The sequence below is a fragment of the Sinobaca sp. TMA16-18 genome (genome assembly GCF_059510535.1).
Window position 1 is genome coordinate 1 of record NZ_JCAKFM010000010.1, and the last position, 56,999, is coordinate 56,999.

Here is a 56,999-nt window from a genome sequence, read left to right on the forward strand (position 1 = left end):
GTCGATGGTTTTTGGCTTTGCCAAGCATCTTAGGATCGCCCCTTTTCTTTTCAGTATACGACCATTCCAGCCCTTTGCCCACAAAAAAACTGCCGAGAAAAAAACTTTCTCGACAGCCTGAAAAAGGAGAGCCACATGGCTCTCCTTTTCATTCTTTACCTGCTTCTTTTCTTTTCATCCATTTTGCTATCAGCAGCAGCAGAATTCCTGCTATTCCTAAGACAGCGAATGCTTCCTGCGGTCCATCACCTCTTAAAAGCTGAAATAAAAAAGAGCCCCCGAAAACAATTGCCAAAAGCATACCAAATTGAATCATCCATTTATGCATCGTCTACCCCACTTTTAATGTACTTCATGTTTCACGTGAAACATATGTATCTTTTTCTCTTATTCATCCCTATAATTTGCAGGTGTACATTTATTAAGAAACAAAAAGTACCACCTTGACCTTTTTCGATTTTATCCCTTTACGGTATAAGTTTCAAGCGGAAGCACACTTATAACAACTGAAATCGTTTAACCGCTCCTCTTTTACCGTGCAGGTATGTTAAATGCAAATCTTGTATTATTCAAAAAAACCGCCGAAATGGCGGTCTTTTGTAGTGTATTTAATACACACTGCTGGTGTAGGAATTATTCATCACTTCCACCAATTTCTTCATTCCATTTTCTATCTTTTCCGGATCAGCATTAGTAAAGTTCAAACGAAGTGTGTTCTGTTCCGGATTTCTTACATAAAACGGCGCTCCCGGTACAAAAGCTACACCCTTGTCCACAGCTTCAGCGAGAAGTGCTGTCGTGTTTACCTGCGGCGGCATGTTCACCCAGAAAAACATGCCGCCTCTTGGTTCAATATAACTGACCCCATCTACTCTATCGAGCAGTGCTTTCATGACGAGCATCCGCTCTTTATACTCTGCACAGAGCATATTTATGTGCTCATCAAGGTCGAATTCTTTCATTAAATGCACAAGCGCATGCTGCGTTAACGAATTAGTGTGCAGGTCGGTCGCCTGCTTAGCCTGTGCCATCATACGAATAATCTGATAAGGTCCTGCAATCCACCCTGTTCTCATGGCAGGGACAACCGTTTTTGAAAATGTACTCGTATACACGACGTATTCATTATTGTCCATTGAAGCGAGAGGCGGTACAGTGTCGGCTTCATCAAATTTAATATCGCCGTAAGGATCATCTTCAAACACAATAACATGATGTTTTTTAGCCAGCTTTATCAGCTGCTTTCTGCGCTCCAATGACCATACTTTTCCACCCGGGTTGGAATAAGTAGGAACAACATAAATACATTTAGGCTTCAGCCGGATAATTTTCTCTTCCAGATCTTCCTCAAGCATGCCATCATCATCTGAATCCACCGGCACAATATTCACTTCATAAGACTGAAACACCTGCAGCGCTGCAAGATACGTAGGGTTTTCTGTTAAAACAATATCCCGGGGATCAAACATGATTCTTGCAAACAAGTCAATTGCCTGCTGGGAACCAGATGTAACAAGAATATGCTCCGGATCTCTTTCGATTTGCTTTTGTCTCATTCTTTCAGCCAGTTTTTCTTTAAGGGCCGGAACTCCTTCTGTTTCCCCATACTGAAGTACTTTATTGCTGGATGACAGCGCCTCATCAAAAGCCTGTTTCACTGCTTCTACAGGAAACAACTTTTCATCCGGAAGCCCGCCTGCAAAGGAAATTACATCTCCCTTGTTTACTACTTTCAATATATCCCTTACTGCCGATGACTGCATATGGCGGACTCTCTTCGCAAAACCATACTTCATTTCTCTCTCCACCCCTGTACCTTTATATTAACTATTAGAAAAATCAGAATAAATTGATTCGTAAATTATATCACATCTTTCTAAATAGAACACAAAAGGTTTTATTTTATAATTACAAAATAATACATTAATTATATTATTTTATATTTTTAAATTTTATTGTAAATTTATTTAATTGCATTTCCAACGATTATGTCATCCCTATTTAGGGAACAAAAGAGGTATAAAGACATTCTAACGAGAGATTGAAGAACAAGGAGCGGTAGACATGGCAGGAGAAATGAAAGAAGTTATATGTGAACAGGCAATGCTTGGGGAAAGCCCGGTATGGGACGAAAAATCCCAGGTATTTTACTGGGTGGACATCCTCGGACAGTTTATTCACGAATACAATCCGAAAACAAAACGAACCAGATCCATAAAAATAAATCAAATGCCCGGCGCCGTAGCTCCTTCCACCCAACCAGGAAAGCTGATAGCAGCTCTCCAGCACGGCTTTTATTCCATCGATTTTGACGCCTCTTCTTTAATGCCTATTTTTGATCCGGAAGAACACAAGCCTAATAACCGGTTCAACGATGGGAAGTGTGATCCCGCAGGCAGGTTCTGGGCTGGGACTATCTCTCTTACGAGAGAGCCCGAAGATGCTGCGTTGTACTGCCTGGATTCTTCGAAAGGCGCGCAGAAAAAGTGGTCTCCGGTTACCACGTCCAATGGACTTGCCTGGAATACAAGCAAACAGGCTATGTATTATATAGATACACCTACTCAATCCATCACCCGGTTTGACTACTCTTTAGCGGACGGCTCCATACGTGACCCTAAAGCTATTATTGATTTTTCAGGGGAGTACGGCAAACCCGATGGAATGACAATCGATGCCGACGGCAACTTATGGATAGCCCACTTTGAAGGGGGGCGTGTCAGCTGCTGGAATCCGGATACAGAAAAAAAGCAGGATGAACTGATTCTGCCCGCTTCTTTAATTACATCCTGCACATTTGGAGGAGAACATCTTACCGATCTTTATATAACAACGGCCCGGAATAAATTAACGGAAGAAGAGCAGAAACAGGAGCCGTTGGCAGGCTATGTATTTTCTTATGCCTCAGGGGTAAAAGGACTGCCTGCAGATCATTTTATGGCTGGGAATAAAAACGGCGGTGAATAGATCCGGCCGTTATTGCTGCTCCAGCTTCAGCTGATGAACCGTCTGAATTAAAGCCATTTTGGAAGCATAGTCTTCAAACTCAAGAGCGACTCCATAAATGTACCCTTCCTCCGTTACCCGTTGGCGTTTAATGCTGCCGTACACTTTAAACAGCTTTTGCGTAATACGGAACGTAAAACATAACAGGACATCATCTGTTACTTGAAATCGGAGAGGAGAAAAGAACTGAAGTCCATTTCCGGAAAGATCAAGTATTTGAATAGGGCCTTCTTTGCTTTTTACCTCCACCTGCTTAACTTTATGGACAAATATAGCGGCCTCTAAAGGCTTATCTGTAAAATGAAAACGAATATTGCTTCTGCGATTGGACAAAATAGCCTCCTATGGTTATTTTTGTTTTAATTATACCCTTTGAGTGAACAACCTGCTACGAAAAACGGGCATGAAACCTAATAGGTTTCATGCCCGTTTTATACTATTTTATTTTTGGTTCGTCAATTGAGTTTTTTTTTCCATAATCGCCTGCTTCGCTGTAATCAAAGCAAGTTTGTAGACGTCTTTCATGCTGCATCCGCGGGAAAGATCGTTTACCGGTTTGTTTAAGCCTTGAAGAATTGGACCAATCGCATCATATCCGCCTAAACGTTGGGCAATCTTATAACCGAGGTTACCGGATTCCAGACTTGGGAAAATAAATACGTTTGCTTCTCCCTGAAGCGGTGAATCTGGAGCCTTCTGGCGTCCTACTGCCGGTACGAAAGCTGCGTCAAATTGGAACTCTCCGTCAATAACCAGATCAGGGCGGTCCTGCTGTGCTTTAACCGTTGCTTCTGATACTTTTCTTGTTTCTATTGAAGAGGCGGATCCTTTTGTAGAGAAGCTGAGCATCGCGACTTTAGGATCCAGATCAAATGCTTTTGCTGTCTCTGCCGTCGCAATCGCAATTTCAGAAAGCTCTTCCGCATTCGGGGAAATGTTGATAGCGCAGTCGGCAAATACAAACTTCTGGTCTTCCTTCACCATTATAAATACGCCGGACGTTCTTTGAATCCCCGGCTTTGTTTTAATAATCTGCAGTGCCGGACGAACCGTATCTCCCGTTGAATGAACCGCACCGCTGACAAGACCGTCAGCATAATCAAGATAAACGAGCATAGTGCCGAAGTAGTTTGGGTTTTTAAGCTTTTCCCGTGCGCTTTCTTCTGTTTCTTTTCCTTTGCGGCGTTCAACAAAGGCCGTTATTAATTCCTCATAATGCTCATACTGAACCGGATCAATAATTTTCACCTGGTCCAGCGACACATGAAGCTTTGCCGCTTTTGCTTTTACTTCCTCTTCAAGACCGATGATGATTGGCTTTAGGAGGCCATCCTCTGCAAGTTTAGCTGCTGCTTCTATAATACGATCGTCCTCTCCCTCTGGAAATACAATGGAAGGTTGATCTTTTTTGACTTGTTCTTTTATCTCTACGAAGAGATCGCTCACTAAAATTCCTCCTTTATTATTTAAACCGTTCAGGAAGTGTAGGTTAACTATAGGCGTATCGATTCGCTGCGTTGAATTCATTCTGGTTTCATCTCTCTATTCCTTAGGATACTCTTATTCCAACAAAAAATAAACGTAAATGCATAAAATAATCATTGTTCTAATTTTCGGAATTAAGAAAACAAAATGAAAGCTTGTGTTAAAAGCGTTTACAATGAAGGTAGGAATGAATATAGTTGCATATATTATTTTAAAATACTAAATTATACAAAGCTGCTGTATTCAATTAGTTCCCTCCATGCTATACTATTTTCACCTTTTCCCCCGTTAGCAATTGATGAAAGGAGAAAAAAATAATGAGTCCTAAACTAGGAATGGAAACCATCCGCCGGGAACAGATTATTCAATCTGCAAAAACATGCATCCTAACGTATGGGTTTGACCATTTTTCGATTAAAGATGTAGCCCGGACTGCCGACCTCAGCACAGGAGTTATTTATCACTATTTTAAAAACAAAAATGATCTTCTTGTTGAAGTCCTCAAAGAAGCGTTCGCAGTCTCTGAGGAAGATGTCCGCAGCACGGTCGATGCCTATCATCACCCCGATGAGAAATTTCACGCCTATCTTCGGACGGTGGCGTCTCTTCCGGATCATAATCAGCCGTTTTATACTATTTTATTAAACTATATGGCCCAATCGCCTTATGATGAAAAAATTAATGCAGTAGTAGGTCGTTTTCTTCATAACCTCGTTTTGTATTTGACTACTATTCTTGAAGAAGCGGAACGCCGGCACCTGCTGAACCATCCTTCTCCTTCAGCTCTTGCCCTTTTGATTATTAATCAGGCGACCGGAACCGCCTTTAACGAGCGCTATTTCTCTTCTGCTGTTGTAGAAGCCAACCGACACGCATTCATTCAGTTATTCCAATCCATGGTTGCCACTCCGGCTTCTTCATGAGTATAATAACAGTATCTTATTTATAATGATCGTTCGAAATAAATAAAAAAGGAGAATGCGTAATGTCGTATCCCGCTCTGCTTTCCCCTATATCTATTAACCAGCTCGTGCTTCCTACTAAGGTGATGATGGGTTCCATGCATGTTGGGTTAGAAGGGGAAGAAAACGGATTGGAAAAAATGAAAGCGTTTTATGTGCGCCGTGCTAAGGAACATGTCGGCCTTATTGTGACCGGAGGAGCGGCTGTAACCCCGGAAGGGAGCGGCGGAGCTAACTTCATGAGCCTCTATCAGGAAACAGATATTAAACAGTGGACAGAGCTTACAGACGCTGTGCATGAAGCAGGGGGACGTATTGCCGTTCAGCTCTTTCACGCCGGCCGTTATGCATACAAAGCGCTCACCGGACTGGACCCGGTGTCAGCTTCCCCTCTTCAATCATCCATTAATCCAGATGTGCCTGTGGAACTTACCGAAGAGGACATTCAGCGCACCATTCAGGCATTTTCTGATGCTGCCGTTCGTGCAAAGAAATCCGGTTTTGATGCGGTGGAAATTATGGGCTCAGAAGGCTATCTGCTCAATCAGTTTATGTCTCCGCTGACCAATCGGCGGACAGATCAGTGGGGAGGCTCCTTTGAAAAGCGCCTGCGTTTCCCGCTCGCTGTTGCAGAATCAGTCCGCAGAGCTGTCGGTCCCGGTTACCCGGTCATCTTCCGCATGTCCGGTCTTGATTTAATGGAAGGAAGCACGACAGAAGAAGAAACAATCATCTGGGCCGGAAAGCTTGAAGAAGCCGGTATGGATGCGCTGAACATCGGAATCGGCTGGCACGAATCCAGAACTCCAACCATTACGATGAAAGTGCCGAGAAATTATTTTACGCCTGTCGCAGCCTCCATCAAAAAGCGGGTAACCATCCCTGTAATTACTTCCAACCGCATTAATAACCCGGAAGATGCCGAAGCGATACTGCAGGAAGATAAAGCAGATATAGTCTCCATGGCCCGCCCATTTTTAGCGGATCCAGAAATTATTACAAAAGCGATAGAAGGCAGAACGGAAGAAATCAACACGTGCATTGCCTGCAACCAGGCCTGCCTGGACCATGTGTTTGAAAATAAGTCTGCTTCCTGTATGGTCAATCCCGAAGCAGGTCGGGAGCTGACCTTCATTATTAATAAAACAGCTGCGCCTAAAAATATATTAATTATCGGGGCCGGACCGGCCGGGCTGGAAGCGGCCCGGGTTGCTGCCTTGAAAGGCCATCATGTGACGCTTGCTGATGAAAAAGAAGAAATCGGCGGACAGCTGCTGTACGCCAGAACGGTACCGGGTAAATCCGAATTCAATGAAACGCTCCGGTATTATTCTGTGCAGCTGAAAAAACTAGGCGTATCTATCCGGCTGGGCACCTCTGTCTCGGCAGAACATCCGCTTGTGCAGGAGGCCGATGATATCATTCTCGCATCCGGTATTCTTCCCCGTCAGCCGGATATCAAAGGAATGGAAACGCATACCGTTTTTTCCTACCGGGACGTGTTTGAAGGAAACGCTGAACTGCAGGGGAAAATTGTAATGATCGGCGGCGGCGGTATTGCCTGTGATTTAGCCTTGGTGCTTCATAAAAAAGGGTATACAGATATTACGCTGCTGCAGCGGGGCCGAAAGTTTGCTAAAGGGCTGGGCAAAACTACACGCTGGATTACGCTCGGCGAACTCCGCCGCAATAATATACAAATGATCGGCGAAGTTACGTACAAAGAAATCACACCTGAAGGAGTCGTGATTGTCCATGAAGAGCAGGAAAAGCTTGAAACAGCTGATACGATCATTACGGCAAGCGGACAGCTCCCCAACCAACAGCTTGCCTCTGAATTGATGGAACACGGAAAACGAGTGCATGTGATCGGCGGCGCTAAGCATGCTGTCGGACTTGATGCCAAGTTTGCTATTTTGAATGGTGCAGAAACAGCGAATGCTCTGTAATTACTTTTAAAGGAGGGTTTCACGTGAAACAACATACAGTCTTATATGAGGTAAAGGACCACATAGCTTTGATTACACTGAACCGCCCTGAAGTTAAAAATGCTTTAAATACAGAAATGCATAAAGAACTCTACGAGTGTTTCCAGGAAGCGGCGGAAGATGAAACGGTTAAAGTAATAATTCTACAGGGATCCGGCGATGCGTTCTGCGCAGGCGCTGACTTGAAAAGCGTCTCTTCGGACAGCGCGGAAAGCTTTGACTACGGCGATTATCTGCAGGACACCTATAACCGTCTGATTCTCTTTATAGACAGTATCACTAAGCCGGTTATTGCCTATTTAAACGGGGTAACAGTAGGGGCAGGTTTAAGTATTGCGCTGGCCTGCGACTACCGGATTGCTGACAGCCGGGCCAAGTTAGCGCTCAGCTTTTTAAAGATAGGCCTTGTCCCAGACGCAGGAGCCTCCTACTTCCTCCCCCGTCTTGTCGGGTTAGGAAAAGCAATGGAGCTTACGCTCGGACAAACCATATCTGCAGAAGAAGCGTTCCGGATCAACCTCATCACCGCTATTGGAAATCCGGAAGAGTACGCTCATAAATTAGCTGCTATCCCCCCCGCCGCCTATGGATTGGCTAAGCAGAATATGAAACAGGGTTTCGAACACAGCCTTTCAGAGGTTCTCGATATGGAAGTATCGGCCCAAAGAGAAGCCGGACAAAGCCGGGAACATAAAGACGCCCTTCTCCGCTTCTTGAAAAAGTAGGCTGGTTTCCGCTTTTGAAGACCTGCGGACCTATGGTATAGTAGACATCGTGAGCAGGTTTTAGATAAAGGAGTGGACCATATATGAGTGAAGCATCCCAAACGCTCGACGGCTGGTTTTGTCTGCATGATCTCCGCAAAATCAACTGGACCGAGTGGAAAAAACTTTCCGGCGAAGAGCGCCACAGCATTGTAAACGAATTTATTCATATGCTGGAGGACTGGCAGCAGGTCGAAGACAACGGCGGCGGAAGCCATGCCGTTTATACCATTGTCGGCCAAAAAGCAGACTTGATTTTCATGATTCTGCGTCCGACGATGAATGACTTAAATGATATTGAAAATGCCTTCAACAAAACCAGGCTGGCCGATTATACGATTCCTTCCTACTCCTATGTATCCGTAGTAGAACTGGGAAACTATATGCCGCCTAAAGACGGCGGAGATCCAATGGATAATCCGGAACTCCGCAGCCGTATTTATCCCGTGCTTCCTAAATGGAATCACATCTGCTTTTATCCAATGGATAAAAAGCGGGAAGGTAACGACAACTGGTACTCCCTTCCTATTAAAGAACGCCGGGAGTTAATGCGTGCCCATGGCATGACAGGAAGAAAGTATGCCGGAAAGGTCAAGCAGATCATTACAGGCTCTGCAGGTCTCGATGACTGGGAATGGAGCGTTACCCTATTCGCCCATGAAGCCCTCCAATTTAAGAAAATCATTTATGAAATGAGATTTGATGAAGTGTCCGCCCGCTACGGCAAATTCGGACCTTTCTATGTAGGAAACCTGCTGGAACCAGAAAAAGCAGAATCCTTTTTTCACATCTAAGCAAATAATGTAAGAGAGCATCCGGAGCTGTTCCGGATGCTTTTTTTATGTTTAACTTTCTATGATTAAGGAAATACATTTCAAACGAACTTACTATTCCTATCTATGATTACTTTTTATCATATATTGTATGTACAGAGTTAAAAAGGAATTTTTTTTAAAAAGCAGTTAAAAATACTTGAAAGTCAAAGAAGGTCAGTATATAATAAATTCATAAGATCAAAGATAGTCAAAGTCAAAGCAGTTTCTTTGATTTATCCAATAAACACTACTACACTTACTAATTATCAAGATGCATTGTCTTTTCTATTAAAAGATAAAAGGAGGTTCACTACTATGAAGTGTGAACATTGTGAACAACGGGAAGCCCGTATCGAATTAAATATGAATATAAATGGACACCAGCAGAAAATGAATCTATGTGACGTATGCTACCGCGAAATCCGTCAGGAAATGAAGCAGCCTTCCAACGGATTTGGCAATCAGCCGGGGCAGTCCCCATTTGACCAGTTTTTCCAAAATATGATGAATTCACAGGCCGGCAATCAACAGCAGCAGCCTTCCGCCGGTAAAGGCGGCGGAAACAAAGGTGGCGGCGGCCTGCTTGATGAATTAGGAAAAAATCTATCGGACGCTGCGCGTGCCGGCATGATTGATCCCGTTATCGGCCGGCATAAAGAAGTCGAGCGGGTTATTGAAACTTTAAACCGCCGCAACAAAAACAACCCGGTTCTTATTGGAGAACCTGGTGTTGGTAAAACAGCGATTGCAGAAGGCCTCGCTTTAAAAATTCTCGAAAGCGATGTGCCAAACAAGCTGAAAAACAAGAAAATATACCTGCTCGACGTATCCTCGCTTGTAGCGAATACCGGTATCCGCGGTCAATTCGAAGAACGTATGAAACAACTGCTTCAGGAACTGCAGGATAGACAGGACGTTATTGTATTTATTGATGAGATTCATCAAATTGTAGGTGCCGGATCTGCCGAAGGCTCCTCTGACGCCGGTAACATTATGAAACCGGCACTGGCCCGGGGCGAAGTACAGATTATTGGTGCTACTACCCTTGCTGAATATCGGAAAATCGAAAAAGATGCCGCTCTCGAGCGCCGCTTCCAGCCGGTTATGGTCAATGAACCAAACAGCACGGATGCCGTTGCGATTCTTAATGGCCTGAAGCCGAACTACGAAGCCTATCATCAAGTATCTTATACAAAAGAAGCCATCGAGGCATGTGTGGCTCTTTCCAGCCGCTATATCCAGGATCGTTTTCTTCCGGATAAAGCCATTGACCTGATGGATGAAGCAGGTTCTAAGATTAACCTGCTCCACAGCAGCGATGATGAACTTGAAATTCAAAGCCGTCTGGAACAAATTGCGGCAGAAAAAGAAAAAGCAACCCAGCAGGAGAACTACGAAAAAGCAGCAAAGCTCCGTGATGAAGAAATCCGTTTGATCGAACAGCGTGATAAAGCGGCAGCCGGAGAATCCGTCAGCCAAAGCAAAGCAGAAGTAACGGTAGACGTGATCCAGCAGATTATTGAAAACAAAACCGGTATTCCTGTCCGTCGTCTTCAAAAAGACGAGCAGCAGAAAATGAAAGATCTTCCAGAACGCCTGAATGCCGATGTCATCGGCCAGGAAAACGCCGTGCAGAAAGTGGCAAGAGCCATTCGCAGAAACCGCGCCGGCCTCCGCCGCGGCAGCCGCCCTATTGGATCTTTCTTATTCGTCGGTCCTACAGGCGTAGGTAAAACCGAACTATCCAAGTCTTTGGCCAAAGAAATGTTTGGAGACAGAGAAGCCATGATCCGGCTTGATATGAGTGAATATATGGAAAAGCACTCCGTATCCAAGCTTGTTGGTTCTCCTCCGGGCTACGTCGGCCATGAAGATGCAGGTCAGCTTACAGAAAAAGTACGTCACAAGCCATACAGCATTATTCTTCTGGATGAAATTGAAAAAGCGCATCCTGATGTGCAGCACATGTTTCTGCAGATCATGGAAGACGGCCGCCTGACCGACAGCCAGGGCCGCACTGTAAGCTTTAAAGATACGGTTATCATTATGACTTCCAACGCAGGAACTGAACTGAAAAAAGTCAGTGTTGGATTTGGCAGCCAGGATGATGAAGAGCCGAAAGTAACCGAATCTCTTAAAAACTCCTTTAAGCCGGAATTTCTCAACCGTTTTGACAGCATTGTGAAATTCAGCGAGTTGAAACGCGAAGACTTGATTACTATCGTTGACATTATGCTCTCTGAAATTGTAGAAGCTGCACAAGAACAAGACATGAAGGTAGAAGTGTCCGATGAAGCAAAAGCAAAACTTGCTGATCTGGGCTACGATCCAGCCTTTGGTGCCAGACCACTCCGCCGTGTTATCGCAGAACAGGTCGAAGACGGCATTGCGGATCTCATGCTTGATGAAGACAAATTAGAGCATATTACCGTCAGCTTAGTTAATAATAAAATCAGCGTGGCTAATCACGCCCACGTATCCTCCCAACAATAAGATTCAAAAAAGCCGAAGACCCTGTACGAAGGGTCTTCGGCTTTTACATATGCTTTATTTGAACCAGCCTTTTTCTTTAAAATGGGAAATCGCTTCAATCCGGTTGCTGACCCCAAGCTTGTCAAAAATAATCGATATATAGTTTCTGACCGTACCGTTTGTAATAAACAGTTCGCTGGCGATTTCTTTTGTATTTTTGCCATCCGCAATCAGCTCGATTACCTGCTTTTCCCGATCCGTCAGCGGGTTATCGTTCTGAAAAACCATATCAACGAGCTCCGGCGCGTAGACCCGGCGTCCTTTCATAATAACCCGGATCGAATCGGCCAGCTCTTCACTCGGACTGTCTTTCAGCAGATAACCGCCTACTTCTGCCTTACGGGCCCTTTCAAAATAACCGGGCCTGGCAAATGTCGTTAGGATAATTATTTTGCAGGGATGGTCTTTCAGCTCTTCTGCCGCATCCAGGCCGCTTTTTACCGGCATTTCGATATCCATGATACAAACGTCCGGATCATGCTGATTGACAAGCGTGACTGCTTCCTGGCCGTTTTTTGCTTTGCCGATAACCGTCATGTCTTCTTCCAGGTCCAAAATAGAGCCGAGGGCCCCTAAAAGCATTCCCTGATCTTCTGCAATCACTATCTTTATCATGCCATCCCCTCCTGTTTTATCTGCGTTACAACAGTAGGTACCCGAATGTAGAGCTCTGTTCCCTCTTTGGATACTACCGTAAGGGTGCCGTTTACAAACTCCAGCCTCTCCTCCATTCCACGGAGGCCATTTTTCTTCGTAGGATCTATTTTTTCCGTTATTCCGGTTCCGTTGTCCTTGACGCGGATACTCAGCTCATCCACAGATTCATAAAGCTCTACAAAACATTTGGTCGCCTTGCTGTGCTTTACAATATTGGTTACTGCCTCTTTCAAGCACATGCTGAGCACATTTTCTACAAGCGGCGGCGTCTTCTTGAGCAGCATTTCGTCTTTAATAGTAAATTCCACCTCTGCCGCTTTTAAAACCTGTTCGATACGGATTAATTCATCTTTTAGTTTGGTGCCGCGCATGTCCGATACCATTTCACGGACTTCTTTTAAAGCGGTCCGCGACGTCTGGCTGATATCACTGATTTCCCGTTTGGCTGCTTCCGGATTAGCATCAATCAGCTTGCCCGCCAAATCACTTTTTAAACCGACAAGCGACAGCTTCTGTCCGAGCGTATCGTGAAGATCTCTTGCAATCCGCTGGCGTTCTTCCATTACAACCATCTGGGAAATCTTCCGGTTGGCATCCTTAAGCTGGCTTTCCAGCTTTTCCCGCTTGTTACGGTTGAACGTGTTAAAAGGAAGCAGAATAATTCCAATTACGCTGATAACGATAAACGGAAACTGGGAAAGAAACAGTTCGTTTTCCATGAAAAACATAATATTAATGGTCGCAATGGCTGTTATTAAATGAATACCGTATAAAATATAAAAGCCTGTTTTGTGCTTCACATTTCCTATAAAAAAGGCCAGGAAGAGAGAAAAATAAACATAGCCGTAAAAAAGCGTCATAATAATGCTGATCGCAATCGCAATGCCTACCCAAAAATAGACAAGCCATCCCGATGATATAAAGGTTAAACGATAAGCAACGAAAAACAGCAGTATAAAAATCACGCCCAGAATAATTTCAGGAGCAGTGGACGAACGGATAATAAAATAAAACGGCAGCAAAAAGAAAATGATCCAGACATACGTACTGAGCCATGTATTTTTCGGAAAAATTTGATACCAGTTATTCATGGCGGTCTCCTTAAAGGTTTGTGCCTTTTGTTTTTTTGTATCTCCTACTGTAAGTATATCAGACAATTCTCTTATTCCCCCTCTGCAGAATCGCTCTTTTATTCTATGTTGCAAATCTGCATTCTATAGAAAAAAAGCCATTCCCGTTTGTAAGGAATGGCCTTTTATGGTGTTACTTTTCCTGTAAGCTTGATTTTTCCCTGTTTAGTATCAAGTTTTCTTTTAATGCGGCTTTCTTCATTTCCCGAAAACCGACGAAGGTTTTATTTTTTTCATCATAAAGGCGGAAACGAATGGATTTTAAACTCGAACCAAGCGTGATCGTAGTTGCCTGTTGAAGAGGCGGTGTTGATTCATGAGCCTGCTCGAGGTTATAGTTCGGCACGCGCGGGCTGAGATGGTGTACATGGTGATAGCCAATATTACCACTTGCCCACTGAAGTACCTTTGGAAGCTTGTAAAATGAACTGCCATCTACTGCAGCTTTTACAAAATCCCATTCGCTTTCTTCTTCAAAATAGGAATCTTCAAATTGATGCTGTACATAGAAGAGCCAAATACCCAGCGAACCGGAAACAAATAATATTGGTCCCTGTACGAGCAGAAATGCCTGCCATCCGACAACAGCAATCAATACACCGTAAACAGCCACAATGGATGCATTAATAACATACGTGTTTATGCGTTCTTTGCGTTTTGGACCTTTACGGTTGAAACGGTTTGTAATAAGAAAAAGATAAAACGGGCCGAGACCGAACATCACAAGCGGATTGCGGTACAGGCGGTAGGAGAACTTTTCAAATGCTGATGCTTCTTTGTATTCTTCTACAGTCATCACCCAGATATCGCCAACGCCGCGCTTATCTAAATTACTGCTTGTTGCATGGTGAATGGAGTGCTCTCTTTTCCATTTTTCAAAAGGAAACAGCGTAATAATTCCTGTTATTGTACCCAGAATCGAATTGGCCTTTTTGCTTTTGAAGAAAGATTGGTGGCAGCAGTCATGAAAGATAATAAAGGTTCTTACGACGAACCCGGACGCTATAATGGATAAGGGAAGACTGAGCCAGATGGAAATTGATAAGCTCTGATACGCCAGAAACCATAAGAGAAAGAATGGAACGATTGTATTAACGATTTGTTTAATGCTTTTTGCCTGGTCTGATTTTTCAAACGGTGCTACTGTTTTTCGTAATTGAGCCTGCTTTGCTTTACTCATATATAATCTCTCCCATTTCGATAGGCGTGTGTGTTTATTAGCTATACCTTAATCATATAGAGAAATTGTAAAAGATATAAGACATGAAAGTCAATTGCTTGTATGACAGTTGTCATATATTTTTTTCCTGTTAATTCCCATCATACAGCGCTTTTCTTTCAACATCTGCCATAAAACCTTCATTTGTTCTCTATGAACGTGCTGTGCTATGCTTTTCATTAGATACTATGGAAAGGAGCACCCGAACACATGCGTTCTATGCTGAAACCTCTGCGTCTCACCGGAATTATTGAAGGAATATCATTTGTTGCCCTGCTGTTCTTAGCGATGCCCCTTAAATATATGGCTGGAATGGATATGGCCGTAACGATCGTAGGAGCAGCCCACGGCGGCCTCTTTACTATTTATATTGCTCTTGTTCTTGTCGTATGGGTACAGAGACGCTGGTCGTTTCTGCGAGCTTTAGTTGCTATGGCCGTCTCCGTGATCCCATTCGGTCCGTTTATTTTTGAAAAAAGTCTGAGACGGGAAGAAGAAACAGGAATCACCCCTCTTACTTTCGGGCAGTAATACAGAAATATCAGAAGCCTGTCCGTTTGAAACGGAGCAGGCTTTTCTGCCGCTTGAAGGTAGTTGTCGTATTTTCCGTGTAAACATGATATAACAGATACAGATTGTTTTTTTGAAAATGCAATTAAAGGAGTACATATGATGATTGAATGGAAAAACCTGCTGCGCGGCTTTATCATGGGCACAAGCGACGTGATTCCCGGCGTAAGCGGCGGCACCATGGCTTTAATACTTGGTATTTATGCCCGGTTGATTGACGGTATTAACAAACTAACAACAAAAGAATGGAAAAGCCAGCTCGGCTTCTTTATTCCTCTCGGTATCGGTATGGGTACGGCAATTCTTGCACTGAGTAATGTGATCGAGTGGCTTCTAGCTGATTATCCGGAACCTACTTTTTCTCTTTTTATCGGGTTAATTCTAGGGACAATTCCCTTTCTTATGAGAGAAGCAGACTACCGCAGAGCTTTCACTGCCAGGCACTATGCTATTTTAGCTGTTGCGGCTGCTATTGTCATCGCTTCAGGCTTTTTCCAGGATGGCCCTGGTGAGATTATGACCTCTATCGGAGCAGGCGGCTATGTATTCTTATTCTTTGCAGGCTGGCTCGCAAGCTCTGCGATGCTGCTTCCCGGTGTGAGTGGATCGTTTGTGCTCCTCATTATTGGAGCCTACCCTACCGTAATTGCGGCGGTCTCTTCTTTGAACCTTCTCGTTCTCATCGTGGTAGGCCTTGGTATCGTAGTCGGTATTCTAATCATGAGCAAATTTATTCATTTCCTGCTTCGTAATCATTCGGTCGGAACGTACGCTACGATGATCGGACTGTTGATTGGGTCGCTTTTCGTTGTCTTTCCAGGTATTCCGGGAAGTATCGGCCTCTTTTTTGCCAGTGTGGTCATGTTCCTGCTTGGACTTGGCCTTGCGATTATTTTAGGTCAGATTAATAACAGAAAAGTATAATACAAAAAACACCCGGCTTCATGGGTTCTCTGTTCTGACAGAGTACCTGAAGCACCGGGTGTTTTTTTGATAGAGGAAACGGCCTGTATGGCTCATGCTCTATTTATTTTCCGTATCAAAAAGATAAATAACAAAATAGAGGGCGGCGCAATGAAGATAAAAGACAAAAAGCCAATGGCTGGAGGCAGAAAGATAAGACCTGTTAAAATACCTGCTGCCATCACCCATAACACCCGCGGGGAAATAACATGATCAGATGCCAAAGTGGGTCCCCCTCCCATTCTCATCAAAAATTATTCAGACACTGATACGAGGTCTGCCTGGATAATGTAGCGGTCCGGAGCATTGCCCAGATAATCCAGTGGATAGCAGGTCGTTAGTGTTAACGTTGGCGTCTCTTTATCTACAATGACTGTCCGGTCGTCTTTATCTGTGATCCACGTTTTTGATATTTCGTATTCATACCGTCTGCCATCGTAGTCCAGCGTCAGCATGTCGCCGCTCTCCAGTTCTCCCAGTTCCGTAAAGACGGTGTCTCTATGGCCGCTCAGCACCGTATGACGCTTCTGGTCGGGTGTCGTCGTCCATTCGCTCACATACATACCGACGCCCTGCTTTAAGGTAGCATCATCTGCCCCCCAGAACGCTTGATAGGCATTTTCAATTTTAGGAATTTCCAGACGGGCCATCTCCTCGCCCTGCTCGTAGCCGGTCACCTCGTCACTCATTACAGGAGCGGCTTCCTGTGCAGCCGGCTCAGTACCGGCTGTCTCTTCTGCAGGAGCTTCCTCGGCTTCCGCCGTATTGGTTTCATCCGGAGCTTCTGTTTCGCTTTCTTCTATTGAAATAGTTTCAACCGATTGGCTTCCCTGCCACCATTGATAACCAAAATAACCGGCCACAGCCAGACCCGCGCACATAATCAGCATATAGAGTTTTTCCATGTCGGCCCCCTCTTTTATGTATGATCCCCATTATACGGCAAGAAGCTGTATTCTTCCAGAATGAGTAAATTAATAAAATCCTTATGAAATTCTCATCATTTTCTCATAGAGCATTCAGGATTCTTTCATTTTTGACCTTTATGATTAGGGTAACAAATCAAACGAGGAGGAAATGCAAAATGAAAAAATTTATGATTGCCAGTGCATGTGTAATAGGTCTTGGAGGTGCTGCAGTAGGGATGAATCAATTTTCAGTATCCGCCGATGATGACGAAGTTGTTGGCGGCGTATCGCAGGAGCAGACGGAAAGCCAGGAACAAAATAACACTAACAGCGGTCTTCTATCCGTTGAGGAAATCAGCGACATCGCTACCCAGGATTATCCGGGCAAAGTAGTGGAGATTGACCTTGATTCTGATGATGGCGTAAAGAAATACGAGCTGGATATTATCGGAGATGAATATAAGTATGAAGTAGAATACAATGCAGAAACCGGCGAATTTATTAAAGAAGACGACAAGGAAGAAGTCAGGGCTTCGGAGAGTACTCCGACCGCTGACAGTAAAGCTGCGGCAAACAAAGACGATGATGAGGACGATGACGATCAGGTACGCGAATCCGCTTCTTCCACCAATGGCCTCGCTGTCAGCATGGATGAGGCAAAAACCATCGCTGTAAAAGAAGTTGGAAACGGAGCTTCCGTTAAAGAAATTGAACTCGATGACGATGACGGCAGAGTGCACTATGAGATGGAGCTTTATGACAATCACAACAATGAAGTAGATATTGATGTCGATGCAGAAACCGGTGACATTATGAAAGTCGACTACGACGATTAATATTCGGCTCCCCGTTTTTCAATCAAAAACAGCTTAAATGAAACCAAAAAAACAAAGCCATGAAATTCACGGCTTTGTTTTTTAGCTGTTATTAACTACGTGCAAATCTGCGACGGAAGAACAGCATGCCGCCGGCTGCTGCAGCTGCAAGTGCTCCTGCAGCAGCATAAAATGGATTGTTTGTGGCTGTATCAGGAAGTGCGCCGCCCTCTTCCATCTCTTCTTCTATGAGCGCGTCCATCGGTATTGCACTATTCACTACTTCTTCTGGTACAACGATTTCCTCTACCCCGTTAAAGTTAAATACGGACATATCCAGACGCTGCACAATATTAATGCTTTCCTCTTCTATAGATAGATCCATGTCCATATCCATGGTGGTTTCCGTCATATAGTATGTGTCTTTGTCTATCGTCATTACATAATGAAGATCATTCACCGTGATATCTTCAAAAATTGCGGCAGCCATCATCCCGGTGTCTTCTTCAGGCACAAGGGAAGCAAGCATTTCTTCAGCAGATTCCATCAGTTCGTCTCCTTCTCCTTCATAGGTAAGGACGTAACTGTCTCCCGCATCTTCCACGGACATATCTTCTCCAAGAGCAGCAGTCTGTTCCATCTGTACTCCGCTTTGAGATATAGCCATCAGTTCGTTAATGTCTCCTGTAAATGAATCATCCAGCTTAATCCAGCTTCCATCTATATCCTGCTGGTAAAAGCCATCTTCTGTCCAATAGGAATCAAGCGTCGTCTCTTCTTCTCCCTCCATTGAAGTAGTCGCTGTCTGCTTCATGGAAAAAGGATTCATTACTACATCTTCTGTAGAATGGGTCGTCGTCGTAAACGTGCCGCCTTCCATCATCGGATCGGTAATCGTCTGTTCGAGCATCGTTTCACTGGAATAGCTTTCCAGCTCCATCATTGCTTTGTTTGATTCTTCGAGAATAGATGCTGCATCCGGTGTTTCCTCTGCAAAAGCCTGGGATGGAAGAGCGACTGCTGTTGCGGCTGCTAGTGTAGTAAGTACTGCGGCTTTCTTTTTCATTTGTTAAACGCCCCTTGTCTGATTGTTTGTATGTATGATCTAGGCTGGTATACTTATTTCTAAAAAAATAAGTAAGTACTTTATTTATGCCCTAGATTTCCAGATGCTAAACTTATTTTCCTTAATTTGTTAAAAAAATCCTCCAGTAGTCAACTGGAGGATTCTGCTTAATACGTTTCTTCTTTTGCAGGAGGAAGAGACGTAGTTACCTGCGTGCCGGCAATAAAGTCATGTATTGCCCGCTTATCTTCGCGGATTGCCACCATAAATATGGATACGATAACACCTATACCTAATGTAAGCAGGTAGACAAGTCCGCTTACTATTACCCGCATCAACATGGTACCAATCCCTACATTGCTTCCATCGACTTTCATGATGCGTATGCCTAACGCTTTCTTACCAACCGTATAACCGGACCAAAGTACCGGCAGGGCTAAACTGTAAAGAAGGCTAATACTGTTGTTTGCAAAATCGACCCCAACATCCCATCCTTCATCAGGAGCAGTTGTATTTCCTCCAAAAATAGCGATAACAATCAATCCAATAATAAATCCTGCGATTCCGACAATAAAACCATCGATAATGTTAGCCGCAAGACGCCTCCAAAAACCACCCGGCTGTCCTGTCATATTTATCTCCTCCTTATTTTATTTACATTTTATACCTAGTATCTACTATAATAGAATAACATTTTTCACCTCTTATTTTCCAATTTTTTGTGAACATCTTCTAAGTAAAACGAAAAAGCTGCCTCTTTAAAGAGGCAGCCCGGATATCAATCAGCAAACACGTGCTTACCGATGGATAGTCTTGGCGTTCTTGTGAAAATCCATGAAGACGTAGCATCTACCGGATTGTAATAATAATTTGCGCCGGCTGATGGATCCCATCCGCCCCATGCGTCTTTTACTGCCTGGTATGCTGTCGCATCCGGAGTTAAGTAATACTGCCCGTCCTGCACCGCAGTAAATGCGTTTACCTGATGGATAACAGTTGAAGCAGAGGATGGAAATTCTGAAGACTCTATTCTATTTTTGATAACAGCTGCTACAGCTACCTGTCCTTCATAAGATTCTCCTCTGGCTTCGCCGTAAACTACCTGGGCGATGGATGTTACTTCATCTAGTTTATTAATAGTAGCAGGTCCTGCAACCCCATCTGCGGGAAGCCCAAAGTCAGCCTGAAACTGCCTTACTGCTTCCGTAGTCAATGGACCGTAGTGTCCGGTGGAAACGGAATTTAAGTAATTCATATTTCGAAGCTTGTCCTGGATATTGATCACTGTTTGATCCTGAAGATGCACCTGTTCATTTGCCTGTGCCTGTTTCGAGTCGATAGAAAAACCTAATATCATAATAAGAGCAATAAAACCCGAAACAAGCCATTTGTTACTAAACATTGAATCCCTCCTTTTCTATTACTTTACCTCAAAGTGAACAAAACAACTTATTATTTTCACTTTTCAGTAATTATTACCTACCCAACATTTTTCCTTCTTTATACAGACGTTTCACGTGAAACAAAAAAAGACCCTTCCTGAAAAGGGTCTCCCATGCTGCTTTTTGCTTTCACTTTTAAGAATTTTTTCTATTCTGCTTTTACTAAGAACCAGCCATTTTTCAGGTTTTCTTTGTTATAGGCAAAGCGATTTTTGCTGTCGTCCAATACGGAGCCGCCGGCTGCTTCCACTACTGCCTGTCCTGCCGCAGTATCCCACTCCATCGTTGGCGCATAGCGGGGATAGAAGTGCGCCTGGCCTTCTGCTACCAGGCAGAATTTCAGCGAACTTCCTGCAGAAACAACGTTTACTGTATCATGTGTTTCTTTTAATTCATTAATAAAGCTTTCGGTTTCTTCATTCATATGGGAGCGGCTCGCTACTACTTCCGCCGGGCCTTCCGGAGACAGCGCGGAAATAATCTCCCCCATGCTCCACATGTCGTCAAAAGAAGCAAAGCCGCGGTTGGAGGCCTGGGCTATTTTCACTGCCCCTTTTTTTCCGTACCCTACGTACAACGTATCCAGTGCCGGTGCATAAATAATGCCCAGCACGGGATAGGAATCTTCAATCAGTGCAATATTTACAGTAAATTCGCCGTTCTTTTTAATAAATTCCTTCGTGCCGTCCAGCGGATCAACCAGCCAGAACTTTTTCCATTTTTTTCTTTCTTCATAGGAAGCAATGGTCCCCTCTTCACTTAATACAGGGATGTCTGCATCCAGTTTCTCCAGGCCGGCGGCTATCGTCTGATGGGCTCTTTTATCAGCTATCGTCAGAGGCGAGTCATCTTCTTTATGCTCAACCTCCATATCTCCCGAATATACCTCCATAATATCGATTCCGGCAGCTACTGCTATATCTTTTAATGAAAATATCAGGTCCTTATACATCAAAACATCCTCTCTCTACTTTTCAAGCATCCATACATTATCAGGCTCTAATAACGGCAATAACAAGCAGAATCCAGCCCGCAATAAAGGCGGTTCCGCCAATAGGCGTAATCGCTCCAAGCCAGCCGATGCCTGTAAAAGCCATCGTGTACAAACTGCCGGAAAAAATAACAATACCGGCAAACAGCAGCCAGCCTGCCCAGGCGATAAGCGCACTACCGCCTATATGAGCTGCCACCAGCCCTATGGCCAGAAGACCGAGAGCATGCATAATATGATACTGAACGCCGGTCTGATAGACCTCTATCAGCCTTGCACTGATACGTCCTTCAAGCCCGTGCGCTCCAAAAGCACCGAACCCGACAGCAATGGCCGCGTTCAGCGCTCCAAGAATAATAAATAGTTTCCACATAGTTATTCTCCTTTAGGTTTCTGCTTAAAAATCAAATAGACTGCCGTCCGTAGAAGGCAGTTCTTCCTTAGAAACGGTGGGTGCCGGCTGGGAACCGGTGGACTCCTTTACCTGTTGTACCGATGCAGGACGTGCCTCTGGAACCTTCGGTACCGGCTTCCGGTTCGGAGAAGATTGTGCACCCGTATTAGAGGCCAGCAGCACCCCGCAGTAAGCTTCCAGTATGCGTGCATGAGCTTTCACTTCTGCTTCTTCTTCTTTATCTGCATGATCCGAGATCAAAATAAGCTCTTCTTCCATCTTTTCCAACAAAGCCCGAATGGAAATATTCATTAATAAGTCACCTGCTTTCGGCTTTCTATGCTTTGTATAGTATAGCATCTTGTATTGTCACGGTTAAGTAGCAACTCTGTGACCATGTTTGAAAAAGTATGATACTATACAACAAAATGGAAAAAAGGAGGCTGCGCAGTGAAAATTAGAAATGTAGTCATTTTTATTCTGGGCGTATTGATTGGCATTTTCGTCCTCGTTCCCCTCCTCCCCCTATAAAAAAAGGCCGCCCTTTTTCAGGACCGCCTTTCTGCTTACTACATAGATCTCACTGCAATGGTACATCGGGATACACAAAGCAGTTTCTCTTCTTCATCCGTCAGCTTAATTTCCCAGACCATCGTAGATCGCCCTACGTGGAGGGGAACACCCACTGCTGTAACCATTCCATCTTTTTTGCTTCGAATATGATTGGCGTTTATCTCCAGGCCTACAACGAACTGTTTATCCTGATCGACCAGGTTGTAGGCTCCAACGCTTGCTGTTGTTTCGGCAAGAGCTACTGACGCGCCTCCATGAAGAAGTCCAAACGGCTGCTTTACTCTCCCATCCACCGGCATTTCCGCCACCACTTTTTCTTTTTCGAGCGTCACGATACGAATATTCAATGCCTGCATTAACGTGTCATACTGCTGCTCTTCTGCCATTCCAATCACTCCTTTTACTTTGTGAGATTCATGAAATCTTCTGTATCCTTAAGCAGGCTTTTCGCCGCATTCTTCCAAAAATCGACTGTCGTAATATCTTCGTTCAAGTGCTTCCAGGCAAGATCTTCTGTCGTCATACTTGCCGTGTCCCGGAGAAGCGCCGTGTATTTTTCTTCAAAGGCCGCTCCTTCTTGTTTTGCCTTATCGTAAAGACTCATGCTGAATAAGTAGCCGAATGTATAAGGGAAGTTATAAAACGGAACGCCTGTCATATGAAAATGGAGCTTCGATGCCCAAAAATGGGGGTCATAGGAATGCAGCTTGTCGCCGTAAGCTTCCCTCTGGGCTTCCGTCATAATTGTACTAATATCAGCGGCCGACAGCCATCCATTTTTTCTCGCTTCATAGTACCTTGTTTCAAACAGGTACCTGGAGTGAAGGTTCATAAAAAATGCCATGCCCCGGTTAATTTTGGCATCCAAAAGCGATATTTTTTCTTCGGTTGTTTTAGCTGCTCTAATCGAGGCATCCGCAATAATCTGCTCCGCAAACGTTGAGGCTGTTTCCGCCACGTTCATGGCATAGCGCGTGGAGTAATAAGGCAGGCCTTTCATCACATGCTGATGGTAAGCATGGCCGATTTCGTGGGCCAATGTTGCCAGGTTGGACGGCGTTCCTTCATACGTCATGAAAATTCTAGTTTCATTGCTTACCGGAAACGTGGTACAGAATCCGCCCGGCCTTTTGTTTTCCCGGTCTTCTGCTTCGATCCAGCTGTTTTCAAATGCCATTTTGGTAAAGGAGGCCAGCTTCGGGCTGAAGTCTTCAAACTGTTCCGTAATCAGCTTCGCTCCTTCGTCGAACGACATACGCGGCATCTCCTGCTGGGCCAGAGGCGCATGAACATCATGCCATTCCAGCTTTTCCACGCCCATTAAAGCGGCTTTACGCTCCATGTATGTATACAGCAGCGGCTTCATGTCTTCGATGGCACTCCACATCGCGTCCAGTGTATCTTTGCTCATCCGGTTAATCAGCAGCGGTTCTTTTAAAGGATCTTCCCACCCTCTCTTTTCATAAAGGCCCAGGCGGAAACCGGATAAATGATTAAGCGTTTCGGCAAACAAATCTGCTTTTTCGCCCCAGGCCGCTTCCCACTTTTTAAACATCATCTTTCTTGTTTCCCGGTTACTGCTCTCTAATTTATTCTGTGCCTGCCCGGCTGACAGATAGGACGTTTTCCCGCTTTCTTCGAATGGGATCGAAAGTGACCGTACGAGGCTCTGATACATTTCACTCCAGCCGTGATATCCGTCCTGGGAAAGTTCTCCGACAAGTTTTTCCTGTTCCGGCGGTAACTTTTCATCGGCCCACTGCTTTTTTTCTTTCAGGGCAAAAGCTATCGGCTTTCCTTTTTCTGTGTGCTGCAGTTTCTCAAAAAGCACCGGATCCATTTTGGCAATATGGGCATCCAATTCGGAAGCACAGGCGCCGATCCGTGAACGAAACGGTTTAATATTGCCCTGCCACTGCCGGGCTTTTGTATCGTTCATATCCTGGGCATTTAAACAGCCGATAAAAGCAGAAATTTCTTGAAATTCTGCCGACAGCTGCTGCAGGTCTGTCAGCAGCGTAAGCCATTCTTCAGCTTCCTTCTCATCTTCAGGAATCTTCACAGCCACAAGCTTTTCTTCAAGTGTAGTCAAATGCTGGTGAAAGGAATCGGTATATTCACGCAGTTCGGTTGAATCACTGCCTCCTGAAAAGATAGAATCCAAATTCCACTGCAGGGATAAAGAGGTATTCATTACCATTCACTCCTTTTTATTTCGGTTTCCGTAATAATAGTATACCATATATTTTTTCAGCACTTGGGCACCGCGTATAGAAAAAAGGCACCGCTTTTCATTATAAAAGCAGTGCCCTTGGGCTCAGATATTAGACAATCGTATAGCCGAATCCTTCGATCTTGGCATAATTTTCTTCGTCTACTACCCAATACTTATTGTTATTATCTTCTACAACGACTTCTTTAGCGGCAGCGGCTTCTTTAGCAGCTTCCTTTTCTTCGAACTTTACTGCCGGAATCTGCATATCATCAATGAGAATATAAGCCATGCTTACAACACCTCCGTAGTGATAGAAATACCCGTTGTAATCTATCATTAAACGAAGAAGAAAGACTCATTTTTAACTTTCCAGTTCCCCGAGTTTTTTTAAATGGGGCTGCAGTTTATCCAGACTTTCTTTAGGTATGGAACGCTTTGGCACGTTCATCTTTTTTTCTTTTGATGTTTTTTTAGCCGCCAGCACGGTTCTAATGCCGGCTATGTTCAAACCCTGGTCAATAAGCTCTTTAATATCGCTGCACCGGTCAATATCTGCTAGTGAAAACAGCCGTTGATTGCCCTGATTTCTTTCCGGAGAAATCAGCCCCTGTTCTTCGTAGTATCGTATTTGGCGCGCCGATAGATGAGTTAACTCCTGCACTACGCTGATAGGAAAACATGCGGTATGGCGGGGTATATGGCCTTTCACCCTGCTCTCCTCCTTCTCTCCATTCAAGGTGTTTTCACCTTGTCCGGCTATTTAAATGAGCGTACACATCATGAAGTGTTTCAAACCCCTGTTCCATCGTCTGCTCGACGGCCTTTTTCCACAGTTCGGCCGTCATCACTGCATCTCCCAAGGCATTATGCCGGTTTTCTACAGGGATCTTATAATGTCCGCACCAATCATCCAGCGTGTGGAGGGCATGGTCGGGAGCCGCGATTTTCATCAAAAAAGACGTATCAAGCAGGCGGTGTTTAAAACTCGTACCAATCGCCTGATACGTGGCATGCTGCAGAAACTTTCTTTCATGACTGGCATGATGGGCAACAAGAAGGTCCGTCTGCGCAAAATTATAAAATGAGGTCAGCGCGTCTGCAAGCAGCGGAGCCTCCCGCAGTTCTTCTTTATTTAAACCGGTAAGCTCTTCAATTTCTTTCGATAGAGCGTCTGGTTCCTGAACTGTAGTGTAAAACGTTTCATCTGTCTGTACTTTGCTGTTCTTAATTTTAACGGCACCGATAGAAAGAATTTTGTCGCCCCCATCTGGATAAAATCCGGAAGTTTCCAGGTCCAGCACGGTGATTCGAAGGGACGAAATAGGCTTTGTCAGCGGCTGTTCTGCTTTTAATTCTTTTTGCAGATGTCTCATGAAAGACTGATGCTGAGGGTTGGACTGGTCTACTCCTGAAAAGTGACGGACCCACTGAAACATATTATTCATTACCATTACTGGTCACCTGACTCCATATGTTTTTTAGTCTGTTGAAATAGATGTTTTCCCTCTTTTAGCGCTTTCTTCAACTGTTGCTTTTCGTCTTTGTTTAGTTGTTCCACCGGCACATAGTGCACGTCCTCATACGTTTTCTGCTTTTTTGAAAAAGAAGCCCGCAGGTTAAGCATATGATTGAAATGATCCTTTTTCCCCTGCACAAATGGATATTTTTCACTGGTCTGATCCATCCGGCTTGCTGTTCCGGCCTCTTGAATACCTTCTTTTATCGCCAGCAGCCTCATCGCATGAACATAAGGAAAAAAGCCGACATCTTTAATGTGCATAGATCCTGTATAAGGACCTTTATCGTCAGACAGCAGCCGGCCAAAAGCATTGACTCCTTTATGCAGATACGAAGTATTTTCGGACATCCGCTTTAATAATACCGGGTTTTCTTCTGCCTTTTGAAATACATGACTTTTGATTTCTTCCAGGAAATCCGCTTCGCCTACGAGCGTTCTCGCATCCACAAATGTCAGCAGATGCCGGAGCGTTTCCCACGTGTCTGTTTCAATCCAGTCGTCGATCTGTTCCTTCCATCCATCTATACTGTGGCACCAGCGGGGATGAGAGGCCATTACTTTGCCCTCGCAGCGGGGATAGCCGATATAAGCCATACCTTCGCGTATTTCTTCACCTATTTTTAAAAAATAAGACTGGTGCTCTTCATCACTGCCTTCAAATACAATCCCATGGTCCTGATCGCTGAATGTCGCCTGCTCTTTGCGTCCGGCGCTTCCCATTAGAAAAAAAGCAAAGTGAGCGGGAGAAGGTCCCCGCTCACTTTCTACTTTTTGTATAGCAAGAGCAATGGTTTCCTTAATCCACTCATCATGTGCGTCATTGAGTTTCATTGGATCTTCTGCAATCTCGTTTACCTGGGACTCTTTGAGCTGTTTAATTTCTTCATAGGACTCATAAGAAGGTGACAGAGGGCCTTTGCCCTCCTGCGGAGATACGGAAGATTTTGTCATATTAAGCTCCTGTCTTGGATTCAGAATTTTTGGATTCTGCTGCTTTCAATGCTTCAGGATAACCATAGCTTCCGTGTTCACTTATATCAAGACCCATAATTTCTTCTTCTTCAGAAACTCTAAGGCCGCCTGTAATTCCTTTTGTAATAAGAAGCAGTACGTAAGCTGCGACAAAAGCGAAGATTCCGCATGCCAGAACGCTGATAGCCTGAACACCAAGCTGGGTAAAGCCGCCGCCGTAGAACAAACCGGCACGCCCGCCATTCATTTCTGCTAATGCCGGTGTAGCAAAGAATCCTGTAGAAAGGGTACCCCAGATACCTGCTGCTCCGTGAACAGAGATAGCGAAGATCGGGTCATCAATGCCAAGCTTCTCTACGAGCTTCATGCTTCCAAATACAATCAATCCGCCAATGATACCAATAACCACTGCGGCCCATGGATCAACGAATGCGCAGGAGGCTGTAATAGCTACAAGTCCTGCAAGTGCACCGTTTAACATAGTCGGTACATCCGGCTTGCCGATAACCGCCCATGCGATAAGAAGAGCTGCCACAGCACCACCTGCTGCTGCAATTTGTGTATTCAGGGCAACAAAGCCAAAGAATGCGTCGTCTACGCCGAATGTACTACCGGCGTTAAATCCAAACCAACCTACCCATAATAGAAGAACACCAAGAGCGGTAAATACCTGGTTATGTCCTGCTAACTCATTAGGAGAACCATCTTTGTTAAATTTACCGATACGCGGCTTAAGTAAAATGGTTGCCGCCATCGCAGCCATTGCACCAGTTAAGTGAACAACTGTCGAACCTGCGAAATCCTGCTTGCCAAGTTCGCTGATCCATCCTCCGCCCCAGATCCAGTGAGCAACCACCGGATAAACAACTGCTGAAAATAGTAGAGCGAATACAATGTAAGCTGATAATTTAGCTCTTTCTGCAAATCCGCCAAATGCAATCGTTAATGCAATTGCAGCGAAACCAAGCTGAAAGATAAAGTCAACAGAACCTGCCAGCCCATCAAACATTGTAGTAGCGTCCCCGAAGAAAAAGTCAGAGAAGCCGATAATGCCGCCAAGGCTTTCTCCATAAATGAAGCCGTAACCGACAGCCCAGAAAACAAGTGATGCAATTCCGAGTGTGAATACTGTCTTACCGGCGATGTGCCCGGCGTTTTTCATTCGTGTTGAGCCGGCCTCCAAAAGAATAAACCCGCCCTGCATAAGAATAACTAGAATAAATGCGATCATAACCCACAGATTGTTCATTAAAAACATTGGATCCATCTAACAATCTCTCCTCTCAAATGTGAACTTAGTTAACATCTTGCGTTAATGTTATTTTACATTTTAAATTTTCAGAATCTAGTGTTTTGTTAGATAATCTTACATGCAAATAGAATACATGGTTTTTACTGTTTTTTGCTTTTTCTTAGTGCTGCACACATGATAACGGTTTCAATACATAACAAAAAAACTACCTATTTTCAGGCAGTTTTTTTGTAGGAAGTGTCTATTTATTGTTTTTTATTTGTCATAAGGGAAATCATCCGGGTGATACCCATAGCGTTGATCTTCATTCATTCCATCAATAGCCTGAATATCTTCAGCTGTGAGGGAAAAATCAAACACCTGGGCGTTGGCAGTAATCCGCTCCGGGGTAATTGACTTCGGAATAGTAACGACTTTTGTTTCCAGGCACCAGCGTATTAAAACCTGCGCCGGCGTTTTTCCGTGTCTGTCGGCAATTTGTTTGATCGTTTCGTCTTCCAGTAAGTCCCCTCTTCCAAGCGGGCGCCACGCTTCCATCTGAATGCCGTGCGTTTCACAAAACTCCAGCAGCTTTTTCTGCGCGTTCTTCGGGTGATATTCCACCTGGTTTACAGCCGGCGTTACTTTCGCTTCCTTCATTAAGTTCTCCAGATGCTCTTCTGTAAAATTACTGACGCCGATCGCTTTTACTTTTCCTTCTTCATATAGTTTTTCCAACGCGCCCCATGTTTCTTTATACTTACCAGGTACCGGCCAGTGAATAAGGTACAGATCAATAACATCTACGCCGAGATTTTGGCGGGAACGCTCAAAAGCTTCCAGTGTCTGCTCAAACCCCTGTTCATCGTTCCATACTTTTGTAGTCAGGAAAATTTCTTCTCTTGGCACGCCGCTCTCACGAATTGCTTCTCCTACGCTTTTCTCATTTCCGTAAAAAGAAGCCGTATCAATGCTTCTGTATCCATCTTTTAAAGCCTGGAGCACGGCATTTTTTGTCGGTTCTCCAGATTCCGCTTTATATACGCCAAGGCCGACCCAGGGCATGGTGACTCCGTTGTTCAACGATACTTCTGCTGTTTTTATCATAGTAAGTTTCTCCTCTATTTAAATATTTGCTGGAATGGACCAGTCTATTTCCGGCCGTCCCGCTTTCTTCAGAAATGTATTCGTCCGCGAAAATGGTTTACTCCCGAAAAATCCGCGGTGGGCGGCAAAAGGACTCGGGTGGGCGGATGTAATAATCATATGATGGGGATTGGTAATTAGTTCCTGCTTCGACTGCGCATGCTTTCCCCACAATAGGAAAACTACCGGATCTTCTTTTTCATTTATCTTTTTGATAATTTCATTCGTAAATGTTTCCCAGCCTTTGTTTTTATGGGAATTGGCCTCTGCTTTGCGGACAGTAAGAACGGTATTTAACAGCAGGACCCCTTCCTCTGCCCATTTTTTTAAATAGCCGTGGCCGGGAGGCTCCAATCCAAGATCTTCTTCTAGTTCTTTAAAAATATTCTGAAGCGATGGGGGTGTTTTCACTTTCGGCTGCACCGAGAAACTAAGCCCGTGCGCCTGGTTCGGTCCGTGATAAGGGTCCTGTCCCAAAATAACGACTTTTGTATTTTCATAGCTTGTATAGTGAAGCGCATTATAAATATCGTACATATCCGGATACACTGTATGCTCTGTGTATTCTTTTTTCAAAAACTGCCGAAGCTCTTCATAATACTCTTTTTTAAACTCTTCTTCGAGAAGTGGAGCCCAATCATTTTCTAATATGTTCATAGACGATTCTCCTTTATGCGGCATCTGATTTCTATACCCGCTGCCCCTTATATAGAAACGTCCCCACAGTGCAAAAGATAAATGCTTAGAATCCATGAAATGGTGGTATGAGTAACTATGCTCCTATAAAGATAAAAGGAAAGCAGGAGAGGTGAGTTAGTATGGACGATAAAGAAAACAGACGATTTCGATCTGAACGCAGCAAAGATAATCTCGATCCAAGGGACGATCGTTCCTCCAGCCGGGATCCGCTGACAGATGACGACCGCGATCAAAGACGAGAAGAACCAGCCGTGATGGATGACAGGGACAGAGTAGAAGACAGGCCTCCACATGACAGGAACGACCGTCACGAAGACAGCAGCCGCTTTGACGAGCGCGACGAACACCGCCGCCGCGATGAACGTCTCGATAACAGAGACCGTGCTGCAGCCGATCGGAAAAAGGATCACCATTATGATGGAAGGCCGGGTGACGGAGGAAAGAACAACAAAGCATTAGTAGCTCTTATATTAGGTATTCTTTCTGTGTTGGCTTTCTTCGTTCCTCCCGTCGGCTTCCTATTAGGTCTTATTGGTTTGATTCTCGGTATTATGGGACTGCGCGCAGTGAAGCGCTCCTTTAAAACAGGCAGGGGTCAGGCTATTGCAGGTATCATCTTGAGTACGATCGGTATGGTTATATCCGGCCTTTTGATTATCATAGGCCTGCTGGCCGTACTCTTAGGGGATAATCTTCCTCCTGAAATACAGGATGAGCTTAATCAACAGATGGAACAGTTTCAAAATTAATATAAAAGACAGCTGCACTGCGGCTGTCTTTTTTTTGGTTTTCTGCCCAATATACTTATGATAGACTGTCATAATATGGGAAAATACATTTCTCATTTTCCAAGTACTCTACAAGGACTGATCATCATGACAATCACACTATTAGACAAGTCTTTTACTACTTTTACTTTATCAGAAACCGAAAGCACCTTTTTAGAGAAATGCTGGCACTTTTTGCGGAAACCCTCCGGATCCATTAACGTTTTTCAACCCGTCCTGCCGGGAATGACCCAGGCCGTTTCCCTTTCTTCACTAGATGCTTCCACCCAGCAGGACCTGCTGCTGTTTTTAAGCAGAACTCCCTTTATTTATTACGTGTACGATTTCGAAACATTCGCAGAAGACCCTTTTTTTATAGCCTACCTGCAGGAAATACGCCGGCAGGTTCTCGTATAAACGCAAAAGAGAGCCTTTAACGGAAGGCTCTCTTTTGCGTTTGTCGAGAAATTATTCTGTTTTAGATCTCTATACAAGATGCTTATTTCTTTAAATAATATTAAGAGGTAAATATAGGGAAATTGTCCGGCGGCGACTCAGACAGACCAGCCATCGGTGAAGATAAAGAGGTCTGTTTTTTCCTCTTTAGCTGAGCCATGGCCTGTCGAACGCGTCCGCCGACATTGCCTTGTTGGAAAAACATAAATATCTCTCTTTATTATAGTTTATTATTCTTTTTTCAGCGAAGCTTCTCTTAACCGCTTAAGATGAAGCGGTGCATCCATTTGATCGTTTACGACAATCTCAATAAAATGAAGCGTATCCGCCTCATTTAATTGGGAGACCGCCTGCTTTAATTCTTCTGTCGTTGTAACACGTGTTGTGCGGGCACCCGCATAGAAGCTCTTCACCAGTTTAATATAATCCCAGGCAGGAATATCGTTGTATTCGGCCTGAGAGTTATCCGTATTTAAATAACGCTCCACTGTATACCCGCTGTTATTCAGGAAAAAGACTACCGGTTTTACATTCTGCTCCGCCATGGAGCTGAGTCCCTGCGCGGTTAATTGAAAAGATCCATCCCCAATGAATAAAAGCACACGCCTGTCCGGCGCCGCTACCTGAGCTCCAAAGGCCGCAGGAAGCGCATATCCGATGCTCTGCCAGGATCCCTGGGAAATATACAACGCGTCCTCAGGAAGACGCACATGCGCAAGTCCGTAGGACAGGGTGCCCGTTTCCACTACGAGAATATCTTTTGGCCGGAGAATGGATTGAATGACCGGGTAATACGTTTCGGCCTGAAGCGGCGCTCCTTTATCCGGACGTTCGTCATAAAAGGAAGGAACATAAGATAATCCCTCAAAAGTCCGGCTTTCTTTTAAAAGAAGAGCATCAATAACCGCTTCCATCTTTACTTCACCTGCCGGCTCTCCTTTGATAGACAGCTTTAGAGGCTGCAGATCAATTCTCTTTTCCACCGGAAGCTCTGCCGTAAACTTCGCCATATTAAAATCCGACTCCAATAAGCCGGCTGTAATAATAACGTCGGCCTGTTCAACAAATTTCCGAACGTCCTGGTTACCGAAAGCTCCGCCGTACATGCCAATGTATTGGGAATGCTGTTCATTAAATCCGCTCTTTCCCTGCAACATCTGCGCTGTTGGGATATGCAAATGCTCCGCTAATTGAAGGACTTTTTTCTTTAAATGATAGCGGATCGTGTATATATCCACCAGCAGTACAGCAGATTCAGCCTGCTTAAGCATCTTTATTACCGCTTCTGCTCCTTTTTCAGCCAGATCAGCTGTGCTGCTCTCTGCGCTGCCGAATGGAGGTGGAACCGCCTCCGTGTTGATCTTTGTGGCGGCTATGTCCTGGGGAATATCAATATAGACCGGTCTTTTCTTCTCTAAAGCAGCCGCAATGGCCGCCGGAATTTCCCGGACAGCATTATCTGCAGTAATTTTGACCGTATAGGCTGTAATTTCACGGTGCATACGCAAAAACACATCATAGTCTCCGTTCATTAACGTATGATGAGCCTTTGTTCCATTTTTCTGCATGGAGGATGCCGGTGAACCGACAATTTCGATTAACGGCACCTGCTCGCTGAAAGCACCTGCCACCGCATTGGCTGCGCTTAAATCACCCACTCCAAATGTCGTAATCAGGGCGGAAAGTCCTTTTACCTGAGCATATCCGTCTGCGGCATACCCGGCGTTCAATTCGTTTCGATTATCAATAAATTGGATAGATTCATATGTTTCGAGTTCATCGAGCAGGGCAAAGTTATAGTCTCCCGGCACGCCAAAAATTTCTGTTATTCCTTCTTCACGTAAACAATCGTATAAATAGCGACTTACCGTTTTCCACTCGGCCATAACACACCTCCTGTAACTTTTTCCTACTAGTACTGTTCCCAAGAAAAGTGCTGTTCAGACAAGGGAGGCGGAAATCAATCGCAGAGCCTTATTTATGATACGGACTTCCCTGATTGATTTGAAAAGCGCGGTAAATCTGCTCCAGCAGCATAACCCGCATTAATTGGTGGGGAAAGGTTAAATCAGAAAAAGACCACGTTAAATCCGCACGTTTTTTTAGAATGTCTCCAGTTCCCAAAGAACCGCCGATAACAAAGGTAAGATGGCTCTTCCCATAAGTGCCGAGATCCTGAATTGTCGCTGCAAGCTTTTCGGAAGACAGCATCCGTCCTTTTACCTCGAGCAGAACAACATAAGTATCTTTTGTAATTTTATCCATTATTTTACTTTCTTCTTTTTCGATAATTTGTAATTTTTCTTTTTCACTGGCTGTGTCTGGGGTTTTCTCATCATTTACTTCGATTATCTGCAGTTTTGCAAATGCTCTCATCCGTTTTTCGTATTCTGCTATGGCTTCTTTTAAATATTTTTCTTTTAATTTTCCAACTGCAATAATAGTAATATTCATTATTTTTTCCTCCCCAATACATTATCCACAATTCTATCCACATATACACAGGCTTCGTTTTCCTATTCTTCGATTTTATACACAGCGGTTTCTCCACAAAAATTACACACTGTGGATAACTCTTCTCCCATTACAACACTGAATACTGGAAACGTTCCGGTTTCTTCAATAGCATCGTCAAGCGCCCTGTCTGTATGGGTTTCGCAGCAGAATATCATTATTTCACCTTCTTTTTCTTCTTTGTCATCATCATATCATTTCTATAAAAAACTATTTATCCACACCATTTTATTAAAACAATTATAAAAATAAGACCATATTCGTTTATTTCTTATAATCGCGGCAGCAAGTTATCCACATGTGAACATTCATCCAATAAAAAAACTCCCTGATCATTATACCATCAGAGAGTCTTTTGTTTCTTTCTATTTAAAATGGCTGTTCTTCTGCCAGTGTTACTTCTGCGGTTTCCCGTGACCCGTCTCTATAATACGTAAGCGTCACGGTTTCTCCAATACCGGACTCTGTGTACAAATACCGTCTTAAATCATGCGTATTCGCTACCGTATCCCCATTCACTTCTGTGATTACATCATTCTCCGCCAGGTCTGCCTCTTCAGCAGGGGAGCCGTTGGAGATCTGAGTGACTACCACACCGGTGTCTACGCCCTCAGGAAGATTCAGCGTGTTCTGTATTTCCGTATTCGGATACTCAGCAAGAGAACGAATACCGATGCCAATCTGCGGGCGCACAACTTCTCCGTTCGTTTCCAGGTCATTGATGACCGGAATGGCTATTGCAGTTGGAATCGCAAATCCAATCCCTTCCACTGCACCTTCTGCTATTTTCATCGAATTAATACCGATGACCTGGCCTCCGATGTTTACTAAGGCGCCTCCACTGTTCCCCGGGTTGATCGCCGCATCTGTCTGGAGTACTTCTGCCTCCCAGTCCGGCTGCCCGTCTCCTGACAAATCTACTGGGATGCTGCGCTCTGTGGCGCTGATAATTCCCTGAGTTACTGATCCGGATAAATCAGCACCAAGCGGATTCCCAATCGCAAGTGCCGGTTCACCTACCTGCAGATTGTCGGAATTGCCAAGCTCTGCTGCTGTTTCAATGTCGGAAGCATCCATTTCAAGTACGGCTAAATCCGTCAATATATCCGATCCTACCACCTCTGCCGAGATTCTCGACTCATCCGCCAGACTGATTTCCACACTCGATGCTCCGTCAATAACATGATGATTGGTTACAACATAGGCGGTTTCTCCTTCTATTTTATAAATTACTCCGGACCCGACACCTTGATCAGCACTCTCTCCTTCTTCAAAAAAGCCGGAAGGATTCTCCTGCACATTAAACACGCCGACTACGGAATCCGAGACCCGGTTTACAGCTTCCGTTATATCGGAATTTACCGAAACATTCACATTCTGCTCGTCTCCGGAGAAGAGCGATTCTGTTTCAGCGCTGTTTTCTCCGTTTTCACTGCCGAAATCCGGATAAACGTCCGACTGATAAATAAAAGGCCCGGCAGCCAACATTACTCCCGCGCCGAATACGGCTCCAAAAAAAGCGGAACCTCCACCGCGCCGACGGTTCCTGCGCCTGCCAAAATTGTTATAATCCTCATCGTTATAGTATCCCATCTATACACCCATCCCCCTTCGACAGAAAAATGTCACGTTCATTAGACTTACGTCTATTTTATGAAAAAAATACCCCCTGCGTCTATAGAAAAGACCTAGGGGGCAATTATAAAGTAACGATGGACGTAGGGGTGACAGGATCAGTGTCAAAGAGATGAATGCTTTCTCCAACTCCATGTCCTTTTTCTTTTAAAATCTGTTCGGCTGTCATCCTTGCTAATTCTTTCATGTTGTTATCTTTACTCAAATGTGCCAGATAAATGCGCTTCGTGCGCTCTCCAATAACATCACACAGGGCATACGCTGCGTCTTCGTTGGACACATGGCCGGAATCCCCAAGAATTCTTCGTTTGACGCTCCAGGGGTACCGTCCCATCCGCAGCATATTCATGTCGTGATTTGATTCAAATACCATCATATCTGCATTGTGAATAACTCCTTTTACGATGTCACTCACATAGCCCATGTCCGTTGCCAACACCAGTTTTTTACCTTCATGATGAAAAGCAAAAAACATCGGGTCTGCCGCATCGTGGGAAACAGGAAACGATTGAATATCCAAATCAGAAAAGATTTGAGTCGAGCTCTGGGAAAAATGAAATTTCTGGTCTGCTGCAATTGTTCCTACTAAAGGCTCCATAGCAGCCCAGGTTTTTTCATTGGCATAGATAGGAAGTTTATAACGCCTCGCCATCACGCCCAGACCTTTTATATGATCACTGTGTTCGTGAGTGACCAGAATGCCGTCCAGTTCGGAAGGATCACACGCTGCTTTCATTAACAGCTGTTCGAGTTTTTTTCCACTCAGGCCTGCATCAATCAACAGTTTATTCTTCGGTGTTTCTATATACATGGCGTTTCCGGACGATCCGCTTGCTAGTACACTAAAGGTTAATCCCATCTTACTCTTCACTCCGATTGCTGTTCTTCAGCTTGTTCCGGAGGGTCCTGAGAGGCCCCTTCCTCCGGGTTGTCCGTTTCCTCTATTTCTTCATCAGTAGCGCTTTCGACTTCTGTCATTTCCTGAATCGCGCCGTCAATCGCGTTCACCAGATATTCTTCATCGTCATTGATGGTGATCTGGTACATCGGAGAAAATACCCGGCTGTTGCCGATAGGAGAAAAGAAATTAAAATAACCGATTTCAACTTCTGTCACACTGTCATTGAAGGTGATTAAATTTTCATTTAGAAGCCTTTCGATCGCAAGATAGGGAAGGAACATATCTTTTTTATCATCCTGCTCCTGCAGTTCAAGAAAAATCTGTGAGTACCCGATAATCTGTGAATCTTCATCGAACCTCAGCACCAGCTGATTTTCTTCACTCGTGTAGATAGGAGCATCTTCAAACGTCTGATAAAAATGCATTTCCCGGTTTTCGTCATCCCATTCTCCGTAAACGTATTCTTCTCCTTCGTACACGTTGTTTTCCACAAAGTTAATAACACTTTCATTAAAAGCTTCCCGTGCTGCTTCGCTGTCATAAGGACCTTCTGGTGTATCATACGGCTCTTCCAGCGAAACTTCAACTAAGTCATTTTCCTCGTTCTCTTCTACATTTTCCTCCCCGACAATGCCGCTGACTTCTTCTTCCATATCAACGACCTGACCGACAATATGGCTGATTTCCTCCACATCTTCAGGGAGATCTTCGGTTACTGTAATATTCATTTCACTCATTCGTTCTTCAATGGTGGCTTCCGCCCGCACATTCAGCTGGCTGCCTGCCCTTTTTTCCATCAGCTGGTAGACGAGAAAAGAGTTAAGCAGCAGGAACGTTACAATAAAAATGGTTTTGGTTCGGCTCCAGTCCATCTTACTCTTCCTCCTCCTCTACTGCCGCGTCAAAAGGATACCATTCACCACCGTACTTAATAAACCAGGAAGGATCAAAGTTCACTACTTCATTATCTTTGCTGACACTGTAGCCGATACGGACATTCTGCACATCTTCCATATCAAACTGCCCCTGCATCTGATCTACAATGTCACGGCCTGATTCCAACGTGATGTTTTCTTCAATATCAATCGGATTGGCATCAAGCTCAAACAATGGCCTCGAGTAGTTTGAAATCTGCCCGCCTGTTTTTACGGCTGTAATGGAGGTCTGGGGTTCTCCGGTATCATACACCGGCACTCCCTGGACGATCATCCGGTAGGTTGCTTCTTCCTGAGTAGCAGAGCTGTCAATATCGTACAAGGTGTACTCATCTGTCCATCCACCCTGGGAATTCACGAAATCAAAGGAAGAGGTAATAACATTTCCCTGATTGCTTTCTGCGCTGTCTCCATATATTGGATTCACATAGTTAAAAGAATCACCGTCTGAGGCTATATTAACCATCCTGCTTCCGTCTGTATAAGAAAGCCCGCCGTTATCTTCCTGGTACTGTTCTACATAATTCGGCTCATTAAACAGCAGCTGCAGAAAGTTATCGGTCGCAATTTCTGAAGTAGTGTAGGAGACCGTGGAATACGTAGCTGTTTCTTCCGGCAGATAGATGTTTCGTTCAATGCCGGACTGTTCCGGCGTTTCTAAAGCGAATACGGAAGGAAAAGCTTCCAGGTTATTTACATATTCGCTGCGGAACTCAGAAAGGCTGAACGTTGTCCGGCCTTCAAACACGCTTCCACCATCCTCGTAGGAGACGAGAAGAATTTTTAAACCGTCGGCATCCGGGCCGTCATCGACCAGGTACATCCGATCAAGCGTCTCAATCGAAGAATAAGGCGTGTCCTCTTCTAATTCAAACAGCTCTTCAATCAGCTCCCCGGCAATGGGAGTCGGGAAAATAATTTCTGCCATTTCCCCGCCGCTGTTTTCAATAATTTCGTTCACTTCGGTACCTGCCTCTTCAGAACTGGTCAGGTTAACGAGATTTTCAATTCGTGATTCCTGCAGGGTTTCATAAAATTCCGTAAAGGCTTCGTCGTTGTTTTCTATGGCTGCCATCTCTTCGTCCTGGTGAAGCACAATCTGCTCCGGCCAGACCGCATCTGCCAACGAACGGGTTTCTCCTACAGGCTCGCTTTCTACATACGTCGTATCTTCAAGCGCTGCGTATTCCGGCTGAAAGGTCCATACCTGATAGGTCAGAACAACGCTTAATACAACGAGCAGGGACAGGGTCCATGATTTCATCCGTTCTATCATTCATCCCCACCTGCTTTTTTATAAGAGGAATACGGAAGCGTAACAGCAATCGTCGTACCTTTCTTCCAAACGCTCTGCACATCGATATACCCGCCGTGGGAATGGACCAGCTCTTTGGCAATCGCCAGGCCGAGTCCCGTTCCACCGAGGTTTCTTGCTCGCGCTTTATCCACCCGGTAGAAACGGTCGAAAATTTTGTTTTGGCTTTCTTTTGGAATGCCTAATCCCTGGTCAATGATTTCAATTTCCACATCCCGGGATTTAGGTATCATTTGCAACGTTATCGTACCCCCGTCCGGAGAGTATTTCACAGCGTTGGAGATAATATTATCAAACACCTGAATCATTTTGTCGCGGTCCATATCCACGTAAATAGGGTACGAAGGAAACTGGCGGTCAAAATAAATATTCTTGTCTTTGTTTATCATCTCAAAGCGGTCTGCAATTTGGTGCATGACTTCTCCTAAGTCTACGGTTTCTGCATTCATTCTCAGGTCATCGCTGTCCATTTTGGAAAGCTGGAGCAGATCATTAACAAGGCGTATCATCCGCTCTGTTTCGTTCTGGGTTACTTTTAGAAAACGCGGTCCCAGCTTTTCATCCTGCATCGCCCCGTCCTCCAGAGCTTCCATATAACTTTTCAGGGTCGTCAGAGGCGTCCGCAGTTCATGGGAGACGTTAGCCACAAATTCCCGTCGTTCGTTTTCGATTTTCTCCTGCTCTGTTACATCATGAAGCACCGTAATTAAACCATTCACAGGGCCATCTTCATTTCGGATAACAGAAAAATTGGCTTCCATTAGAAAGTCATTTTCCTCATCGCTGAAATCCAGCAGAATAGAATCAGAGTAATCATACAAATCACTTGGCGTAATCGTTTCCGATAAGTGAAGAATTTCCGGAAGCGAAGAACCGATAATGTCTTTTTGATCGAGGTTCAGCAGCTGCTCAGCGCGGTTGTTCATAAGGATAATCCGGCCAAGCTCATCGGTAGCGATAACGCCGTCGGTCATATGGGCAAGAACAGAACTCAGCTTTTTCCGCTCGCCTTCCGTAGTGGACTGCGATTCTTTCAGCCGGAGGGTCAAATTATTGAAGGATTGGGCAAGCTGACCGATTTCATCGTTGCCGTATACTTTTACCTGCCGGGAAAAATCGCCTTCTCCCATTACTCTTGCCTGCTTTTTCATATCTACGATCGGCCTCGTAATCGTCTGGGAAAGCAGGATACCTAAAATAGCGGTAATAATAAGCGCAATGATCGTTCCCGTAAAGAGTATCTGGTTGATTTCATCCACTTCATCATAGATTTCATTCATGTTTGCTTCAATGTATATAGCTCCTTGAACGACTCCATCTGCCTCGACAGGGATAGCCATGACACGCAGCCGGTCTCCATCCGGGTTTCTCACTTCTGTAGAGTCAGGCGTACCTAACAGCGCCCGCTTCACTCGTACTTCTGTACTCTGCTGGCCGACAATATAATCATTGTTCCAGTTAGAGGTGCCCAGCACAACCTGATTGGGTCCGATAACCTGAACCTGCGAGTTTTCAATGGAGAAGAATTCCTGAAGCAGGCTTTCTATGTCTTCTTGCAGAGGATCTTCTTCTTCATCCCGGTCCCGGGTCATTTCCTGACGTACGTTGTATTCAAGCAGATCCGCCCGCTCTTCGAGCATATCGTAATGATTGCTCTCGAGCTGGGCTTCCAGCTCCCGGGTAAAATACACCCCGATAACCTGCATCGCAATAAAAATGAGCAGCATAAAAATAGCGATCAGCTTCAAATGGATGGATTTGAAAAAGTTGAAAAACTTCATCGCTACTTCTCCTGGTCCGGATACTTAAGGTAATAGCCGACTCCTCTTCTTGTTACAATCCATAGTGGATAGCTTGGGTTGTCCTCGACTTTTTCGCGGAGGCGCCGCACCGTAACGTCTACCGTTCTAACGTCACCAAAGTAGTCATACCCCCACACTGCCTGTAGCAGATGTTCTCTTGTCATCACCTGACCGATATGGCGGGCCAGATAGTGCACGAGTTCAAACTCCCGATGCGTTAAATCAACAGGATCCCCGCGCTTTAACACTTGGTACGCATCCGGATCTACTGTCAGGTCTCCAATGATAATTTCTTTCTGCTTTGTGGAGCCTTCTTCCGGAGCTACCTGCTGGCGGCGGAGATTGGCCTTCACACGTGCAATAACTTCGCGGTTGCTGAACGGCTTGGTAACGTAGTCATCTGCTCCGAGTTCCAGGCCAAGCACCTTATCGATCTCCGAATCTTTTGCTGTAAGCATAATAATCGGCATGTCATAGGTTTTGCGGATTTCCCGGCACACTTCCATGCCATCCTTAAAAGGAAGCATAATATCAAGCAGAACTATATCCGGATTAAAGGCATTCACTTTTTCAAGAGCTTCATTCCCATCATAGGCACACTCTACCTGGAACCCTTCTTTCTTTAAATTAAATTCCAGTATATCTGCAATGGGCTGTTCATCATCTACGACAAGAACCTTTTCGTCCATATATTTGCTCACTTCCGTTTCTTATTTTCTGCATTCATTATTTTTTCGTACACATGTCTTTAGACTGTTTTTTCCGTAAAAATACACAAACGTGTTACTACTATTGTAACACAGCTGTAAAAACTCTTCGCCCAATGATGTTTTCCTGAAAGAGAGGCCGCAGCAGACGTGCGCTCTACATACCTTTTTCTTATTTCATCCATATGGCTGGGTGTTCGTACATGATGAAAGTACAAAAAAAGCCTGGATATCCTATCCAAGGCTTTTGGTTTTTTCTAAGTGGTGGCTCGAGACGGAATCGAACCGCCGACACGTGGATTTTCAGTCCACTGCTCTACCGACTGAGCTATCGAGCCGTAATCATTTTGTTTTGTAAGTACTATGCTTCTATTTATATAAATGGTGACCCGTACGGGATTCGAACCCGTGATACCGCCGTGAAAGGGCGGTGTCTTAACCACTTGACCAACGGGCCGCTGCAGTTCATACAGAGAAGAAATGGTGAGCCATGGAGGATTCGAACCTCCGACCCTCTGATTAAAAGTCAGATGCTCTACCAACTGAGCTAATGGCTCTTGTATGTTTATTGCTTTTCTCAGCAACATCATTAATAGTACCACGCCGTAAATTGATTTTCAAGCTATTTTTTTAAGAAAATAATGAAGCCTGTATATGCCGGATGTTGGGACTTTTTTAAACGTAAAAAAGCTGCACCTCTCCGAAGAGAACATGCAGCTTTTTTTGATATTATACGCCCCAAACGCCGCGGATCATGTTCGTCTGATCACGGTCCGGACCTACGGAAAAAATGCTTAATGGTATATTAGTAAGCTGGGAAATTCTTTCTAAATAATGACGGGCGTTAACAGGAAGATCATCTAATGATTTAACTCCTGTTATATCCTCTGTCCAGCCCGGCAGCTCTTCAAAAACAGGCTCGCATTCTGCAAGCACTTTTAGACTGGCCGGGAAATGCTCCATTACTTCTCCACGGTATTTGTAAGCCGTGCAGATACGAAGCGTTTCAATGCCGGTTAATACATCGATGGAGTTAATAGAAAGATCGGTAATGCCGCTTACCCGGCGGGCGTGTCTGACGACTACGCTGTCGAACCAGCCGACACGGCGCGGACGTCCGGTCGTTGTTCCATATTCATTGCCCACCTGTCTGATCTTATCACCGGTTTCATCCAACAGCTCGGTTGGAAAAGGGCCGTCGCCGACTCTTGTCGTGTACGCCTTCGATACACCCACCACATGGTGAATTTTTGAAGGACCTACACCAGAGCCGATCGTAACGCCTCCTGCAATAGGATTGGAAGATGTAACAAATGGATACGTACCCTGATCGATATCAAGCATAACGCCCTGTGCGCCTTCAAATAGCACGCGGCGGCCCTGATCAATTGCGTCATTTAACACAACGGACGTATCATCGACGTATTTCGATACAAGCTGGCCGTACTCGTAATACTCTTCAAGCACTTCTTCAAGCTCGAATCCTTCTGTTTCGTAAATTTTTTCCAACAGACGGTTTTTCTCTTTTAAATTGCGGTCCAGCTTTTCACGAAATTCCTCTTTATCCAGTAAATCGGCAATCCGGATACCTGTACGTGCTGCTTTATCCATATAAGCAGGGCCGATACCTTTTCTCGTCGTACCGATCTGATTGCTGCCTTTGCTCTCTTCTTCTACAATATCAAGTTTGATATGATAAGGAAGAATAACGTGGGCACGGTTGCTGATCCGCAGATTGCTAGTATCTACATTGCGGTCATGCAGATATTTAAGTTCTTCCACCAAAGCCTTTGGATCAATAACCATTCCGTTTCCAATCACACAGATTTTATCGCTGTAGAAAATACCAGACGGGATCAAATGAAGCTTATACGTATCTCCCCCGAACACGATTGTGTGGCCGGCATTGTTTCCCCCTTGATAACGGGCTACTACTTCGGCGTTCTCTGATAAATAATCGGTAATTTTACCCTTACCTTCATCTCCCCATTGTGTACCTACAATAACGATGGATGACATGACTCCCACCTCCAGAATATTTAAACGATCTATTTATAAATTGGTATGTAAAACGTGTTCAAAAAACCCTTACATAGTGTATCAACTAGCCGGGGGAAAGTCAATAAACACGAACATTCTAATTATAGAGTGTTATTTTTGTTCGTAATAATGTCACAAAAAAACGCTCCTACATAGGCGGAGCGCTTCCTTCGTCGTGACGGCGGTCTAAATTAACGAATTTATTATATTCTTTAATAAAAGCCAGCTCTACTGTGCCGACCGGGCCGTTTCTCTGCTTCGCTATAATAATTTCAATAATGTTCTGGTTTTCGCCTTCCTGGTCATAGTAGTCTTCTCTGTAAAGAAAAGATACGATGTCGGCATCCTGCTCAATACTCCCGGATTCTCGCAAGTCGGACATCATCGGACGTTTGTCTTGTCTGGATTCCACTCCGCGGGAGAGCTGGGACAGGGCAATAACCGGTACGTTCAGTTCACGGGCCAGGCTTTTCAGGCTCCGGGAAATTTCTGACACTTCCTGCTGGCGGCTTTCACCTCCTCGTGCGGAGGAACCCTGGATAAGCTGCATATAGTCTATTAAAATCATCCCCAGCCCTCTTTCCTGCTGAAGCCTCCGGCATTTAGCACGAATATCGCTAACGCGGATGCCGGGCGAATCATCAATGTAAATACCGGCATTGGAAAGGCTTCCCATCGCCATCGTCAGTTTTTCCCAGTCTTCTTCCTGAAGCGCACCAGTCCGCATCCGCGAGGCGTCAATATTGCCTTCTGCACACAGCATCCGCTGCACAAGCTGGCTGGCTCCCATCTCCAGGCTGAAAATCGCGACGTTCTCTTCTGTTTTCGTAGCCACGTTCTGGGCAATATTCAGGGCAAAGGCGGTTTTACCCATAGAGGGACGGGCCGCTACAATAATCAGGTCATTTCGCTGGAATCCTGCAGTCATCCGGTCGAGCTCCATAAACCCGCTCGAAATACCCGTAACGTCGCTTTCCCTGTTTTGAAGGGTTTCAATGTTGTCATATGTCTCAATCAGTACGTCTTTTATAGAAACAAATGCCTTGGAGCTCCGTTGATTAGCAACTTCGAGAATACTGCGCTCGGCTTCATTTAAAATATCTTCTACTTCGGATTCACTGCTGTACCCGTCCGTGGCGATATCGGTGGCCGTTCGAATCAGCCTTCTCATCAAAGACTTTTCCTGGACGCTCTTGCTGTAGAAATCTACATTTGCAGCCGTTGGAACGGAATTGGCCAGGTCGGTTAAATACGAGATCCCGCCCACTTCCTCGAGCCACTGGTAGTTCTGCAGAGAGGAGGTGACGGTAACAAGATCGACCGGGCTTCCTTTTTCCCCAAGTTCGAGCATCACCTGATAAATCCGCTGATGGGAGGCTCTATAGAAATCTTCGGGAGCCAATCGTTCGGAAGACGTAATCAATGCTTCGCTTTCTAAAAATATAGCTCCAAGGACAGCCTGTTCGGCCTCAATGTTCTGGGGAGGCATTCGATCTGTATACATATCACTCATCCTGGTCGTCCTGCCTTTCTTTCTATGATGCTATTATGTACACCCATTAAAGAACCCCCTCTGCAAGAGAGAGGGCCGGGTTGTTATTCTTCGACTACGTGCACATTCATAGTAGCTGTTACTTTCGGGTGGACTTTCACCGGCACTTTCGTCACACCGAGTGTACGGATCGGTTCATCGAGCTCGATTTTTTTCTTGTCGACCTTTAAATCCATTTCTTTCAGGCGCTGCACAATCTGTTTAGAAGAAACAGCACCAAACAACTTACCGCCTTCTCCCGATTTTGCTTTAATATCGATTTTCTTGCTTTCGATCTTTTCTTTAAAGGCTTTTGCTTCTTCAAGCACCTGCTCTGACTTTTTGTCATCGCTCTGCTGTTTTGCCTGCAGATTTTTCATGTTGCCTGCGTTTGCTTCTACAGCAAGCTTATTTGGAAAAAGGTAGTTGCGGGCGTAACCTTCCGATACGTTGGCTACATCCCCTTTTTTTCCTTTTCCTTTCACGTCTTCATTCAATATTACTTTCATTCAGAAGAACCTCCCTGCAAATATTCATCAATCGCTGATTTCAGCTGTTTTTCCGCTTCTTCAAGCGTTGTTTCTTTCAACTGGGCTGCCGCATTCGTTAAGTGGCCGCCCCCGTTCAGCGTTTCCATAATAAGCTGGACATTAACTTCACCTAAGGAGCGCGCGCTGATGCTGACCTTATCGTCGGACCTCTTGGAAATAACAAACGAGGCTTTCACGTCATTCATAGTCAGCAGCGTGTCTGCCGCCTGAGCGATAAGAATCTGGTCATACGTTTCTCCTTCAGATGCTTTAGCAATAGCCAGGCCTTTTTTATAGATGGTTGCTTTTTCAATTAAATGCGAGCGTTTAACGTACTGCTCAATATCCTCTTTAAGAAGCTTTTGGACAAGTGTGGTGTCCGCCCCGTGTGACTTTAAAAAAGAGGCGGCATCAAACGTACGGGAACCGGTTCGAATAGCAAAGCTTTTTGTGTCCACAATCATTCCCGCCAGCAGCGCTGTCGTTTCGAGCACATCCATCTTCAGCTTCTGCGGCTGGTACTCCAGAAGCTCTGTCACAAGCTCTGCAGTTGAAGACGCATATGGTTCCATATACACGAGCACAGGGTCTTTAATAATTTCCTCTCCGCGGCGGTGATGGTCCAGTATAACAATGCGGTCTACCGCATCCACAAGCTTTGGCTCAATAACCAGAGAAGGTTTGTGTGTATCCACCACTACAAGAAGCGTATGCCTCGTCAGTTCATCCATCGCTTCTTCCGGTGTAATGAAATGGGACCAAAGATATTCATGTGCTTCTATTTCTTCCATCAGCTTCTGAACATCCGGGTTAATTTCGTTTGGATCCACCACAACGTAGGCATCTGTATTATTCACTTCTGCAATTTTTAAAACGCCTATCGCCGCTCCAATGGCATCCATATCAGGATTCTTATGACCCATCACAACGACTTGGTCACTTTCCAGTACAAAGTCCCGCAGGGCGTGGGAAATGACGCGGGCACGGACACGGGTCCGCTTTTCCATAGCGTTGGATTTGCCTCCGTAGAAGCGGACTTTTCCGTTTTTTTCTTTAATAGTCACCTGATCGCCGCCCCGTCCGAGTGCCAGATCCAGGCTGGACTGGGCCAGGGTTCCAAGCTCCCGTAAAGAGGATTCCTTTGTGCCGATACCGATACTAAGCGTAATCGGCACCTTTTCTTTTCCTGTTACTTCCCGTACTTCGTCGAGAAGCACAAACTTCGTTTTCTCTACTTCTTTGAGCGCTTTCTGGTCCATAAATGCTATAAAGCGGTCCGAAGCAATGCTCCGAAGCAAAATATCATAGTCGCTGGCCCAGTGATTCAGCGCAGAAGTTACGTGGCTTTTCAACCTGCTTCGCAGCTGGTCATCCATCCCCTGGGTTACTTCATCATAGTTATCCAAGTATATCAGACCAACTACAGATTGTTCTTCTTCATACAATCTGTTCGTTTCCGCTGTTTCCGTCATATTGAAAAAGTACAGCAGCTTGTCTTCGTGACGTATATACACGGTGTAGTAATTATCATTTAAGCTGATCTGTACTTCTTCTTCTCCTTTTTTTATGGCCGGAATAAGATCTGAAGAAACTTCATCCAGTCCTTTTCCTAAAAAATGGCCGGACAGCAGTTCATGAACAAATGGATTCACCCAGTCAATTTCATATTCTTTTCCATACAACAAGATACCAATTGGAAGCTCTGTTACAGCTTCTTCGCCGGCTTTGTTAACACGGTGGGATAAAGTGGCTATATAGCGTTCAAGGTCCCGTTCAAAAGATGCTCTGGCCTGAACGACATAAAAAACCATCACGCCTAAAAGAATAAATCCGGCCAGGCCTAATTCCCAGCGGTAAATCATCAGTGCTCCGATGAAGAAAGAGGCAAGGATAAATAGAGCAACAACGTGCAAGCCGTGCCAGCGTCTTAATAAGAACTTAGGCATAATGTCAACCCCTACTTCTTGTCAGTTTCCAGTCGTTCTTTCAAACGAAAGCCTAAATCAATTATACCCAAGATTCGCGCGAAGAGTGGAATAATTGGTAAAATCACTAAGGAAATAACGAAAATAATGGGAATAGCTTTTGGCAGTGATTTCTTGTAACAGTAGTAAAAGACTACTGTACATCCTTGAATAATCATAATGTTTCCAAGGAACCAGTACACATTCCAGATGAGCAGATAAGGAGTGGTGCCTTCTTCTGCTCCAATCAATGTAAGCACAATTGCCGCCAGATAAAACCACAGCAGCGACTTCGGAAAATTCCACTCCCGAAAAGGGGGGAAAGGCTCATACGGTATCGATAGTCTTTTTAAAAAGTAATGGGCAATCGCCTGGGTAATAACAGCGAATCCGGCACCGGCACTTACCATAATGACAGGAATCATATAGCCAATTTGAATGACTACTTCACCCATTGCCTCTACGCTGTCCGATCCGTCCTGGCCAATCGAGTTCAGCATGGATTCTGCCTGCACAGCTGAATCCCTCATCACATTTTGAAGTGTTTCTACGGGATTAATGTTAAAAACAAGAATCGTTACCGCATAGATTACCATAAGGCTTGTTACGTATGCGAGTGATCCCCCTACTAAAACAAACAAAGGTTCTTTTTTTCTGCGGATCATTTCGCCTACGGTAATACCGCCAAGGCCGAACATTAATACAAAAGGAACCCCTGTCAGGCCGCCGATAAATAAGGACAGCAGAAATAACACAATAAACATTACGAGCGCGCTTCGAAGACCGTAGCGTGCCGTATAAATCAGAAAAGGCAATGGCAAAAACCATAATAAAATATAAACAAGAGGAGGGACAAATATAGTAAGCAGCATTAGTATAATAAATAATCCGCTCAGTATCGCACCCTCCGTTAAGCTTCTCGTCCGCTGCAATCCGTTCACCCCATCTGTTGGTATAAAAAAGCTGGTCACACGCTCAAAAAAGCTGCCTGTAAGAAAGGCATTGCTTCATTGTAGCTTATGTAATAATAAATGCGCAAGCGAGCCGGAATCCGGTCTGATTACAGATTTCCTCTTTGCTTCTCTGCAGGGCGGGCAGGAAACTGAAAGTCTTTAAAAAGTATAAAAGAGCTTCTCCCCGGCTGAAAGTCCCCCGGAGAAAAGCTCTAATTATTTTCGTGCTCTATTGCTCTCTTACATATGGAATCAATGCTACGTGACGGGAGCGTTTAATCGCTCTAGTCAGCATACGCTGATATCTTGCGGAAGTTCCTGTTACACGACGTGGAAGAATCTTTCCACGCTCACTAATGAACTTATTAAGAAGGTTTACATCCTTATAATCGATCTTTTCGATCTTGTTCACCGTGAAGTAACAAACTTTCCGGCGCTTACCTCTGCGTTTACCCATGTTTTTCATCCTCCTTTGTTTTTTTACGTATCTCACATTTTATTTCAGGAGAAGGGGATTAGAATGGTAAATCATCATCTGAAATATCGATAGGCTGGCCATCATTTGAAAATGGATCATCATTTAAATTAGACGAACCTTTATTTTGATTCTGCTGGCCATAGCCCTGCTGGCCGCTGCTGCTTCCTCCGCCATAGCTGCCCTGGCTTTGGGAACCGCCGCCTGCATTTTTAGGTTCAAGAAATTGAACGCTTTCGGCCTGTACTTCTACAACATATACACGTTTACCGTCCTGGTTGTCATAGCTGCGGCTCTGAAGACGTCCATCAACACCGGCAAGACTTCCTTTTTTGAGGAAGTTTGCTACATTTTCGGCCTGCTTTCTCCACGTTACACAGTTAAGAAAGTCCGCTTCGCGTTCTCCCTGCTGATTCGTAAACGGGCGGTTTACTGCAATGCCGAAATTTGCCACAGCTACACCATTAGGGGTGTATCGTAATTCAGGATCACGAGTTAATCGTCCAACTAGAACTACACGATTTATCATAAGTGCCCCTCCCCATTTTAGATCTTAGCCTTCATTTCTTACGATAAGATGGCGGATTACGTTATCATCTATTTTAACAAGACGATCGAATTCACTAGTAGCTTCGGAATTAGCCTGCGTGTAAATCACGACATAATGTCCATCAGTGAAATCATTGATTTCATAAGCTAGACGGCGTTTTCCCATTTGATCTACTTTTTCGATCTCTGCTCCGTTTTTCGTTAGAATTTCGTTATAACGTTCAACTGTTTGTTTCACGCCATCCTCATCTACGTTTGGAGCAATAATGTAAAGTACTTCGTACCTACGCATATTGCGTCACCTCCTTTTGGTCTAAGGCTCTTTTTCTTTGAAAAGAGCAAGGAGCAAAATTTAATAAAACGATTTTACTCACAATGTATAATTTTAGCATAGAAACTACTCTATAGCAATACGTGAAGGTGATTTTCTACACATTAAAGCGGAAATGAATAACGTCGCCGTCTTTAACGATATATTCTTTTCCTTCTAAACGGACCTTGCCTGCCTCTTTGGCCGCGTTCATCGATCCTGTGGTCGTCAGATCCTCGTAGCTGACGGTTTCTGCACGGATAAAGCCGCGCTCAAAGTCCGTATGAATCACTCCGGCCGCCTGCGGTGCTTTCGTACCGCCTGTAATTGTCCAAGCGCGTACTTCCTGCTCGCCGGCTGTGAAGTATGTCTGCAGTCCCAGAAGCACATAGGCTGCGCGGATCAGCTGGTCCAAGCCAGATTCTTCAATGCCCAGATCCTGTAGAAACTCCTGCTTTTCCTCCGGATCGAGTTCAGCAATCTCTGCTTCAATTTTGGCGCAGACTGTAATTACCTCTGAGTTTTCGCCATCGGCAAATGCTTTAACTTTTTTCACCATTTCGTTATCTTCGCCGCTCACCAGGTCTTCTTCACTTACATTGGCTACGTATAAAATAGGCTTCATAGTAAGAAGCTGAAAGCCATTGACCATTTTCCGTTCTTCATCTGTCAAATCAAGGGCGCGTGCCGGCTTTTCTTCTTCAAAAACAGCAAGCAGCTTTTTAAGCACAGCATGCTCTGCCACCGCGTCTTTATCTCTTGATTTGGCCAGTTTGGCTACTTTAGCTTCCCGCTTTTCGATTGATTCCATGTCAGCTAAAATAAGCTCAAGATTAATGACTTCGATATCCCGGATTGGATCCACGCTGCCGGACACATGCGTCACATCTCCGTCATCAAAGCAGCGTACGACATGAGAAATGGCATCCACCTGGCGGATATGCGTCAAAAATTTATTCCCCAGGCCTTCGCCTTTGCTTGCTCCTTCTACAATGCCTGCAATGTCGGTAAATTCAAATGCCGTCGGAATTGTTTTTTTCGGTTTAACGAGAGCTGTTAATTTCTGCAGACGCTCGTCCGGTACCTCTACGATACCAACGTTCGGATCAATCGTGCAGAATGGATAATTGGCTGCTTCTGCTCCAGCCTGTGTGATTGCATTAAAAAGAGTAGACTTCCCTACGTTAGGAAGACCTACAATACCAGTTGTTAAAGCCATCTTTTCACGTCCTTTTTTATAATCATCGGCTGATTTCAGCCCTTTTCTTTCTATAGTATAGAAAGGCGTTTCAGGAAACACAAGGAAGAAACGTTATTTTGGGTCTTCTTTTGTATTTCCGGTTACTTTTTTCAATTTTTTCTGAAATTCTCTTCTCGGAAGCATGACACTGTGCCCGCACCCCTGACATTTAATACGGATGTCTGCCCCAAGTCTGATAATTTCCCAGCTGTTTTCTCCACAAGGGTGAGCTTTTTTCATTTGAACAACGTCATGCATCTGGTACGAGTCAAGTGCCATTTTCTGCCTCCAGTCTTTTTATCCTTTTTTTTCCATTTTAAAGGGTATAAAGATTTATTTTTAGAACCCGGCTGCTTTTTTAAATTAAAGCGTAAAAAAGCGGGTATATAGAAGTAATATGTCATTTATAACCAAATGCGTCATTTAAGGAGGAGAGCTGCATGTTTAGGAAACAAAGCCGCCCGGGTCATCCACCTGATTCTTTATACTTGGATACCGCGTCCGAACAGACACCGGCGATTCTTTCTAATACTTTAACAGATGTCTTATCAACTGTCCCGGAAACTTCTGAAATAGTCATTGTATGCATCGGCACCGACCGTTCTACCGGCGATTCCTTAGGACCGCTTACCGGCACCCTGCTCACCAAAAACAAACTTGATAATTTTCAGGTTTACGGCACACTTGCATCTCCGGTGCATGCTGTTAATTTGGAAGAAACATTAGCTGACATTCAGATGCGTTATACATCTCCATATATTATTGCCGTAGATGCCTGCCTTGGCCGCGTTAAGAACGTCGGGTCTTTACACTTCGAAGACGGACCTGTTTATCCCGGAGCTGCAATGAAAAAGGACCTGCCTCCCGTTGGCCGGGTTCATATTACAGGAATTGTCAACGTGGGTGGAATGATGGAGTTTTTCGTGCTCCAGAATACCCGTCTCCATGTTGTTATGGAGATGGCTGAAAGCCTGTCCGAAAGTTTTGTCCTTGCCGACAGACGCCTGCAGGGAAAAAAATTAATCGAAAAAGCCTGCCAGGACCGTCCAATTCCAATGGCGGGAAAAGCCGTCAAACACGAAGCCTGACCTTTAAAGCCGAGAAAATCGGCTTACATACGCTACAGCAGATAGATCCCCGTTACAATGACTGCTACAACCGGTATAGCCGGAAGCAGGTTCGCCACCCGGATATCAAGAATCCCTGCCAGTTTAAGACCAATCCCCAGAATCATAATTCCGCCTGTACCTGTCATTTCTGTAATAAACATTTCTCTTAGTTCCACCGGCACGAACTGATCAATCTGCCCTGCCAGCAGCGCAATACTGCCTTGATACAATACCACTGGTATAAAGGAGAACGCAACACCAAAACCGAGGGTGGCCGTAAACAACACCGCTGTAAAACCGTCCAGCATCGACTTAGTGTAAAGGACGTTATGATCGAGCCTTAACCCGCTGTCCAGTGCTCCCAGTACAGCCATTGCCCCAACTACATATACAAGGGTCGCTGTAACAAACGCTTTAGCTACTGCCCCTTCGCTTCCTCTGCCACCACTGCGCTTTTCAATCCATTTCCCCAGCCTGTTTAACTTATCTTCCAGCTGAATTCGTTCTCCTATCCAGCCACCAATTACAAGACTTCCGATAACTATTAAGAACTGTTCGCTTGCCAGCCCCATTTGTATGCCTAAAAGCATAACTGCCAGGGCCAGGGCCTGCATTATAGTCGTTTTGTATCGTTCCGGAATATTATGAAAGACCAGTCCCAACAAAGACCCAACAATGATCGCTGCCCCATTCACCAGCGTGCCTAATAACACCATGCCCTCTCACCTTCTACTCTTTCTTTATCTTAACAAAATAAAACCCCCGAACCGGGGGTTATTCATCTTTATCTAAAAGCTCAATAATCCGCTTTAAATCTTCCTCCGAGAAAAAGTCAATTTCAATTTTCCCTTTTTTCTTTCCCTGCTTGATTGCCACCTTCGTACCAAAGTAAGATTTAAGGCTGTTCTCCGTCGAACGGATAAAAATAGAAGGCGAAGGCTTTGATGTTTCACGTGAAACATCCTCCTTTTTTTCGTGCATGGCCTTTATTATTTCTTCCGTCTTCCGTACGTTCCACTGGTTCTTCACAATATCACGGGCCAGCTGTTCAATCGTTTTCTTTTCTTTAATACCAAGAAGCGCTCTGGCGTGGCCCATCGTCAATTCTTTTTTTTCCACCATCTGCTGGACGCTTTTAGGAAGCTGCAGAAGCCTCAAATAATTTGTAATGTGCGGACGGCTTTTACCGACCCGCTTTGCCAGCTCGTCTTGAGTAAACGACAGGTGGTCCATCAGCTTTTCATACGCTTTGGCTTCTTCCAGCGCATTTAGATTTTCCCTCTGCAGGTTTTCAATCAGGGCGATCTCCATCATCTGTTCATCTGTCAGCTGCTTTACAATTGCCGGCACGGTTTGAAGACCGGCTATTTTGGAAGCCCGGAGGCGTCTTTCCCCGGCTACAATATCGTAGCCTTTAATACTTTTTCTAACAATAAGGGGCTGAACGACTCCCTGTGCTGAAATCGATTCGCTCAGCTCCCGGAGAGCTTCCTTGTCGAAAACCTGCCGGGGCTGGTAAGGGTTCGGACGGAGCTGGTTTACATCAATGTCCTGCACTGCTTCTGTTTTCGCTGTTTTTTCCTCTGGGAAAAAAGCATTCAGTCCTCTGCCTAGTCCTTTAGCCACTCGCGACCACTTCCTTTGCTAAATCTAAGTAAACTTCGGCCCCTTTTGATCTGGCGTCATAGCTGATAATCGGAAGGCCATGGCTTGGTGCTTCGCTCAGCCGGACATTTCTTGGAATAATTGTTTTATACACTTTTTCCCGAAAATACTTTTTAACTTCTTCAATGACCTGAAGTCCAAGGTTTGTACGGGCATCAAGCATAGTCAAAAGAACACCTTCAATCGCGAGATCGTGATTTAAATGCTTCTGCACGAGCCTGACCGTATTCAACAGCTGACTTAACCCTTCTAATGCGTAGTATTCACACTGTACTGGAATAAGGACCGAATCAGAGGCTGTTAGCGCATTTATCGTTAACAACCCGAGAGAAGGCGGACAATCAATAATGATATAATCATAATCTTTAATAACGTCCCGGAGGGCGTTCTTTAAACGAACTTCCCTGGAAATAGTAGAAACAAGCTCGATCTCAGCGCCGGAAAGCTGGATAGTAGCAGGAACAACATCCAAGCTGTCCACGCTTCCGGGCCGGATAATGTCTTTAATCTCAACATCATCCACCAAAAGGTTGTAAATACATTTATCCACTTCGCCTTTTTCGATGCCGGCTCCGCTCGTCGCATTTCCTTGAGGATCCATATCAACAAGAAGTACTTTTTTTCCAAGATATGCAATGCAGGCGCTGATATTTACTGCTGTTGTCGTTTTCCCAACGCCGCCTTTTTGATTAGCAATGGCTACTACTTTGGCCATCGTTACACCTACTTTCTCTCCTGCTGCTTCATTTATTATATGTAAAGCCTGGATGCATTATCCGAATAGTGTTAGTAAAAACTGTATTTAAGCGGATTTTCTTTCTTTTTTTATTCTATCATGTTTTGTGAAAAAATTCGCAACAGTTCTCCTTTTGTTGGTCTTTTTCCTCATTTTTCAATCAACGCATAAAAAAACAGCCTGATTAACGTACCAGGCTGCCTTGCAGTATTTAAACAATCGGCTCTTTAGAAGGTGTCCCCGCCTTACGGGGGTAAGCTTTTGGTGTTTTTTTCTCTTTCACAACCTGCAAAATGCAGCGTTGGCTGTTTTCTACCGGGAGTGTAAACGAATATTCGTTCTTCCACACTCCACCGAGCAGGCTGCAGGCTTTTTCCGCTTCAGCTTTCTCCTCCAGCCCTGTAGATCCTTTCATTGCAATAAATGTACCGCCAATTTTTGTAAAAGGCAGGCACAGCTCTGCGAGGACCGGCATCCGGGCGACTGCTCTTGCAACGACAATGTCGTAGGCTTCCCGGTGTTCTTTCATTCGCGCAAGCTGCTCTGCACGCTCATGAACAAAGTGAATATCGTTTAAACCTAGGACCCCTGCTACCTCTTTTAAAAACGTGATCCGCTTTTTTAACGAGTCCGCGATCGTCATTTCAATATGAGGGAAACATATTTTCAAGGGAATACTTGGAAAACCCGCTCCTGCCCCGATATCAATAGCTTTCTGCGGCCGATCTGTGGTCGGAAATGCTTTTACTGCAGTAATAGAATCAAAAAAGTGTTTTTCATATACTTCATCTTCTTCTGTAATACCTGTTAAGTTCATTTTTTTATTCCATTCTACAAGCAGCGTGTAATACTCTTCGAACTGCTTGAGCTGATGGGCGGATAAGGTGATGCCTTCGGCCGCTGCCCACTCTGGAAATTGTGCTTTGCTCATCGTTCTCCTCCTCTGTCTGTTTACATAGCAAAAAAAAGAGCGTCCGTAAGGAACGGACGCTCGCTCAGCTTCCTTTAAGCTTCCCCTACTCTGGCAAGCTTTCCCTGCTCCAGATAAACAAGAAGAATCGAAATATCTGCGGGATTCACTCCTGACACCCTTGACGCCTGTCCGACAGATAATGGTTTCACTTCTGTCAGCTTTTGACGTGCTTCGGTCGCAATGCTGCTGATAACACTGTAGTCCAGATTTTCCGGTATTTTCTTCATTTCCATTTTTTTCATTTTATTAACTTGATCAAGCTGTTTGGAAATGTAGCCTTCGTACTTTGTCTGAATTTCAACCTGTTCGGCTACATCCGGAGTGACACGGCTTGTAAAGCCGGTAAATGGAAAAATATCGTCGTATCCAAGCTCCGGACGTTTCAACAGGTGCATCGCTGTCGCCGTCTCTTTAATAATAGACGAATTTTTTGAAGCGAGCATTTCCTCGAGTTCAGGACTCGGCTGGATGCTGGCTTTTTTCATCCGCTGTTTTTCCTGCTCAATGGCTTCTTTCTTCGATAGAAAACGGTCATAGCGCTCCTGCTCGATCATACCTGCCTGATAGCCGATTTCTGTCAGCCGGAGGTCAGCGTTATCGTGGCGCAGAAGCAGACGGTATTCTGCTCTTGACGTTAACAAGCGGTAGGGTTCATTGGTGCCTTTCGTAACCAGATCATCAATCATTACACCAATGTAGGCATCTGAACGATCCAAAATCACCTGTTCTTTGCCCTGGGCTTTAAGAGAAGCGTTCATTCCAGCCATCAGGCCCTGTCCTGCAGCCTCTTCGTACCCGGATGTTCCGTTGATCTGTCCGGCAGTAAATAAATTTTCTACTTTTTTCGTTTCCAGTGTAGGCCATAACTGTGTCGGAACCATCGCATCATACTCAATAGCGTAGCCCGGACGCATCATCTTGACGTTTTCCAGACCAGGAATAGACTGCAGAATCTTGAACTGCACGTCTTCCGGCAGGCTGGTCGACAGTCCCTGTACATATACTTCTGTCGTATTTCTACCTTCCGGTTCTAAGAAAATCTGGTGCTTCGGCTTATCGTTAAAGCGGACAATTTTATCTTCGATGGACGGACAGTACCTTGGTCCGGTTCCTTCAATCATGCCGGAATACATAGGAGAACGGGACAAATTATCGTTAATAATCTGATGGGTCGCTTCTCCTGTATACGTCAGCCAGCAGGGAAGCTGATCGGTAATAAACTTGGTCGTTTCATAAGAAAAAGCACGGGGCTGATCATCTCCCGGCTGAATTTCTGTTTTGCTGTAGTCGATGCTGTTGCCGTTCACACGCGGCGGGGTTCCCGTTTTAAAACGGACCAGTTCAAAGCCGAGAGCCTTTAGTTCATGAGACAGCTGAACCGAGGGCTGCATGTTGTTCGGTCCGCTTTCATAAGCCAGTTCTCCCAGAATAATTTTTCCGCGCAGGTACGTGCCGGTTGTAATAACGACGGTACTGCTTGTATATTCCGCTCCAGTGTTCGTCACTACCCCTTTACATACATTATTTTCCACAATCAATTTCTCCACCAGTCCCTGGCGCAGGGTAAGGTTTTCCTGTTCTTCGATTGTCTTTTTCATTTCATGCTGATACATAAATTTATCGGCCTGGGCTCTAAGAGCGCGTACAGCAGGCCCTTTTCCTGTATTGAGCATTTTCATTTGAATATGCGTTTTGTCGATATTTTTTGCCATCTCTCCGCCAAGAGCATCTAATTCACGTACGACTATTCCTTTTGCAGGGCCTCCCACTGAGGGATTACAAGGCATAAAAGCAACAGCGTCGAGATTCAATGTAAGCATGAGTGTTTTT

Annotated in this window: 60 protein-coding genes and 3 tRNA genes (1 of these 63 running past the window's edge); 12 read left to right on the forward strand and 51 right to left on the reverse strand. The window is 44.7% G+C overall.

Features of this window, described 5'->3' with window-relative positions; translation table 11 throughout:
- Positions 1 to 148 precede the first annotated feature (148 nt).
- Together AC5W14_RS14845 and AC5W14_RS14850 are read right to left on the reverse strand one after the other, a co-directional pair.
- Complete coding sequence (locus AC5W14_RS14845) at positions 149 to 328, reverse strand: hypothetical protein (protein ID WP_496058123.1); 180 nt, start codon at positions 326 to 328, stop codon at positions 149 to 151.
- A 280-nt stretch (positions 329 to 608) separates the two neighbouring features.
- Complete coding sequence (locus AC5W14_RS14850) at positions 609 to 1,796, reverse strand: aminotransferase-like domain-containing protein (RefSeq protein ID WP_496058124.1); 1,188 nt, start codon at positions 1,794 to 1,796, stop codon at positions 609 to 611.
- 268 nt (positions 1,797 to 2,064) lie between these two features.
- Here AC5W14_RS14850 and AC5W14_RS14855 point away from each other — a divergent pair, with 268 nt between their 5' ends.
- Positions 2,065 to 2,967: an SMP-30/gluconolactonase/LRE family protein gene (locus AC5W14_RS14855; protein ID WP_496194917.1), complete on the forward strand. Its 903-nt coding sequence runs from the start codon at positions 2,065 to 2,067 to the stop codon at positions 2,965 to 2,967.
- 9 nt (positions 2,968 to 2,976) lie between these two features.
- Here the strand turns inward: AC5W14_RS14855 and AC5W14_RS14860 are convergent, their stop codons facing one another.
- Both AC5W14_RS14860 and pta read right to left on the reverse strand, forming a co-directional pair.
- Positions 2,977 to 3,339, reverse strand: a complete 363-nt coding sequence (locus tag AC5W14_RS14860; RefSeq protein WP_496058126.1) for a PilZ domain-containing protein — start codon at positions 3,337 to 3,339, stop codon at positions 2,977 to 2,979.
- Positions 3,340 to 3,447: 108 nt separating this feature from the next.
- A complete protein-coding gene (gene pta, locus AC5W14_RS14865; protein WP_496058127.1) occupies positions 3,448 to 4,452 on the reverse strand; it encodes a phosphate acetyltransferase in 1,005 nt (334 codons plus the stop codon).
- Between the two features lie 356 nt (positions 4,453 to 4,808).
- On the opposite strand from pta, the gene AC5W14_RS14870 reads away from it, so the two are divergent.
- The 5 genes from AC5W14_RS14870 to AC5W14_RS14890 all read left to right on the forward strand — a co-directional run bounded on the left by AC5W14_RS14870 (position 4,809) and on the right by AC5W14_RS14890 (position 11,513).
- Entirely contained in the window at positions 4,809 to 5,414 is a 606-nt protein-coding gene (locus AC5W14_RS14870) for a TetR/AcrR family transcriptional regulator (protein WP_496058128.1), read from the forward strand.
- Between the two features lie 62 nt (positions 5,415 to 5,476).
- A complete protein-coding gene (locus tag AC5W14_RS14875; protein WP_496194918.1) occupies positions 5,477 to 7,402 on the forward strand; it encodes an oxidoreductase in 1,926 nt (641 codons plus the stop codon).
- Between the two features lie 23 nt (positions 7,403 to 7,425).
- The gene (locus AC5W14_RS14880) at positions 7,426 to 8,166 is read left to right on the forward strand and encodes an enoyl-CoA hydratase/isomerase family protein (RefSeq protein ID WP_496058130.1); all 741 of its coding nucleotides are present in this window, start codon (positions 7,426 to 7,428) and stop codon (positions 8,164 to 8,166) included.
- An 83-nt stretch (positions 8,167 to 8,249) separates the two neighbouring features.
- Positions 8,250 to 8,999: a hydrogen peroxide-dependent heme synthase gene (hemQ, locus tag AC5W14_RS14885; protein WP_496058131.1), complete on the forward strand. Its 750-nt coding sequence runs from the start codon at positions 8,250 to 8,252 to the stop codon at positions 8,997 to 8,999.
- A gap of 336 nt (positions 9,000 to 9,335) precedes the next feature.
- Entirely contained in the window at positions 9,336 to 11,513 is a 2,178-nt protein-coding gene (locus AC5W14_RS14890; protein ID WP_496194919.1) for an ATP-dependent Clp protease ATP-binding subunit, read from the forward strand.
- A gap of 54 nt (positions 11,514 to 11,567) precedes the next feature.
- On the opposite strand, the gene AC5W14_RS14895 is transcribed toward AC5W14_RS14890, so the two are convergent.
- The 3 genes from AC5W14_RS14895 to desA form a co-directional block, all read right to left on the reverse strand.
- Positions 11,568 to 12,167 (reverse strand): response regulator, encoded by a 600-nt coding sequence (locus AC5W14_RS14895; protein WP_496058133.1) that lies wholly within the window; start codon positions 12,165 to 12,167, stop codon positions 11,568 to 11,570.
- Complete coding sequence (locus tag AC5W14_RS14900; RefSeq protein ID WP_496058134.1) at positions 12,164 to 13,300, reverse strand: sensor histidine kinase; 1,137 nt, start codon at positions 13,298 to 13,300, stop codon at positions 12,164 to 12,166. Before AC5W14_RS14900 ends, AC5W14_RS14895 begins: the two co-directional genes overlap by 4 nt.
- Positions 13,301 to 13,472: 172 nt before the next feature.
- Positions 13,473 to 14,519 (reverse strand): Delta(5) desaturase DesA, encoded by a 1,047-nt coding sequence (gene desA / locus AC5W14_RS14905; RefSeq protein WP_496058135.1) that lies wholly within the window; start codon positions 14,517 to 14,519, stop codon positions 13,473 to 13,475.
- 249 nt (positions 14,520 to 14,768) lie between these two features.
- Here desA and AC5W14_RS14910 point away from each other — a divergent pair, with 249 nt between their 5' ends.
- On the forward strand, positions 14,769 to 15,089 hold the full coding sequence (locus AC5W14_RS14910; protein ID WP_496194920.1) for a DUF3817 domain-containing protein: 321 nt from the start codon (positions 14,769 to 14,771) through the stop codon (positions 15,087 to 15,089).
- A gap of 141 nt (positions 15,090 to 15,230) precedes the next feature.
- A complete protein-coding gene (locus tag AC5W14_RS14915) occupies positions 15,231 to 16,052 on the forward strand; it encodes a DUF368 domain-containing protein (RefSeq protein WP_496058137.1) in 822 nt (273 codons plus the stop codon).
- Between the two features lie 92 nt (positions 16,053 to 16,144).
- On the opposite strand, the gene AC5W14_RS14920 is transcribed toward AC5W14_RS14915, so the two are convergent.
- Both AC5W14_RS14920 and srtD read right to left on the reverse strand, forming a co-directional pair.
- Positions 16,145 to 16,315, reverse strand: coding sequence for a hypothetical protein (locus AC5W14_RS14920; protein WP_496194921.1), 171 nt, complete (start codon positions 16,313 to 16,315; stop codon positions 16,145 to 16,147).
- A 30-nt stretch (positions 16,316 to 16,345) separates the two neighbouring features.
- The gene (gene srtD / locus AC5W14_RS14925; RefSeq protein ID WP_496194922.1) at positions 16,346 to 16,996 is read right to left on the reverse strand and encodes a class D sortase, LPxTATN-specific; all 651 of its coding nucleotides are present in this window, start codon (positions 16,994 to 16,996) and stop codon (positions 16,346 to 16,348) included.
- 179 nt (positions 16,997 to 17,175) lie between these two features.
- On the opposite strand from srtD, the gene AC5W14_RS14930 reads away from it, so the two are divergent.
- Complete coding sequence (locus AC5W14_RS14930) at positions 17,176 to 17,835, forward strand: PepSY domain-containing protein (RefSeq protein ID WP_496194923.1); 660 nt, start codon at positions 17,176 to 17,178, stop codon at positions 17,833 to 17,835.
- A gap of 91 nt (positions 17,836 to 17,926) precedes the next feature.
- Here the strand turns inward: AC5W14_RS14930 and AC5W14_RS14935 are convergent, their stop codons facing one another.
- The 15 genes from AC5W14_RS14935 to AC5W14_RS15005 form a co-directional block, all read right to left on the reverse strand.
- Positions 17,927 to 18,880 carry a DUF6612 family protein gene (locus AC5W14_RS14935; protein ID WP_496194924.1) on the reverse strand — a complete coding sequence of 318 codons (954 nt, stop codon included), beginning with the start codon at positions 18,878 to 18,880 and terminating at the stop codon, positions 17,927 to 17,929.
- A gap of 167 nt (positions 18,881 to 19,047) precedes the next feature.
- The gene (locus AC5W14_RS14940) at positions 19,048 to 19,512 is read right to left on the reverse strand and encodes an RDD family protein (RefSeq protein ID WP_496058142.1); all 465 of its coding nucleotides are present in this window, start codon (positions 19,510 to 19,512) and stop codon (positions 19,048 to 19,050) included.
- Positions 19,513 to 19,658: 146 nt separating this feature from the next.
- Positions 19,659 to 20,282, reverse strand: a complete 624-nt coding sequence (locus AC5W14_RS14945; protein WP_496058143.1) for a cell wall hydrolase — start codon at positions 20,280 to 20,282, stop codon at positions 19,659 to 19,661.
- A gap of 188 nt (positions 20,283 to 20,470) precedes the next feature.
- Positions 20,471 to 21,274 carry a 3'(2'),5'-bisphosphate nucleotidase CysQ gene (gene cysQ, locus AC5W14_RS14950; protein WP_496194925.1) on the reverse strand — a complete coding sequence of 268 codons (804 nt, stop codon included), beginning with the start codon at positions 21,272 to 21,274 and terminating at the stop codon, positions 20,471 to 20,473.
- Between the two features lie 40 nt (positions 21,275 to 21,314).
- Positions 21,315 to 21,686 (reverse strand): DUF423 domain-containing protein, encoded by a 372-nt coding sequence (locus AC5W14_RS14955; RefSeq protein ID WP_496058145.1) that lies wholly within the window; start codon positions 21,684 to 21,686, stop codon positions 21,315 to 21,317.
- 24 nt (positions 21,687 to 21,710) lie between these two features.
- Complete coding sequence (locus AC5W14_RS14960) at positions 21,711 to 22,019, reverse strand: DUF5327 family protein (protein ID WP_496058146.1); 309 nt, start codon at positions 22,017 to 22,019, stop codon at positions 21,711 to 21,713.
- A 257-nt stretch (positions 22,020 to 22,276) separates the two neighbouring features.
- Positions 22,277 to 22,666, reverse strand: coding sequence for a hotdog fold thioesterase (locus AC5W14_RS14965; RefSeq protein ID WP_496058147.1), 390 nt, complete (start codon positions 22,664 to 22,666; stop codon positions 22,277 to 22,279).
- 14 nt (positions 22,667 to 22,680) lie between these two features.
- The gene (locus AC5W14_RS14970) at positions 22,681 to 24,474 is read right to left on the reverse strand and encodes a M3 family oligoendopeptidase (RefSeq protein ID WP_496194926.1); all 1,794 of its coding nucleotides are present in this window, start codon (positions 24,472 to 24,474) and stop codon (positions 22,681 to 22,683) included.
- A 130-nt stretch (positions 24,475 to 24,604) separates the two neighbouring features.
- Positions 24,605 to 24,784 (reverse strand): hypothetical protein, encoded by a 180-nt coding sequence (locus AC5W14_RS14975; protein WP_496058149.1) that lies wholly within the window; start codon positions 24,782 to 24,784, stop codon positions 24,605 to 24,607.
- A gap of 72 nt (positions 24,785 to 24,856) precedes the next feature.
- Positions 24,857 to 25,204, reverse strand: a complete 348-nt coding sequence (locus AC5W14_RS14980; RefSeq protein WP_496058150.1) for a MerR family transcriptional regulator — start codon at positions 25,202 to 25,204, stop codon at positions 24,857 to 24,859.
- Between the two features lie 34 nt (positions 25,205 to 25,238).
- The gene (locus AC5W14_RS14985; protein ID WP_496058151.1) at positions 25,239 to 25,940 is read right to left on the reverse strand and encodes an exonuclease domain-containing protein; all 702 of its coding nucleotides are present in this window, start codon (positions 25,938 to 25,940) and stop codon (positions 25,239 to 25,241) included.
- A 5-nt stretch (positions 25,941 to 25,945) separates the two neighbouring features.
- On the reverse strand, positions 25,946 to 26,965 hold the full coding sequence (locus AC5W14_RS14990; RefSeq protein WP_496194927.1) for a DUF294 nucleotidyltransferase-like domain-containing protein: 1,020 nt from the start codon (positions 26,963 to 26,965) through the stop codon (positions 25,946 to 25,948).
- Between the two features lies 1 nt (position 26,966).
- Positions 26,967 to 28,253 carry an ammonium transporter gene (locus AC5W14_RS14995; protein WP_496194928.1) on the reverse strand — a complete coding sequence of 429 codons (1,287 nt, stop codon included), beginning with the start codon at positions 28,251 to 28,253 and terminating at the stop codon, positions 26,967 to 26,969.
- Between the two features lie 240 nt (positions 28,254 to 28,493).
- Positions 28,494 to 29,324 carry an aldo/keto reductase gene (locus AC5W14_RS15000; protein WP_496058154.1) on the reverse strand — a complete coding sequence of 277 codons (831 nt, stop codon included), beginning with the start codon at positions 29,322 to 29,324 and terminating at the stop codon, positions 28,494 to 28,496.
- 18 nt (positions 29,325 to 29,342) lie between these two features.
- Complete coding sequence (locus AC5W14_RS15005) at positions 29,343 to 30,020, reverse strand: uracil-DNA glycosylase (RefSeq protein ID WP_496058155.1); 678 nt, start codon at positions 30,018 to 30,020, stop codon at positions 29,343 to 29,345.
- A 161-nt stretch (positions 30,021 to 30,181) separates the two neighbouring features.
- Here AC5W14_RS15005 and AC5W14_RS15010 point away from each other — a divergent pair, with 161 nt between their 5' ends.
- The gene (locus AC5W14_RS15010) at positions 30,182 to 30,811 is read left to right on the forward strand and encodes a DUF4190 domain-containing protein (RefSeq protein ID WP_496194929.1); all 630 of its coding nucleotides are present in this window, start codon (positions 30,182 to 30,184) and stop codon (positions 30,809 to 30,811) included.
- 126 nt (positions 30,812 to 30,937) lie between these two features.
- Positions 30,938 to 31,246: a hypothetical protein gene (locus tag AC5W14_RS15015; protein WP_496194930.1), complete on the forward strand. Its 309-nt coding sequence runs from the start codon at positions 30,938 to 30,940 to the stop codon at positions 31,244 to 31,246.
- A 269-nt stretch (positions 31,247 to 31,515) separates the two neighbouring features.
- On the opposite strand, the gene AC5W14_RS15020 is transcribed toward AC5W14_RS15015, so the two are convergent.
- From AC5W14_RS15020 to AC5W14_RS15125, 22 genes are all read right to left on the reverse strand, one after another.
- Complete coding sequence (locus AC5W14_RS15020) at positions 31,516 to 33,171, reverse strand: alpha-keto acid decarboxylase family protein (RefSeq protein WP_496194931.1); 1,656 nt, start codon at positions 33,169 to 33,171, stop codon at positions 31,516 to 31,518.
- Between the two features lie 88 nt (positions 33,172 to 33,259).
- Positions 33,260 to 33,739, reverse strand: a complete 480-nt coding sequence (rlmH, locus tag AC5W14_RS15025; protein WP_496058159.1) for a 23S rRNA (pseudouridine(1915)-N(3))-methyltransferase RlmH — start codon at positions 33,737 to 33,739, stop codon at positions 33,260 to 33,262.
- 62 nt (positions 33,740 to 33,801) lie between these two features.
- On the reverse strand, positions 33,802 to 33,957 hold the full coding sequence (locus AC5W14_RS15030) for a CxxH/CxxC protein (protein ID WP_496058160.1): 156 nt from the start codon (positions 33,955 to 33,957) through the stop codon (positions 33,802 to 33,804).
- A gap of 211 nt (positions 33,958 to 34,168) precedes the next feature.
- Complete coding sequence (locus tag AC5W14_RS15035) at positions 34,169 to 35,392, reverse strand: S1C family serine protease (protein WP_496058161.1); 1,224 nt, start codon at positions 35,390 to 35,392, stop codon at positions 34,169 to 34,171.
- Positions 35,393 to 35,498: 106 nt separating this feature from the next.
- Entirely contained in the window at positions 35,499 to 36,293 is a 795-nt protein-coding gene (locus AC5W14_RS15040) for an MBL fold metallo-hydrolase (protein WP_496194932.1), read from the reverse strand.
- 8 nt (positions 36,294 to 36,301) lie between these two features.
- Complete coding sequence (locus AC5W14_RS15045) at positions 36,302 to 37,207, reverse strand: two-component system regulatory protein YycI (RefSeq protein WP_496194933.1); 906 nt, start codon at positions 37,205 to 37,207, stop codon at positions 36,302 to 36,304.
- A 1-nt stretch (position 37,208) separates the two neighbouring features.
- A complete protein-coding gene (locus AC5W14_RS15050; protein WP_496194934.1) occupies positions 37,209 to 38,546 on the reverse strand; it encodes a YycH family regulatory protein in 1,338 nt (445 codons plus the stop codon).
- Entirely contained in the window at positions 38,543 to 40,366 is a 1,824-nt protein-coding gene (gene walK / locus AC5W14_RS15055) for a cell wall metabolism sensor histidine kinase WalK (protein WP_496058165.1), read from the reverse strand. Before walK ends, AC5W14_RS15050 begins: the two co-directional genes overlap by 4 nt.
- Before the next feature lie 2 nt (positions 40,367 to 40,368).
- The gene (gene yycF / locus AC5W14_RS15060) at positions 40,369 to 41,076 is read right to left on the reverse strand and encodes a response regulator YycF (protein ID WP_252313757.1); all 708 of its coding nucleotides are present in this window, start codon (positions 41,074 to 41,076) and stop codon (positions 40,369 to 40,371) included.
- A 280-nt stretch (positions 41,077 to 41,356) separates the two neighbouring features.
- A tRNA-Phe gene (locus tag AC5W14_RS15065) sits at positions 41,357 to 41,432 on the reverse strand.
- Positions 41,433 to 41,476: 44 nt separating this feature from the next.
- Positions 41,477 to 41,551, reverse strand: a tRNA-Glu gene (locus AC5W14_RS15070).
- A gap of 24 nt (positions 41,552 to 41,575) precedes the next feature.
- Positions 41,576 to 41,651 (reverse strand) — tRNA-Lys (locus AC5W14_RS15075).
- 172 nt (positions 41,652 to 41,823) lie between these two features.
- A complete protein-coding gene (locus AC5W14_RS15080; RefSeq protein ID WP_496058166.1) occupies positions 41,824 to 43,113 on the reverse strand; it encodes an adenylosuccinate synthase in 1,290 nt (429 codons plus the stop codon).
- 169 nt (positions 43,114 to 43,282) lie between these two features.
- Positions 43,283 to 44,647 carry a replicative DNA helicase gene (gene dnaB, locus AC5W14_RS15085; RefSeq protein WP_496058167.1) on the reverse strand — a complete coding sequence of 455 codons (1,365 nt, stop codon included), beginning with the start codon at positions 44,645 to 44,647 and terminating at the stop codon, positions 43,283 to 43,285.
- Between the two features lie 83 nt (positions 44,648 to 44,730).
- Positions 44,731 to 45,174: a 50S ribosomal protein L9 gene (gene rplI, locus AC5W14_RS15090; RefSeq protein ID WP_496058168.1), complete on the reverse strand. Its 444-nt coding sequence runs from the start codon at positions 45,172 to 45,174 to the stop codon at positions 44,731 to 44,733.
- A complete protein-coding gene (locus tag AC5W14_RS15095; RefSeq protein WP_496058169.1) occupies positions 45,171 to 47,141 on the reverse strand; it encodes a DHH family phosphoesterase in 1,971 nt (656 codons plus the stop codon). Before AC5W14_RS15095 ends, rplI begins: the two co-directional genes overlap by 4 nt.
- A gap of 11 nt (positions 47,142 to 47,152) precedes the next feature.
- Complete coding sequence (locus AC5W14_RS15100; RefSeq protein ID WP_496194935.1) at positions 47,153 to 48,100, reverse strand: YybS family protein; 948 nt, start codon at positions 48,098 to 48,100, stop codon at positions 47,153 to 47,155.
- Between the two features lie 241 nt (positions 48,101 to 48,341).
- Complete coding sequence (gene rpsR / locus AC5W14_RS15105; RefSeq protein ID WP_211327008.1) at positions 48,342 to 48,569, reverse strand: 30S ribosomal protein S18; 228 nt, start codon at positions 48,567 to 48,569, stop codon at positions 48,342 to 48,344.
- 58 nt (positions 48,570 to 48,627) lie between these two features.
- Positions 48,628 to 49,116 (reverse strand): single-stranded DNA-binding protein, encoded by a 489-nt coding sequence (gene ssb / locus AC5W14_RS15110; RefSeq protein ID WP_496058171.1) that lies wholly within the window; start codon positions 49,114 to 49,116, stop codon positions 48,628 to 48,630.
- 24 nt (positions 49,117 to 49,140) lie between these two features.
- Positions 49,141 to 49,428 (reverse strand): 30S ribosomal protein S6, encoded by a 288-nt coding sequence (rpsF, locus tag AC5W14_RS15115; RefSeq protein ID WP_496058172.1) that lies wholly within the window; start codon positions 49,426 to 49,428, stop codon positions 49,141 to 49,143.
- 136 nt (positions 49,429 to 49,564) lie between these two features.
- Complete coding sequence (gene ychF / locus AC5W14_RS15120; RefSeq protein ID WP_496058173.1) at positions 49,565 to 50,665, reverse strand: redox-regulated ATPase YchF; 1,101 nt, start codon at positions 50,663 to 50,665, stop codon at positions 49,565 to 49,567.
- 93 nt (positions 50,666 to 50,758) lie between these two features.
- Positions 50,759 to 50,965, reverse strand: a complete 207-nt coding sequence (locus AC5W14_RS15125; RefSeq protein ID WP_496058174.1) for a DUF951 domain-containing protein — start codon at positions 50,963 to 50,965, stop codon at positions 50,759 to 50,761.
- Between the two features lie 161 nt (positions 50,966 to 51,126).
- On the opposite strand from AC5W14_RS15125, the gene yyaC reads away from it, so the two are divergent.
- Positions 51,127 to 51,774, forward strand: coding sequence for a spore protease YyaC (gene yyaC, locus AC5W14_RS15130; protein ID WP_496194936.1), 648 nt, complete (start codon positions 51,127 to 51,129; stop codon positions 51,772 to 51,774).
- 32 nt (positions 51,775 to 51,806) lie between these two features.
- Here the strand turns inward: yyaC and AC5W14_RS15135 are convergent, their stop codons facing one another.
- The 5 genes from AC5W14_RS15135 to mnmG form a co-directional block, all read right to left on the reverse strand.
- The gene (locus AC5W14_RS15135) at positions 51,807 to 52,511 is read right to left on the reverse strand and encodes a DUF554 domain-containing protein (RefSeq protein ID WP_496058176.1); all 705 of its coding nucleotides are present in this window, start codon (positions 52,509 to 52,511) and stop codon (positions 51,807 to 51,809) included.
- A gap of 58 nt (positions 52,512 to 52,569) precedes the next feature.
- Positions 52,570 to 53,421, reverse strand: coding sequence for a ParB/RepB/Spo0J family partition protein (locus AC5W14_RS15140; protein WP_496058177.1), 852 nt, complete (start codon positions 53,419 to 53,421; stop codon positions 52,570 to 52,572).
- Positions 53,414 to 54,175, reverse strand: coding sequence for a ParA family protein (locus tag AC5W14_RS15145; RefSeq protein ID WP_496058178.1), 762 nt, complete (start codon positions 54,173 to 54,175; stop codon positions 53,414 to 53,416). The genes AC5W14_RS15140 and AC5W14_RS15145 overlap by 8 nt, the downstream gene beginning before the upstream one ends.
- Positions 54,176 to 54,407: 232 nt before the next feature.
- Positions 54,408 to 55,127, reverse strand: a complete 720-nt coding sequence (gene rsmG / locus AC5W14_RS15150) for a 16S rRNA (guanine(527)-N(7))-methyltransferase RsmG (protein ID WP_496058179.1) — start codon at positions 55,125 to 55,127, stop codon at positions 54,408 to 54,410.
- Positions 55,128 to 55,201: 74 nt separating this feature from the next.
- Positions 55,202 to 56,999, reverse strand: partial view of a tRNA uridine-5-carboxymethylaminomethyl(34) synthesis enzyme MnmG gene (gene mnmG / locus AC5W14_RS15155; RefSeq protein ID WP_496194937.1) — the 3' portion only. The gene runs 92 nt beyond the window's last position; 1,798 of the gene's 1,890 nt are visible here — the last part of the coding sequence; its start codon lies off the right edge, out of view; its stop codon occupies positions 55,202 to 55,204.

Coding starts and splice junctions, on each gene's coding strand:
- AC5W14_RS14845 (WP_496058123.1), bottom strand. CDS start 328: ATGCATAAATGGATGATTCAATTTGGTATGCTTTTGGCAATTGTTTTC.
- AC5W14_RS14850 (WP_496058124.1), bottom strand. CDS start 1,796: ATGAAGTATGGTTTTGCGAAGAGAGTCCGCCATATGCAGTCATCGGCA.
- AC5W14_RS14855 (WP_496194917.1), top strand. CDS start 2,065: ATGGCAGGAGAAATGAAAGAAGTTATATGTGAACAGGCAATGCTTGGG.
- AC5W14_RS14870 (WP_496058128.1), top strand. CDS start 4,809: ATGAGTCCTAAACTAGGAATGGAAACCATCCGCCGGGAACAGATTATT.
- AC5W14_RS14875 (WP_496194918.1), top strand. CDS start 5,477: ATGTCGTATCCCGCTCTGCTTTCCCCTATATCTATTAACCAGCTCGTG.
- hemQ (WP_496058131.1), top strand. CDS start 8,250: ATGAGTGAAGCATCCCAAACGCTCGACGGCTGGTTTTGTCTGCATGAT.
- AC5W14_RS14890 (WP_496194919.1), top strand. CDS start 9,336: ATGAAGTGTGAACATTGTGAACAACGGGAAGCCCGTATCGAATTAAAT.
- AC5W14_RS14895 (WP_496058133.1), bottom strand. CDS start 12,167: ATGATAAAGATAGTGATTGCAGAAGATCAGGGAATGCTTTTAGGGGCC.
- AC5W14_RS14900 (WP_496058134.1), bottom strand. CDS start 13,300: ATGAATAACTGGTATCAAATTTTTCCGAAAAATACATGGCTCAGTACG.
- desA (WP_496058135.1), bottom strand. CDS start 14,519: ATGAGTAAAGCAAAGCAGGCTCAATTACGAAAAACAGTAGCACCGTTT.
- AC5W14_RS14910 (WP_496194920.1), top strand. CDS start 14,769: ATGCGTTCTATGCTGAAACCTCTGCGTCTCACCGGAATTATTGAAGGA.
- AC5W14_RS14915 (WP_496058137.1), top strand. CDS start 15,231: ATGATTGAATGGAAAAACCTGCTGCGCGGCTTTATCATGGGCACAAGC.
- srtD (WP_496194922.1), bottom strand. CDS start 16,996: ATGGAAAAACTCTATATGCTGATTATGTGCGCGGGTCTGGCTGTGGCC.
- AC5W14_RS14930 (WP_496194923.1), top strand. CDS start 17,176: ATGAAAAAATTTATGATTGCCAGTGCATGTGTAATAGGTCTTGGAGGT.
- AC5W14_RS14935 (WP_496194924.1), bottom strand. CDS start 18,880: ATGAAAAAGAAAGCCGCAGTACTTACTACACTAGCAGCCGCAACAGCA.
- AC5W14_RS14940 (WP_496058142.1), bottom strand. CDS start 19,512: ATGACAGGACAGCCGGGTGGTTTTTGGAGGCGTCTTGCGGCTAACATT.
- AC5W14_RS14945 (WP_496058143.1), bottom strand. CDS start 20,282: ATGTTTAGTAACAAATGGCTTGTTTCGGGTTTTATTGCTCTTATTATG.
- cysQ (WP_496194925.1), bottom strand. CDS start 21,274: ATGTATAAGGACCTGATATTTTCATTAAAAGATATAGCAGTAGCTGCC.
- AC5W14_RS14955 (WP_496058145.1), bottom strand. CDS start 21,686: ATGTGGAAACTATTTATTATTCTTGGAGCGCTGAACGCGGCCATTGCT.
- AC5W14_RS14960 (WP_496058146.1), bottom strand. CDS start 22,019: ATGAATATTTCCATTCGGGCTTTGTTGGAAAAGATGGAAGAAGAGCTT.
- AC5W14_RS14965 (WP_496058147.1), bottom strand. CDS start 22,666: ATGGCAGAAGAGCAGCAGTATGACACGTTAATGCAGGCATTGAATATT.
- AC5W14_RS14970 (WP_496194926.1), bottom strand. CDS start 24,474: ATGAATACCTCTTTATCCCTGCAGTGGAATTTGGATTCTATCTTTTCA.
- AC5W14_RS14975 (WP_496058149.1), bottom strand. CDS start 24,784: ATGGCTTATATTCTCATTGATGATATGCAGATTCCGGCAGTAAAGTTC.
- AC5W14_RS14985 (WP_496058151.1), bottom strand. CDS start 25,940: ATGAATAATATGTTTCAGTGGGTCCGTCACTTTTCAGGAGTAGACCAG.
- AC5W14_RS14990 (WP_496194927.1), bottom strand. CDS start 26,965: ATGACAAAATCTTCCGTATCTCCGCAGGAGGGCAAAGGCCCTCTGTCA.
- AC5W14_RS14995 (WP_496194928.1), bottom strand. CDS start 28,253: ATGGATCCAATGTTTTTAATGAACAATCTGTGGGTTATGATCGCATTT.
- AC5W14_RS15000 (WP_496058154.1), bottom strand. CDS start 29,324: ATGATAAAAACAGCAGAAGTATCGTTGAACAACGGAGTCACCATGCCC.
- AC5W14_RS15005 (WP_496058155.1), bottom strand. CDS start 30,020: ATGAACATATTAGAAAATGATTGGGCTCCACTTCTCGAAGAAGAGTTT.
- AC5W14_RS15010 (WP_496194929.1), top strand. CDS start 30,182: ATGGACGATAAAGAAAACAGACGATTTCGATCTGAACGCAGCAAAGAT.
- AC5W14_RS15015 (WP_496194930.1), top strand. CDS start 30,938: ATGACAATCACACTATTAGACAAGTCTTTTACTACTTTTACTTTATCA.
- AC5W14_RS15020 (WP_496194931.1), bottom strand. CDS start 33,171: ATGGCCGAGTGGAAAACGGTAAGTCGCTATTTATACGATTGTTTACGT.
- rlmH (WP_496058159.1), bottom strand. CDS start 33,739: ATGAATATTACTATTATTGCAGTTGGAAAATTAAAAGAAAAATATTTA.
- AC5W14_RS15030 (WP_496058160.1), bottom strand. CDS start 33,957: ATGATATTCTGCTGCGAAACCCATACAGACAGGGCGCTTGACGATGCT.
- AC5W14_RS15035 (WP_496058161.1), bottom strand. CDS start 35,392: ATGGGATACTATAACGATGAGGATTATAACAATTTTGGCAGGCGCAGG.
- AC5W14_RS15040 (WP_496194932.1), bottom strand. CDS start 36,293: ATGGGATTAACCTTTAGTGTACTAGCAAGCGGATCGTCCGGAAACGCC.
- AC5W14_RS15045 (WP_496194933.1), bottom strand. CDS start 37,207: ATGGACTGGAGCCGAACCAAAACCATTTTTATTGTAACGTTCCTGCTG.
- AC5W14_RS15050 (WP_496194934.1), bottom strand. CDS start 38,546: ATGATAGAACGGATGAAATCATGGACCCTGTCCCTGCTCGTTGTATTA.
- walK (WP_496058165.1), bottom strand. CDS start 40,366: ATGAAGTTTTTCAACTTTTTCAAATCCATCCATTTGAAGCTGATCGCT.
- yycF (WP_252313757.1), bottom strand. CDS start 41,076: ATGGACGAAAAGGTTCTTGTCGTAGATGATGAACAGCCCATTGCAGAT.
- AC5W14_RS15080 (WP_496058166.1), bottom strand. CDS start 43,113: ATGTCATCCATCGTTATTGTAGGTACACAATGGGGAGATGAAGGTAAG.
- dnaB (WP_496058167.1), bottom strand. CDS start 44,647: ATGAGTGATATGTATACAGATCGAATGCCTCCCCAGAACATTGAGGCC.
- rplI (WP_496058168.1), bottom strand. CDS start 45,174: ATGAAAGTAATATTGAATGAAGACGTGAAAGGAAAAGGAAAAAAAGGG.
- AC5W14_RS15095 (WP_496058169.1), bottom strand. CDS start 47,141: ATGCCTAAGTTCTTATTAAGACGCTGGCACGGCTTGCACGTTGTTGCT.
- rpsR (WP_211327008.1), bottom strand. CDS start 48,569: ATGGGTAAACGCAGAGGTAAGCGCCGGAAAGTTTGTTACTTCACGGTG.
- ssb (WP_496058171.1), bottom strand. CDS start 49,116: ATGATAAATCGTGTAGTTCTAGTTGGACGATTAACTCGTGATCCTGAA.
- rpsF (WP_496058172.1), bottom strand. CDS start 49,428: ATGCGTAGGTACGAAGTACTTTACATTATTGCTCCAAACGTAGATGAG.
- ychF (WP_496058173.1), bottom strand. CDS start 50,665: ATGGCTTTAACAACTGGTATTGTAGGTCTTCCTAACGTAGGGAAGTCT.
- AC5W14_RS15125 (WP_496058174.1), bottom strand. CDS start 50,965: ATGGCACTTGACTCGTACCAGATGCATGACGTTGTTCAAATGAAAAAA.
- yyaC (WP_496194936.1), top strand. CDS start 51,127: ATGTTTAGGAAACAAAGCCGCCCGGGTCATCCACCTGATTCTTTATAC.
- AC5W14_RS15135 (WP_496058176.1), bottom strand. CDS start 52,511: ATGGTGTTATTAGGCACGCTGGTGAATGGGGCAGCGATCATTGTTGGG.
- AC5W14_RS15145 (WP_496058178.1), bottom strand. CDS start 54,175: ATGGCCAAAGTAGTAGCCATTGCTAATCAAAAAGGCGGCGTTGGGAAA.
- rsmG (WP_496058179.1), bottom strand. CDS start 55,127: ATGAGCAAAGCACAATTTCCAGAGTGGGCAGCGGCCGAAGGCATCACC.